The sequence below is a fragment of the Pseudomonas sp. BS3767 genome (genome assembly GCF_900099665.1).
GTDB lineage: Bacteria > Pseudomonadota > Gammaproteobacteria > Pseudomonadales > Pseudomonadaceae > Aquipseudomonas > Aquipseudomonas cerasi.
In genome coordinates, this window is record NZ_FNCX01000010.1 from 172,066 (window position 1) to 214,049 (window position 41,984).

Below are 41,984 nucleotides of genomic sequence, written 5' to 3' on the forward strand. Positions count from 1 at the left end.
GACCTGGGCCAGGATCTCGTAAGAGCGCAGCCTGTCTTCGTGCTCGTACATGTCGCAGGTGAAGAGCAACTCGTCCGCGTCGGTCTGCTCGAGCAGCACGTCCAGTTTGGCGCGAATCTTTTCCGGGCCACCCACCATCGCCAGCCCCAGGAAGCTTGCTACGGCTTCACGCTCGTGTGGCAGCCACAGGCCGTCCATCGACTCGACAGGCGGGCGCTGCATCAGGCTGTGCCCACGCATCAACGCCAGAATGCGCTGATAGACCGACGTCGCCAGGTATTCGGCGTGCTCGTCCGTGTCGGCCGCCGACAGGGGCACCCCGAGCATCACATAAGGCTTGTCGAGCACTTCCGATGGCTGGAAGTGATTGCGATACACGCGAATCGCCTCGTGCATGTAACGCGGTGCAAAGTGCGATGCGAAGGCATACGGCAAGCCGCGCATGCCTGCCAGCTGGGCGCTGAACAGGCTCGAGCCCAGCAGCCAGATCGGCACGTTGGTGTTTGAACCGGGTACGGCGATCACTTTTTGATCAGGCGTGCGCGGCCCCAGGTATTCCATCAGCTCGGTGACATCATCCGGAAAGTCATCGGCACTGCCGGAGCGCTCGCGGCGCAAGGCACGCGCAGTCATCTGGTCGGAGCCCGGAGCGCGGCCCAGTCCCAGGTCGATGCGGCCGGGATACAGGCTGGCCAGGGTACCGAACTGCTCGGCAATCACCAGCGGCGCGTGGTTGGGCAGCATGATCCCGCCAGCCCCGACACGAATGGTCGACGTGCCGCCTGCCAGGTAGGCGAGCAGCACCGAGGTCGCTGAACTGGCGATGCCGTCCATGTTGTGGTGCTCGGCCACCCAGAAGCGGTTGTAACCCAGCTTTTCAACATGCTGGGCAAGGTTGAGCGAGTTGCGCAGGGAATCGGCGGGCCCTTTGTCGTGGCGCACCGGCACCAGATCAAGGGTGGAAATTTTTACATCTGCCAAACGTTTCATAGGCCGGGGTAGCTCCTCGAATTGTGATGGGCCGGCTGCTGGAGCTGCCCACGATGAAACAGCAGTGCGGGCGCAAGTCCGGCTTTTCAATGGGCAGTGTAGAAAAACCTACTGAAATGGTTGGTCTTTCCGACGGTTGAACTTTCCAGAGCCGTCTATCCTCAGAATGCTGTAACAGCAACGATCCAAATTCATTCCAAAAGGAGCCACCATGAGTATCGTCAAGAAAGCATCCGCCCACTGGGAAGGTGATCTGAAAAGCGGTATCGGCAGCATCTCCACGGAAACCGGAGTGCTGCGCGAAGCGCCTTACGGCTTCAAGGCACGTTTTGAAGGCGGCAAAGGCACCAACCCGGAAGAGCTGATCGGCGCAGCCCATGCAGGCTGTTTCTCGATGGCGTTGTCCATGATCCTGGGCGGTGCAGGCCTGACTGCTGAAAGCATCGATACTCAGGCTGAGGTGTCGCTGGATGAGGTAAAAGGCGGTTTCGCGATCAGCGCTGTGCATTTGACCCTCAAGGCCAAAGTGCCAGGCGCGACCCAGGAGAAGTTCGACGAGTTGACCAAGCAGGCCAAAGAAGGCTGCCCGGTTTCCAAGGTACTGAACGCGAAGATCACCCTGGACGCTACATTGCTGAGCTGATTCACAGCCAGCCTTGCGGGGGCGCCTTGTGCGCTCCTGTATCTGCTGTATAAAGCTGGCTTGCTTCATCGGTCATGCGTTGGTTGACGCATGGTTTGATTACGATCAGGAGTCGAGCATGAAACGTTTTATTATGGCAGCGACCTGCACCCTGCTGGCAACCAGCGCCCTGGCGGCACCGAAATCCTGCGAAGAACTAAAGGCTGAAATCGAAGCCAAGATCCAGGCCAACAACGTCACGTCCTACACGCTGGAAATTGTTGGCAACGAAGAGGCCACCGATCCCAGCATGATCGTCGGCAGCTGTGACAACGGTACGAAAAAAATCATCTATCAGCTCAACGGTCGCTGATCAGATGCAGTGCACCCCGCCCTCTTCTTCCTCCTCGGCCACCACCTTGCGCTCTGCATCGTAAAGCCAGGCATCGACACTGTTCGCCAGTGAGCGTACCTCCAGCACATAACGCTGCCCGGCAGCGAAGTGGTCGTAACGAACACTGACGTAACACGTGATCTCGGTGTACTCGTCGCCGATCATCCCCATGCCGCCCGAGCGGTACTCGTAGTCATAACGCACCTGCAACTCATGGCTGCCCGGCGTCACCTGAAAGTAGCGGCCGTCGTAAGTGTTCTTGCCATCGAGCTTGTCGCCCATGATCAACTGGCCGGTGATGGTGCGCATGTCGACCCACGCCATGTCCGGATTGACGGTGGGCAAGGGGCCGGCGCATCCGGCGAGGGTGGCTAGAGTGAGTGCGGTTATCAGTATCAGAAGACGGTTTGGCACCGAGGTGTACCTCTGTTTAAAAAGGTTTAGTGGCAACCGTTGACATGACCTGCTGTTGGCCAGTCATCCAGTCTGCAGAAACTGCGCAGCGTGTTTCGGTCAAGCGTTGGATAACGGCAAAATCGCTTCTCAGGTTTCGTGAAAAGATTGGTTCATGATGAGCAATTCGATTTCGAAGCAATCGGATTTGTTCGAGATCAGCCGCGATCTTTGCTCGGTGGGCAGATACAGTGAAGCACTTTTCGAGGTTTGGAAAAAAGCGGTATAGATAAGGAGTCCAGATACGGCCTTCAAACCGTTTTGTGAACATTTTTTCCCAAAAGACGAATTTCAACTCCGCAATAACGGCCCCGGTTGTTCCACATTTCTGTCTGGCTCTTGCAAGCTCTTGTTTTGGCTTGAAAACCGGACCTGTAACATTGGGCAAGCTTTGCTCGAAGCCGGGACTCCAAGGCCACTCGGGGCCGTAAACCGAAGCGATTGCGTCTGCAACACCGTTACGAACAATCACCTCGCACAGGTGTAGCGGTGTAAGGAACGCTGCAGAGACGAGGGCGTTCCAGGCATACAAAGTGATGGCCTCATCAAGACCCCGGCCCACAGCGCGCGCTGCGTTCTCATACGTCGAAATCCGGGCAGAGGAAATGGACAATCTGATGGCCTTTGCGACCTCTAAACCTGACATTGACGACAACTGCAAATCTCCCTATAGTCTGCCCACTTGCCGAGGGCCTAGCTGGCTTATGCCTCCCCCCACGGACAGATGATATAGCAATACCTAAAGCCCACCTGCACGGTGGGTTTTCTGTTTGTGTCTAATGAAAATAGCTTTTTACACAGGCGCACAGCTTGGTGCGTTCCAGCTCGTCCGTGGTTTGAGTCTCTGTAACCTTCAATCCTCATAACAGTTGCACATCCCCACTCCCCTCCTGCATAACATCACCGTACCCAAGCCACCAAAGCACTTCCTTCATGGCCACATTCTCCCTGCCACGCCTTCGACACCTGCCAGCGCTGACGGCCGTCACGCTGCTTGCCGGCTGCTCCAGCGTTTCCTACTACGGGCAGCTGGCTCAGGGGCAGTGGCAGTTGCTGCAGGCACGTGAGCCGGTGGAGAAGATCGTGGCTGACCCGACTCGGGATGCAGGTTTGCGCCAGCATCTGGCCCGGTCGCAGTTGGCGCGGACGTTTGCCAGTGAGCATTTGCATCTGCCGGATAACAAGAGTTACCGCCTGTATGCGGACCTGGGCCGCCCTTATGTGGTGTGGAATGTGTTCGCGACGGATGAGTTCTCGCTGGAGCCGGTCACGCACTGTTTTCCAATCGCTGGGTGTGTGGCGTATCGCGGTTATTACAGCCCTGGCGGGGCGCGTGGCGAGGCGGCGTTGCAGCGGCAGGCGGGCAAGGATGTGTATTTGAGTGGCGTGGAAGCCTATTCGACGCTGGGTTGGTTCAATGATCCGATTCTCAGTTCGATGATGGGCTGGGGTGACGAGCGTCTGGCCACGCTGATTTTTCATGAGTTGGCGCATCAGCGTTTTTACGTGAAGGACGACACGGAGTTCAACGAGTCCTACGCCAGTTTCGTCGAGCAGGAAGGTACGCGGCAATGGCGTGCGGCGCGGGGATTACCGCCGGAGAGTGTTTCGCAGTCGGCGCGGCGTGATCAGTTTACCCGGTTGGTGCTCGATACCCGGGAGCGGCTCAAGGCGTTGTATCGCCAGCCGCTGTCGGCCGAGGTGATGCGCGCCCGCAAGGCTGAAGAATTCGAGCGGATGCGCCGTGATTACCGCGCGTTGCGGGATGATCAATGGGCAGGCGACAAGCGCTTCGATGCCTGGATCAACAGCCCGATGAACAACGCCAAGCTGCTGCCTTTTGGTCTTTACGATCAATGGGTGCCAGCCTTCGAGGCGTTGTTCAGGCAGGTGAATGGCGACTGGCAGGCCTTTTATCGGTCTGTGGAGAAGCTGGGCGCGATGCCTGCCGAGGCGCGCAAGGCGGCGCTGCGGGCGTTGATGCCTTGAATCCCTTGTGGGAGCGAGCTTGCTCGCGAAGAGGTCGGTACAGCGCCCACACAAAGCGCGTTTGAACCGCGGTCTTCGCGAACAAGCGAAGCGTCGCCCGGCTCGCTCCTAAGGCCTTCGGCCAGAATAGAAGGTCGACTGAGTGCAGAGCGCAGTATTAATAGCGGGCCTCAACCCTTATCAAACCCCTCCGCCAGATGCTGATCCTTGAGCTTCACGTAATTAGTGGCGCTGTACGGAAAAAAGGCGATTTCCTTGTCGGTTAATGCACGCACCTGTTTGACCGGGCGGCCGACGTACAGAAAGCCGCTTTCCAGCACTTTACCGGGCGGTACCAGGCTGCCTGCGCCGATGATGACTTCGTCTTCGACAACCGCGCCATCCATGATGGTCGTGCCCATGCCGACCAGGATGCGGTTGCCGATTGTGCAGCCATGCAGCATGGCCTTGTGGCCGATGGTCACTTCGTCGCCGATCAGCAGCGGGAAACCGTCCGGGTTGAAGGGGCCTGCGTGGGTGATGTGCAGCACGCTGCCGTCTTGCACACTGGTACGGTCGCCGATGCGGATGCGGTGCATGTCGCCGCGTACCACGGTCAGCGGCCAGACGGAGCTGTCGGCGCCGATTTCGACGTCACCGATAACCACCGCTGAATGATCGACAAAGGCCCGTTCGCCGAGGGCTGGGGTGTGCTCCTGAAACTTGCGAATGGCCACGATAGGCTCCTTCTTTGGCAGTGATAGGCGTGCAGAGCGGGTTTGGTTGCTGCGGTCGGCGTCGATTGTAATTAAGATGGCTGAGTGTTTCTTCAAGGCAAGGTGCAAAACCGTGAGCGCGAACAACCCTCTTCTGCAATCGTACGACCTGCCACCCTTTTCGGCGATTCGTGCCGAGCATGTCAAACCTGCTATCGAACAGATCCTGGCGGATAACCGTGCCGCGATTGCCGACATCCTCGCTAAACAGGGTTCGACACCGACCTGGGCCGGGCTGGTGCTGACCATGGACGAGCTGAACGACCGCCTGGGCGCTGCCTGGAGCCCCGTCAGCCACCTCAATGCCGTGTGCAACAGCGCCGAGCTGCGCGAAGCGTATGAATCCTGCCTGCCGGCCTTGAGCGCCTACTCCACCGAGATGGGCCAGAACCGCGCGCTGTTCCAGGCCTATGAAGCCCTGGCCAATGGTCCAGAGGCCGCCAGTTTCGACGTTGGCCAGAAGACCATTCTGGAGCAGTCGCTGCGTGACTTCCGCCTGTCCGGTATCGATCTGCCGCCCGAGCAGCAGAAGCGTTACGCCGAAGTGCAGAGCAAACTGTCGGAGTTGGGCAGCCAGTTTTCCAACCAGTTGCTCGATGCCACTCAGGCCTGGACCAAGCTGGTCGCCGATGAGTCCGCCCTCGCCGGCCTGACCGATTCTGCCAAACAGCAGATGGCCGCCGCTGCCAAGGCAAAGAATCTGGAAGGCTATCTGATCACGCTGGAATTCCCGAGCTATTACGCGGTGATGACTTACGCCGAAGACCGCGCACTGCGCGAAGAAGTCTATACGGCGTACGCCACCCGCGCGTCGGATCAAGGCCCGAACGCGGGCAAGAACGACAACACACCGGTCATGGAGCAGATCCTCGACCTGCGTCAGGAACTCGCGCAATTGCTCGGCTATGCGAACTACGCCGAGCTGAGCCTGGCGACCAAGATGGCCGAGTCCAGCGACCAGGTACTGAGCTTCCTGCGTGACCTAGCCAAGCGCAGCAAGCCTTTTGCTGCCCAGGATCTGGAGCAGCTCAAGGCTTATGCCGCCGAACAGGGCTGCCCTGATCTGCAAAGCTGGGACAGCGGTTTCTACGGCGAGAAGCTGCGCGAGCAGCGCTACAGCGTTTCCCAGGAAATCCTGCGTGCCTACTTCCCTGTCGATAAGGTGCTTGGCGGCCTGTTCACCATCGTTCAGCGCCTGTACGGCATCGAGATTACCGAGCAGAAAGGCTTCGACACCTGGCACCCGGATGTTCGTCTGTTCGAGATCAAGGAAAACGGCCAGCACGTCGGGCGTTTCTTCTTCGATCTGTATGCCCGCGCCAACAAGCGTGGTGGTGCCTGGATGGACGGCGCGCGCGACCGTCGCCGTACGGCGCAAGGCACGTTGCAGAGCCCGGTGGCCAATCTGGTGTGCAACTTCACACCCGCTGTTGCCGGCAAGCCTGCGCTGCTGACCCATGACGAAGTCACCACGCTGTTCCACGAATTCGGTCACGGCCTGCATCACCTGCTGACCCGCGTCGAGCATGCCGGGGTATCCGGTATCAATGGCGTGGCCTGGGACGCCGTCGAGTTGCCGAGCCAGTTCATGGAAAACTGGTGCTGGGAGCCCGAGGGCCTGGCGCTGATCTCCGGTCATTACAAAACCGGCGAGCCTCTGCCGCAGGATCTGCTGGAGAAGATGCTCGCCGCCAAGAACTTCCAGTCCGGCCTGATGATGGTGCGTCAGCTGGAGTTCTCGCTGTTCGATTTCGAGCTGCATGCCACGCATGGCGACGGCCGCAGCGTGCTGGACGTGCTGGAAGGCATTCGCGACGAAGTGTCAGTGATGCGTCCGCCTGCCTATAACCGCTTCCCGAACAGCTTCGCACACATCTTCGCAGGCGGTTACGCAGCCGGTTACTACAGCTACAAGTGGGCCGAGGTACTGTCCGCCGATGCGTTCTCGAAATTCGAGGAAGACGGTGTGCTCAACGCTGAAACCGGACGCGCCTTCCGCGAAGCCATTCTGGCGCGTGGTGGTTCGCAGGCACCGATGGTGCTGTTCGTCGACTTCCGAGGACGCGAGCCGTCGATTGACGCATTGTTGCGTCACAGTGGCTTGAGTGAGGATGCGGCAGCATGACCGATACCCCGGTAGTCATTACCAGGAAACGCTTCATCGCCGGGGCGGTTTGCCCGGCGTGTAGCGAGCCTGACAAACTGATGATGTGGAACGAAAACGACGTGCCGCATCGCGAGTGCGTGAGTTGCGGTTACAGCGACACGCTCAACGAGCAGGGTATTTCGATACCGAAGGAGTTGGGTACGCGGGTCAACAAGGCGGTGGTCAAACCGGCTGATCCCAAGGTTCAGGGCGTGCAGTTCTTCCCGAACCCGAAGTTGAAGAAGCCGGTTGATCCTGAGTGACGTGATCGGTCGGTGTCAAATTGAAAGGTTCGTTCGTTTGAACGAACCTTTTTTATTGCCCGCCGTGCCTCAGGTTATCAACGGTAGAGTTACCAATCGGCCAACTCAGCCACCTTTTTCCTGAAGGCCAGCGCCAGAGCCGTCAGCACTTCCTCATCCCTGCCCAGTTCGCCGCGAATCTTGTGTTTTCCCTGCGGGTGCAGCCTGACCCAGGCGTGTTCTTGCAGGTCATCGTTTTCATAAAATTCAATGGCTATTTCAGGATGGTCATGTTCCTCAATGTCTTCAGCCCACAACCGAATCTCATACTTGGCCATCACCCACCCCGTTGTCAGGTAAATGCGCCAGTACCCGATAGCCGAGTTGGCGTTTCGCTACACTAGGCCTGAAGAAAAAGGGCGTCTACTGGCAGAAGTAACAGGTGGTTTTTTGTACAGGGCGGGAAAGTAAGACGGCGAATCGCAACAACGCTGGGGGGGAAGCAGGGACAAGCGGTGAGCACCACTTGTCCCTGGCAGGCAAAACGTCAGCCTGCCGTTTGCAGCCTGCGCTTCTCGGCCAGACGACTTCTGCCGTACAGCACTGCAATGGCGATCAAGGCGATGGCCTGTGCGCTGAGTGAGTACAGGTCGGCGTGAATGCCCAGCCAGTCGAACTCGAAGAACGGCACCGGCCTTGTGCCGAATATCCCCGCCTCCTGCAGCGCCTTGACGCCGTGACCGGCAAACACCACTGACAGTGCGCAGAGCAGCGCAGCATTGATGCCGAAGAACAGCGACAGCGGCAGCTTCGCCGAGCCGCGCAGGATGACCCACGCCAGGCCTACGAGCAGCACCAGCGCCGTGGCACCCCCCGCCAGCACGGCATCGTGCCCGGCCGGTCCGGCCTGCAGCCACAGGGTTTCGTAGAACAGGATGACTTCGAACAACTCGCGATACACCGAGAAGAACGCCAGCACCGCGAAGCCGAAACGACCGCCGCCGCCGACCAGACTGCTTTTGACGTAGTCCTGCCACGCAGCGGCGTGACGACGATCATGCATCCACACCCCGAGCCAGAGCACCATCACACTGGCGAACAGCGCGGTGGCGCCTTCCAGCAATTCACGCTGCGCGCCGCTGACGTCAATGACATACGCCGCGAGTGCCCAGGTGGCCAGCCCGGCCAGCAGCGCCAGACCCCAGCCGATGTTGACGCTGCGTACGGCAGACTGCTGGCCGGTGTTGCGCAGAAACGCCAGAATCGCCGCCAGTACCAGAATCGCTTCCAGCCCTTCACGCAGCAGGATCAGCAGGCCCGAAATATAGCTCAGCGACAGGCTCAGGCCGTCGCTGCCCAACAGGTCCGCCGACTCCTTGAGCTTGCCTTTGGCTGCTTCCAGTTTTTGCGCGACCTGAGGTAGCGGCATGCTGTCCTGCAAGGACTGCCGGTAAGCCATCAGGCTCTTTTCAGTGTCCTTGCGCACATTGGCGTCGACGTTATCCAGCGAGCTTTCGACCAGCTCGAAACCCTCCAGATACGCCGCGACCGACAAATCATAGGCCTGCTCGCGATCACCGGCCTTGTAGGCTGCCAGGCTCTTGTCCAGCGTTACACTGGTGTAATCCAGCAGTTGCGCCGGGCCGCGCTGTACCTGAGGTGGCTGCGCGCGCTGGGCCCGGAAGGTGGCGGTAGCGTCCGGACCTTCGGCAGCCTGGATTTCGGCTGGTGTCTGGCGAGCCAGATCGGCGAGGTTGAAGGTCTTGGCAGGCTGGGCGACCGGTTGTGCGCTGAAGCTGGCGATATACGTCGCGATGTCCCAGCGCTGGCGATCGTCCAGCTGGTCGGCGAACGCGGGCATATCGGTGCCGGCAATGCCTAGCCCGGTCGCGTTGTAGAGGTCGTAGAGGCTCAGGCGATCCAGCCGCGCAGTATCCCGCAGGTTCGAGGGTGGCGGTTCCAGGCCGATACCTGCCGGTCCATCCCCTGCACCGCTGTCGCCATGGCACACCGAGCAATGCTGGGCGTACAAAGGCGCGCCACGGGTGGGGTCCGGCGTAATGGCCGGGGCCTGACTGACCTCGTAGGCAAGCGCGAGCTTCGCACTCAACTGCCGCGCCTGACGAGTGACCTGCGCAGCGTCCTGTCGACTTGCCACAGCGCTTTTCAGCTGGTTTACCGCCTGCTCCAGAGCATCACGCTCGGCGCGTTGCGGCAAGGCAACGACGAGGCCCTGCAACGCAGTCAGGTTATCGACCTGCTGCTGATACTTGACGGTGTCCACAACCTTGCCGTCCGCCACGGTCGCCGGGTAATCGGCCCCCAGGTAATCCAGCAGATGCAGCGCCTGGGCGGCACCCTCGACCGGGTCGGCCAGCGCAATGCAGCTGCCCAGCGCCAGAAGCGGCAACAGTAACCAGGCAAGAAAACGAGAACGGACGGGCATTGCAGAATCTCGACGGGAATGCGAAGCGTTGCATTGTTAACGCCGCAACGGCACTACTCAATAGTCGAGGTCTATTTTTGTTACAGAATCTTACGTTCGGCCTTCAATCGCCCTGAACAGAACGTATGTCTGTTCAGGGCTCGAGATCGACACGTTTCAGGCCGTACCGCGATGCAACGTCGCGAGGAAACCTGCCGCGCCTACGAACAGGCTGGCGAAGGTGCGGTTCATGCGACGTTGCTGGCGAGGCGTCTTGAGCAGGCGCAGCACCTTGGATGCCAGCCCGGTGTAGCCCGCCATCACGATCAGATCGACCACCACCATGGTCGCTGCGATGATCGCGTACTGGATGAGCAGCGGAGCGGCCGGGTCGATGAACTGTGGCAGGATCGCCAGAATGAAGATCAGTGCCTTGGGGTTGCTGATATTCACCAGAAAGCCGCGAAAGACCAGCGTCATCGGTTTGCCCACCGGGCGCACGGCAGATTCATCGGCCAGGTCGGCTGGCAAAGCGCGCCATTGCTTGATGCCGAGATAGACCAGATACGCGACGCCGAACCACTTGATCAGCGTGAACGCCATATCCGAGGCCGCCAGCACTGCGCCAAGACCTGCCGCGACAATGGCGATCTGTGCCACCAACGCGATCTGCAAGCCCAGGGCATTCCAGTAGCCCCGCCAGAAACCGTATTGCAGGCCGCAGGACATCGAAGCGATGGCGCCCGCGCCGGGGGAAAGACTGATGATCCAGCAGGCCGCAAAAAAGCCCAGCCACGTTTCAAGCGCCATCGTGCACCTCATACAAAGTCGAATGCGCAATAAATTAGTGCTTAATGCTTTGCAAGGCTAACGATTTCTAATCCTGCTCATCCGGCTGCTTTGCAACCACCATCTGCGGAAACAGATCGCTGCCACGCCAGCGGCGCACGGACTTCTGGAAAAACTGGCTGTTGGGCACCTGGACCAGCGCGCCACCGGCTTCCGGGGTCTCGATCAGGGTGGTGAACATCAGATTGATGGCGACCACCCGCCCCTTCACGCCCGGCTTGTCCAGCGTATCGACCAGCTCGACCATGTCACCGATGCGGAACGGGCCGATGGTGAAGATCAGAATGGCGCAGAGCAGGTTCGACAGCACGCTCCACATTGCAAAGAACGCCACCGCCGCTACGGCGACGAAGCCGGACAGTGCGGTCCACAGCACCGTAGCCGATACCCCGAGTCGGCCGAGGACGAGAACAAAGGCGCTGCCCATGATCAACCAGCGCAGGCCGCCGCGAACCGGGACCAGCAATTCTGGCGGCAACGGATAACGCTCGCCCAGACCGGTCAGAAAACCACCGACGATGCGTTGCAGTACGTAACCGGCCAACAGGATCAGCAGAATCTGCGCACCCACCAGCAGCGGTTCAAGCCAGTACGCGGATACCGGCAAGCCCAACATGTCCATCACTTCCCTGCCCCGCTCACGACAATGCTTCCAGTTCGGCCTGCATTGATTCCAACAGTTCCAGCGCTTGCATCCAGGCGTCTTCCAGCTCGGATTCACGCACTTTCAGCTTGGCCTGTTCGGCCAGCAGATCGCGTAGCTTGTCCTTGTTGGCAGCCTCGTAGTTGGTGCTGTCGGCCAGCGCTTCTTCGACCTTGGCGAGTTTTTCATTCACCAGCCCGAGATCACGCTCCAGCTTGTCGGCTTCGCGCTTGTGCGGTGCCAGTTGCTGACGCAAGGCCGCTGCCTGCTGGCGCTGGGCTTTCTTGTCGGTCTTGTCGGCGTTGACGGGCGTGTTGCTGACCGGCGCGTTGCGCAGCCGGTAATCGGCCAGCCAGCGCGTGTAGTCATCCAGATCGCCGTCGAATTCCTGTACGCGGCCGTCGGCCACCAGCAGGAAGTCATCGGTCGTACTCTTGAGCAAGTGCCTGTCGTGAGACACCACCAGTACCGCACCACCGAACTCCTGCAAGGCCATGGTCAGCGCCAGGCGCATCTCCAGGTCGAGGTGGTTGGTCGGTTCATCGAGCAGCAACAGGTTGGGCTTTTCCCAGGCGATCAGTGCCAGCGCCAGGCGGGCTTTCTCGCCACCGGAGAAATTCAGCACCGGCTCATCCAGGCGCGCGCCACGGAAGTCGAAACCGCCAAGGAAATCGCGCAGCGTCTGTTCACGCTCGGTCGGTGCCAGGCGCTGCAAGTGCAGCAACGGGGTCGCCTTGGCGTCCAGTGAGTCGAGCTGATGCTGGGCAAAGTAGCCCACGGTGAGGTTTTCGCCACGCACCAGCCGACCGCTTTGCGGCTCGAGCTCGCCGGCGAGGTTTTTGATCAGCGTCGACTTGCCTGCGCCGTTCGGACCCAGCAGGCCGATGCGTGCACCGGGCGTGAGTTGCAGCTTGACCTTCTCGAGGATGGTCTTGTCGCCATAACCCAGGCGCGCGTCGGACAGGTCCAGCAATGGGCTGGAGATCTTGTCGGACTCACGGAAAACGAAGTTGAACGGTGAGTCGACGTGCGCGGCCGACAGCTCTTCCATGCGCTCCAGCGCCTTGATCCGGCTTTGTGCCTGACGGGCCTTGGTAGCCTGGGCCTTGAAGCGTGCGATGTACTTTTCCATGTGCGCACGTTGCGCCTGCTGCTTTTCGTAGGCCTGTTGCTGCTGCGCCAGACGTTCGGCACGGGCCCGCTCGAACGCGCTGTAGCCGCCGCGATAGAGGGTGATCTTGCGTTGCTCGACATGGGCGATGTGATCGACCACGGCATCCAGAAAATCCCGGTCGTGGGAAATCAGCAGCAAGGTGCCGGGGTAACTCTTGAGCCAGTCTTCAAGCCACAGAATGGCGTCAAGGTCCAAGTGGTTGGTCGGTTCGTCGAGCAGCAGCAGGTCCGAGGGGCACATCAATGCCTGCGCCAGGTTCAGGCGCATACGCCAGCCACCGGAGAAACTGCCGACCGGACGTTCCATCTGTTCGTTGGTGAAGCCCAACCCGGCCAGCAGCTTGCGAGCGCGTGCGTCGGCGGTGTAACCGTCGGCGCTGTCGAGCTCCGAATGCAGACGTGCCTGAGCGGCGCCGTCCTGCGCGGCTTCGGCCTCGGCCAGCGAGCTCTGTACTTCCCGCAGGCGCTCGTCGCCATCGAGCACGTAATCCACGGCCAGGCGTTCGAGCGTGTCGACCTCCTGGCGCATGTGCGCGATACGCCAGTCGGCGGGCAGCAGGCAGTCGCCGGCATCCGGCGTCAGCTCTCCACGCAGCAGGGCAAACAGGCTGGATTTACCGGCGCCATTGGCACCGATCAGGCCGGCTTTATGGCCGGCGTGCAGAGTCAGCTCGGCGTCTTCTAGCAGACGTTGCGGACCACGCTGTAAGGTAAGGCTTTGAAGTCGAATCATAATGGCGGCGGAGTCTACCAGCTTCGTCCTGAACAGGTGGATCACTATGCCTTCAGCGCTCTGGAGTTTCACCCTCGATTTCTACGCCCGACCGGGTGTGGAACAGGCTTGTCTGACGCTGCAAGCCAACGGGGCCAACGTGTGCATGGTGCTTTGCGGGGTGTGGCTGGGTACGCGCGACGTGGCGTGCAACGCTCAGCGAGTCGCGCAAATAAAGCAGTTGGCGACACCCTGGCATGACGATGTGGTGCGTCCGCTACGGGATTTGCGCAACCAATGGCGCATTGCTGCGCTTGAAGATGCGTTGCTGACTACATTACGGATGAAGGTCAAGGCGCTGGAACTGGAGGCCGAACAGAGCCTGATGATAAAGCTTGAGGCACTGACCGGGGATTGGCCGGCAGGTGAGGCGAGGAATGCAGAGGAGTGGCTGCTCGAACTTGCCGAAGGGGATGCAGAAAAAAACCGCGATGCGCTGGATGTGCTGCGCATCGCGGTTGGACATGCCGTCGACCAGACTTAGGAAGCGCTGGTTGGCGTTGCGCCGTTGGCAGGGGTTGCCGGTGCGGCGGCTGGCGCAGCAGGTGCAGGCGTCGTCGGCTTGGCTGCAGCAGCAGGCGCTGGCGTGGCCGGTTTGGCGGCGGCTGGCTTCGCCGCAGGTTTGGCGACAGGCTTGGCTGCTGCTTTCACAGGTGCCTTGGCCGGTGCTTTGGCCGGTGCCTTGACGGGCGCTTTCACAGGCGCTTTCGCCGCAGGCTTGGCGGCCGCTGCTTTTGCTGCTGCAGGTTTGGCAGCGCTGCTGGCGGTGGCCTTGGCAGCCGGCGCCTTGGTGGCGGCAGGCTTGGCCGCAACCGGCTTGGTGGCAGTGGTCTTGGCTGCAGCAGGCTTGGCGGTAACCGGCTTGGCCGCAACCGGCTTGGTGGCAGTGGTCTTGGCTGCAGCAGGCTTGGCGGTAACCGGCTTGGCGGCAGCCGGCTTGGTGGCAGTGGTCTTGGCTGCGACAGGCTTGGCTGCTGCAGTCGTGCGGGCGGCAGGTTTGGCGGCGGCTTTTACCGGGGCCTTGGCAGCAGCGGTTTTGACCGCTGGCTTGGCAACTGCGGAAGGCTTGGCTGCGGCTTTGATGACTGGCTTGGCGGCGGCCGCTTTAACCGGCGCTTTCGCTGCAGTTTTTGCGGGGGCTTTGGCAGCAGGTGTCTTGGCAACAGGTGCCTTGGCGACGGCTTTAGGCGCGACAGGCTTGGCATCGCGAGTGGTCAGGATCTTGCCGACCGCCTCTTTTACGCGACCAATACCCTGGGCCAGTTTCAGGCTTTCCTGGGCATCACGCTTGAGGTGCAGGATGTACGTGCGGGTTTCGGTCTGACGATCCTTGAGAGCGTCCAGCAACTCTTCCAGCTCGGACACGGCGCCTTTGGCCTTGGCCTGCGCCTTGGATTTTCCGGCGGTGGCAGCATCCTGCAGTTTGATGCGGGAATTGTGCAGTTTTTCCTGCGCCTTGCCGCGTTGTTTCTCAAGCTTGGCGAGCAGTTTCTCGGCATCAGCCAAGGCTTGGGAGCAGGCGTCTTCCAGATGTTCAAGCAAGCTGCCCGATAATTGTTGGAGCAAATGCAACGGAGTATTTACTGGCTTCTTTTTGGCCGACATGACTTACCTCCTGGGTGACGAAATTGCGGCTCATACTAGGCTTCTGCGCGCATCGCCGCTAGGGCATCTTGACAGCATCCATGGGTCCCTGTTGCATACTGAGAGAAATGATTGCTCGGCACGATGCAAAGGCATTGTGAAATTCACGTCACAAGACTCGTCACTACTCGCGCTGGCGCAGGCATAATCGCTGCCTTCCCAGGCCGGAGAGCATTAATGTCGCGCTACCTGTTAACGTCGTTGTTCCTCTTGCTACCCCTGGCTCAAGCCGCCGAGTCGCCACCTGCGTCCAGTGACGGCCACGACCTCGCCTATAGCCTGGGCGCAAGCCTTGGCGAGCGGTTGCATCAGGAAGTCCCTGACCTGGACCTCAAGGCGTTGGTGGAAGGCTTGCAGCAGGCTTATCAGGGCAAGCCGCTGGCGCTCAAGCAGGAGCGCATCGACCAGATTCTGCGCGAGCATGATGCCGCTATCGCTCAGGCCGAGACTGCCGGTACGGATGCGCCGACCGAGGCGGCCCTCAAGGCCGAGCGCACGTTCATGGACAGCGAGAAGGCCAAGCCGGGTGTGAAGGTGCTGGCTGACGGGATTCTCATGACCGAGCTGACTCCTGGCACCGGCCCCAAGCCCAGTGCCGACGGCCGGGTTGAGGTGCGTTACGTCGGTCGTTTGCCGGACGGCACGATCTTCGATCAGAGCACCCAGCCTCAGTGGTTCCGGCTCGACAGTGTGATCAGCGGCTGGACCAGCGCCTTGCAGAACATGCCGACCGGCGCTAAATGGCGTCTGGTCATTCCTTCGGATCAGGCCTATGGCGCCGAGGGCGCTGGCGATCTGATCGATCCGTTTACACCGCTGGTATTTGAAATCGAGCTGGTTGCGGTTTCGCAGTAAGCGGGCGTAAAGCCGGCGTTCAGAAATGCGAAAGGGTGCAATAAGCACCCTTGGCGTGTAGCGCTGGCACCGACAAGATCACGCCTGAGCGGCGATCTCTTCCTTGTGCGAGTTGTGCAGCACTTCGATCAGGCAGTCTTCCAGCTCGAAACGCTCGTGCAGCAATTGCCCCAGCTGATTGAATTCCCGTGCTACTACCGCCGCATCCGAGCAGTCGCCCTTGTCGCAGCGATCATTGAACGTGAGGGCAAACTTGGTGATGACGTCCAGACGTGGATAGATCGTGTCTGCCAGCTCCAGCCCACGCTCGTCATTGAACGCCCGGGCTTCATCACCCAGCTGTTCGTAGACTTCGAAGTGCCCGGCGGAGACGTAATCCACAAGAATCCCGCAGAAGTTCTGCAGACCTTCAAGGTCGGCTGCCAACGCTTCGGGCGTGTCGCCCAGCGCGTCATAGGCTTCGACCAGTTCGAGACGGCTTTGAAGCCAGCGATCGATCAGCTTGTTCACTCCGCCCCAGCGTTCCTGAGCATTCTGACAACTTTCCAGCATGGTCTTCTCTCTTCCCTTCAGGGGCATGCAGTCCTGGGCCGGTCCGGGTGATTGGCCGGGACCTGGCCTGATAAATGCGTCAGGACAGCATATTTCCAGTGACGCGTGCGGCCCAGATTATGCCCGCTCGACAAGGCCATCAAGGTACGCAGGAGATAAAGTTCATACAAGCGTTTAATAGCCGCCCCGATCTCTGGTCGCCAGCCAGTGGCTGAATTCGCTGAAAAGAGGATACAGCGGTAACAGCGCCAGACCCGTGAATGCCAGCAGACTCCACTCCGGCAGGCTGATGCCGAACAGTGTCCAGGTGATCTCGGCGCAAAACAGCGCGTCGCTTCGCAGTCGGTCGATGCACATGTCCAGGGAGAGCAGGCTCAATACCTGCTCCAGTCTGGTAATAACAGGTATCAATTGATCGGCCGAGGCGGTCTGCAACCACACCTGTGTGCCTGCTGCAGCAAGCCCGGCCAGGGCGACCAGCAAAAGCCCCAGACTGTAGCGTCGCGTGCCTGTCGGGCCAGATGCGTGGCAGGCAGCACAGAGCGCCAGCACGCCACAGACGATGAATGCAGCCCGTTGCACCATGCACAGCGCGCAAGGGTCGAGACCGAAAGCTTGCTGCAGGTAGAAGGCGACGCCAATGATTGATGCACAGGCCAGCGATGCCAGGAAAAACAGGAAGCGTGTGCGAGCCAGATACATGGCAAATCCGTAACAAAGGACGAGACGATTACGGTAGAGGAAAGGGTGCGGCGCATTCAAGGTGGCGGCATACGGATGCGTCGCTGTTTACCGAGGAAAAAGAACACACCGCTGCGTGGTTCTTTTACTCATGTATGTAGGACGATTCTTACGCATTGATCTTGACGGGCTGGTGAGGCAGCACGGAGAGCCCTGACCTAGGACTCTCCGGTGGTTTCAAGCCTTGGTCAGTACCGGCAGGGGCCGCGACAAAAGGCGCTCGTCCAGCAGGCCCAGGCCTTCCTGAAACAGCTGATTGCTGCGATCCGTCTCACCCAGTTGGCCCAGCAGACGAGCCAACTCGGCGCAGGTTTCGGGATTGCGTTCCAGGCGCAGACTGCTCTCCAGATAATCCCGCGCCTTGCCCCACAGTCGGCCTTGCAGACAGATACGTCCCAGGCTCAGCAACAGGCTTGGATCAGCCGGATGGTGCTTGAGCCAGCCTTCCGCCGTTTGCAGCTGCTTGAGCGGGTCACTGCCGCGAACCAGCCCGTACAGGCGCGCCAGATGGCTGTTGTACTCGCGCTTGAGGGCGCTACGAAGCACCTCTTCAGCCTGAGCTTCGGCACCCAGACGGCGCAATTGATCGGCGTACGCCAGCACCAGTTGCGGCTCCTGGCGTTGCGCAGAGGCCAGCCCCTGCCAGGCGCTCTCCAGAGAAGGCAGACCGGTCGGTGCGCCTTCGATGCCCTCGCGGTACGCCGCCAGGCTCAGGTTCTCGCCCCAGGCGCGGCGTTCCAGCTCGGCCAGCTCCTTGGCTGGCAGAACCTTGTCCTTGCGCAGTTCCGGCATCAGGCGGACCACGTCGGACCAGTCACCACGCTGCTGATACAGGCGTTGCAACTGACGAAGCACCTGAGGGTTGTGCGGATGACGCTCTTTCATGGCCAGCAGCGTGGTCAGCGCACCTTCGGTGTCGCCGCGATCCTGCTGCAGCTGGGCGTGATTCAGGGCAATTGCCAGCTCGGCTTGTGGCTGACGCTCGAGCGCACGTTCCAGCAAGGCATCGCAGTCTTCGTAACGACCCTGCTCGTTGGCCGCGCGTGCAGCGCCGATGTAGTAGAGCAGCGGGTGAGTATCGGCTTCGGCCGCGCGTTGCAGATGACGCTGAGCGCTGGACCAGCGGCCCTCGGCAAGGTCCATCTGGCCTTGCTCGATAGCCATTTGCACGCGACGACGGCGGTTGCGGCGCGACCATGGGTTAACCACGCGGCCCGAAGTCGTCAGCAGGCTGATCAACAGTCTCAGCAGTGCGATCACCAGCAACGCGGCGACCAGCAGCGCCAGGGTCGCCCACAGGCTCGATTCGTAGCGGAAGTTCTGATAGGCGATCAGGACGTAACCGGAGTGCTCGGCGATGGCGACACCGATCAACGCCGCAGCGGCGATCGCGATGAATAACAGCACATAGAAGCGCTTCATCGGCTGGTCCCCTGTTGCGCCTCGGCTGGCTGGCCGGCGGCATGACGGCGTTCAAGGTAGGCCTGCACGGCGCTCAGGGTCGGTGCCAGATCCGGTGTCTTCACCGATACCGGCTGGCTGGCGACAGCATCAAGCCCCTGGCCGAGCGCTTTACCCTGTGGATCGTCCTGATCGAAGTTGGCTTTCAGAACGTTTTGCGCTTCAGTGATGGCCTTGGAATAAACCTCGGGCTCGCCGTTAAGCGCTGCCCACTGCGCCTGCTCCAGCGCCAGGCTCAGCGCCAGACGCACCTGCGAAAGGCTTTGGCCGGCGAGTACCGGGCGGATGTCCTTGTCGGCGTTGAAATCGATGCGGAAGTAATGGGAGATCTCGTCCCACCACTGCGTCCACCGGCTGGATTCGGTCTTGTCGGCGGTCAGGCCCAACAGTGACTCGCCCTTGTCTTCGTATTCGGGGGCCAGCTTGTTGAGCTGTACAGCTTGCTCACGCAGAGCTGCGAGTTGCAGAAACAGCCCGGTGCGGTCCGGCTGCTCGATGCTGCGCAGGGCGGCAAGGCTCTTGGCCAATTGCTCGCGGGCAGCGAAGGAGCCCGGATCGTCCTGCTCACGCAGAATTTCGTCGGCACCCTGAACCAGCGCCTGTGCACTGTTGATGTCCTGCAGCGCTGAAAGACGCAGGCTGGCCAGACGCAGCAGATGCTCGGCCTCGGCCAGACGCCAGTCCTTGCGGCTCGCCCCCAGTACGGTTTCGAGTCTCTGGCTGAGGCGCTGCTGATCGCCTTGCAGTTGCGCGACCAGACGTCGACTGTCTTCCAGCTGATTGGCTGGCGGGAATTGCGCGATGCGTGCGCTCAGCTGCTGGTCATTCTGCGCCAGTACCAGGGTCTGTTCGGCGATATCCTCGACCTGTCCGCGCTGCTGCTGGTGCCCGGCCTGCAACATGCGCAGTTGCCAGACTCCCCAGCCGGCGACGGCGATACCGGCAATTGCCAGCAGCAAGGCCAGAAACACCAGGCCACTGTTGCGGCTGCCGGTGCGCTCGGTGCGGACTGGCTCAGGCTTGGATGCAGGCGTTTTCAACACCGATTCTTCGTCTTTAGGCAAGGCTGTTTCGCTCACGTATCCCATCCTTTGCATTTTGGCGTAATAGCGTAAACGACAGGTGTCGATCATTACGCCTTGACGGCAGGCTGAGGTTGTTCCCGCAACGCTGCCAGCAATGCCGCGGCGCTGGCGCCACGACAATCAATAACGGTCCTTGCTCCGGCTGCCCGCGCGATGCTGGCAACCCTGGGGCTCGGTACAAACAGCGGCAGATCGGCCAGGACCGGCCATGAATCCCCCGCCAACTGAAGCAAATGTTCAAAACCCTGCCCACTGCTGACCACCAGCCCGTTCAAGCGTTCCACAGCGACGCGTTGCGCCAGGGCGCCGGGCGCATGTTGCGGCAGGTAGCGACGATACAGCGGTAGGTAATCAACCCCCACCCCCAGCCCGCGCAGTTGCTCGGCCAACAGTTCGCGTCCCTCGTCACCGCGCATGATCAACACACGGCTTCCCGGTACGGCAATTGCCTGTTTGAGGCGCGGCAGTTCAAGCAAGGCTTCGCTGTCGTCGCCCTGCTCCGGCCAGCTCGCATCCAGCCCGTAGTCGAGCAGTATCTGCCCGGTTGCTGAACCCACACTGAACCAGGGTTGCAGGGGCGGTTGCGGCCATACTTCATCGATCAGCTCGATGGCCAGTCGCGCGGCAGGTTTGCTGACCACGATCACTGCACAATAATTGAGCAGCTCGAAAATGATCGAACGCTGTGCAGGCGTCAAGGGCAAAGGCTCGGTTTCAAGCAGGGGCAGACTGCTGCTGAAGATACCGTCCTCGGCCAGCACCCTGGCCAGCGCTGCCGACTCTTCGGCCGGGCGGGTCAGCAGCAGACGCCAGCCACTCATTCGTTATTGGCCTCGCCGTAGACCGCTTTCAGGATGTCGGCGGCGCCCTGCTCCAGCAGCGCTTCGGCCACCTGCACACCCAGTGCCTGAGCAGATGTCTGAGGTGCCCGGGCATCCGCGTGCAGCAACACGCTGCCGGACGGATCGCCCACCAGGCCGCGCAACCAAACGTCATCGCCTTCCAGCACGGCGTAGCAGGCGATCGGCACCTGACAGCCACCGTTGAGGTGCTTGTTCAGCGAACGCTCGGCAATCACGCGCACAGCAGTGTCTTCATGATGCAAAGGGGCAAGCAGTGCATGAATTTCGGCGTCGACGCTGCGGCATTCGATACCCACCGCGCCCTGGCCACCGGCTGGCAGGCTGTCGTCGACACTGATTGCGGAAGTGATGCGGTCTTCGAAACCCAGGCGGATCAGGCCAGCGGCGGCGAGGATGATGGCGTCGTATTCACCGGCATCCAGCTTGGCCAGACGGGTATTGACGTTGCCGCGCAGGAAGCGGATCTGCAGATCGGGTCGACGCGCCAGCAATTGGGCCTGACGGCGCAGGCTGGAGGTGCCGACAATGCTGCCGGCCGGCAACTGGTCCAGGCTGGCAAAGGTGTTGGAAACGAATGCATCGCGCGGGTCTTCGCGCTCGCAGATGCAGAACAGGCCCAGGCCTTGTGGGAAGTCCATTGGCACGTCTTTCATCGAGTGCACGGCGATGTCGGCGTTGTTTTCCAGGAGCGCGGTTTCCAGCTCCTTGACGAACAGGCCTTTGCCACCGATTTTCGACAGCGGGGAGTCGAGCAATTTGTCGCCACGGCTGACCATGGGTACCAGCGTCACGAGCAGGCCGGGGTGGGCCTGTTCCAGGCGGGCCTTGACGTATTCTGCCTGCCAGAGTGCCAGCGCGCTTTTGCGTGTGGCGATGCGGATTTCGCGAGAGGACATTGAACAATCCGTACTGAGTAAATGCGACGGATAATAACAGCTCAATCCCGGTCAGGGCGGCTTCGGCGCTGATTGCAACTTGCGTCAGACACTGAGCCGATCAATCAATCGGCAGTGCCTGAGGGGCGCATGGGAAAGGCTGCGCGCAGGCCAGCCGAAAAGCACATGGAGCCGGAATTCTCTCCCGTTCCATGACTCGGTCTGGGCACAGAGGCTCCAGAGCGGCGAGGCGCTAGAGCTGCTGCATCATTTTGCGGACACCGGCTACGTGGCGGCGGCTGACGATCAACGCATCGCCATTGAGCCCTCTGAGGAACAGCTGGAAATGCCCCAACGGAGTGCGCTGCAACCGTTCTATGCGCTCGCGGGCCACCAGCGCATTGCGATGGATGCGCACGAAACGGTCACCGAATTCGTCTTCCAGTGCCTTGAGCGGTTCGTCCAGCAGCACTTCGCCGCCCTCGTGACGCAAGGTCACGTATTTGTGATCGGCGATAAAGTAGATCACCTGATCCAGGGGAATCAGCTCGATGCCTTTGCGGGTACGCGCGCTGATGTGGCTGCGTGGCCCTGATCCGCTTTCGGCTGCCGGGCGGGTCAACGCCGCCAGTTGCACGCGGTTCGGCCGCTCGGCTTTTCGCAACGCTTCGACAAGGTGCTCGGGACGCACAGGCTTGACCAGATAGCCCACCGCACTGACCTGAAAAGCTTCCAGGGCGAACTCATCGTGGGCGGTGCAAAACACCACGGCAGGCGGTGCTTCCCGCTCGCACAGCCGGGCTGCGACCTGGAGGCCATCGAGACCCGGCATGCGGATATCGAGCAGCACTACGTCCGGTTTGTGGGTTTCGATCAGCGCCAAGGCTTCTTCGCCATTGGACGCGCTGGGTTCCAGTACTCGATAACCCTCGATTTCATTGACCATGCGGCTCAATCGCTCGCGGGCCAGGGGTTCGTCATCAACGATCAGGACATTCATATAGCTCTGGCTTCCTGCGTGAGTCTCGCACAAGGATAGCGTAGACAGGTGTAGTGACGACCGTCACGGCGCTCCACGCTCAGACTGGCATGCGGGCCAAAAAGTGCCGCAATTCGTGCGCCTATATTCGTCAGAGCCTGCTGAGTACCGTTGGAAGTCTGCCGATTGGCAACTTCTTCATAGGGATTGCTGACGCTCAATATGAACTCTCCCCCTTCATAGTTCGCTTCGACCGTTACAACGCCCCCTTCGACCCGCGGAGCAATGCCATAAATCAAAGCGTTTTCAAGTAATGGCTGCAAGGTTAGCTGGGGGATTGGCAAGTCATCGGGAATTGCACTCACCCTCCAGTCCAACTGTAGACGCTCGCCAAGACGATATTGCTCAATCGATAAATATCGTTTTGCCAATGCCAGCTCCTCACCCCATGTCACGAGGCTGCCCGGCTTGGCCAGACTGGCACGAAAAAGGTCCGAAAGATCGAGCACCGCCTGCTCGGCCTTGACCGGGTTGCTGGCCACCAGACTGGCGATACTGTTGAGTGTATTGAAGAGGAAGTGCGGGCGGATGCGCGCCTGCAGCGATTCGATCCTGGCGCGCAGCTCGCCCTGTTGCTGCTTGCGCCACTGACTCTGCAGATAGAAGTAACGCAGCATCAGGGCGGACATGATCAGGGCAATCGTCGAGTAGCGCAGATAACGCTCGACCATGCCGCTGACCGAAATTCGCCCGGTAAGCTGACAGACGTCGGTGACGGCTGTGCACAGCAGCGTCAGGCCGACCACCAGCAGGCAACTGAGCATGCCCGCGAGCCCCGGCGTCAATCGCGCCAGCCAGGGGCGCAACCCGCACAGCAGCGCTGCCGACAGCAGCACGATCCATTGCACGAACAGCGACATCAACGCCAGGCGTACCCAGTCGAAGCCGCTGCGCATCGGTTCCACCAGCACCAGAACCAGCACCAGCAGCTCGGCCAGCACGACGAGCACCAGCAATGCCTGCGGCAGGCACAGTTCAGGGAGGAAAAAGTCTTTGCCGGGCGCGGGCCGGGCATCATGTTTCATAGGTTCGATTCGCATGGCTCCAGTCTCTGCCCTGGCCTCGTCAGCGGCAAGCTGTCCGGGGATAAAAATGCATCAACCCTGTTATCATCGCGTTCGTTCTTGTGCCAGGTATCGGGCACGTCACTTTCAGTCAGCAACGAGCGAATCCATGAGCACCGACAAGACCAACCAGTCCTGGGGCGGCCGCTTCAGTGAACCCGTCGACGCGTTCGTCGCGCGTTTCACTGCCTCCGTCACCTTCGATCAACGCCTGTATCGCCACGACATCATGGGCTCCATCGCCCACGCTACGATGCTGGCCAAGGTGGGCGTACTGACCGACGCCGAGCGCGATACCATCGTTGACGGCCTGAACACCATCCAGGCCGAGATCGAGGCTGGCCAGTTCGACTGGCGCGTCGATCTGGAAGACGTGCACATGAACATTGAAGCACGCCTGACCGACCGCATCGGTATTACCGGCAAGAAGCTGCACACCGGTCGCAGCCGCAACGATCAGGTCGCCACCGATATCCGTCTGTGGCTGCGCGACGAAATCGACCTTATCCTCAGCGAAATCACACGTCTGCAGCAAGGTCTGCTGGGCCAGGCCGAGCGTGAAGCTGAAACCATCATGCCCGGTTTCACCCACTTGCAGACGGCCCAGCCGGTAACATTCGGTCACCATATGCTGGCCTGGTTCGAAATGCTCAGCCGCGACTACGAGCGTCTGGTGGATTGCCGCAAGCGTCTCAACCGCATGCCGCTGGGCAGCGCGGCGCTGGCGGGCACTACCTACCCGATCGACCGCGAGCTGACCTGCACACTGCTGGGCTTCGAGGTGGTGGGCGGCAACTCGCTGGACGGCGTATCGGATCGCGACTTCGCCATCGAATTCTGCTCGGCTGCATCCATCGCAATGATGCACCTGTCGCGCTTTTCGGAAGAGCTGGTGCTCTGGACCAGTGCGCAGTTCCAGTTCATCGACCTGCCGGACCGCTTCTGCACCGGCAGCTCGATCATGCCGCAAAAGAAGAACCCCGATGTTCCTGAACTGGTTCGCGGCAAGAGCGGCCGCGTGTTCGGTGCCCTGATGGGCCTGCTGACCCTGATGAAAGGCCAGCCCCTGGCTTACAACAAGGACAACCAGGAAGACAAGGAACCGCTGTTCGACGCCGCCGATACGCTGCGTGATTCGTTGCGTGCATTCGCCGACATGATCCCTGCGATCAAGCCCAAGCACGCGATGATGCGTGAAGCAGCGCTGCGCGGCTTCTCGACCGCCACCGATCTGGCCGACTATCTGGTCCGCCGTGGTCTGCCGTTCCGTGACTGCCATGAGATCGTCGGTCACGCGGTGAAATACGGTGTGGAAACCGGCAAGGACCTGGCAGAGATGAGCCTGGAAGAGCTGCGTCAGTTCAGCAACCAGATCGAACAGGACGTCTTCGCCGTGCTGACCCTGGAAGGTTCGGTGAATGCCCGTAATCACATTGGCGGCACCGCCCCCGAACAGGTCCGCGCTGCCGTCGTTCGCGGCCAGGAACTGCTGGCCGGGCGCTGAAGATACCCCGCATAGCCCCTGATCATCATTCCCACGCCCCGCGTGGGAATGCCGATCCTGAGGGTGCGCCGCGGCCCGGATGTGTGAAGGATTCCATCGTTCCCATGCTCCGCGTGGGAATGCCGTTCTGGACGCTCCGCGTCCGATCCTGAAGGTGCATGTGGCGCTGATGTGTGACGCGGAGCATTGGCACGATAGTCGGCCTGGCCCCTGCTCACCGTTCCTACGACTCTTTCAGCACCTGCCGATTTCCCTCCGGCGCACCCCGCCGCTATCATCCCCGCTTCTTGTGGGGGACTTATCCGATGCTCAATGGCCTGTGGCTTGGTTTTTTTGTCGTGGCGACGATTTCCGCGCTGGTGCAGTGGCTGGTGGGCGGCAACGCCGGCATTTTTGCGGCGATGGTCGAAAGTATCTTTGCCATGGCCAAGCTGTCGGTCGAGGTCATGGTGCTGCTGTTCGGCACACTGACCCTGTGGTTGGGCTTTTTGCGCATCGCCGAGAAGGCCGGCATCGTCGACTGGCTGGCCAAGGTCCTCGGGCCGCTGTTTCTGCGCCTGATGCCGGAGGTGCCGCCCGGCCACCCTGCGCTGGGGCTGATCACCCTCAACTTCGCCGCCAACGCGCTGGGTCTCGACAACGCCGCCACGCCGATTGGCCTGAAGGCCATGCGCTCGCTACAGGAACTCAACCCGAGCAAGACCGCCGCCAGTAACGCGCAGATCCTGTTTCTGGTGCTCAACGCCTCATCCCTGACCCTGCTGCCGGTGACGATCTTCATGTACCGCGCCCAGCAAGGTGCGCCTGACCCGACCCTGGTATTCCTGCCGATCCTGCTGGCCACCAGTGTCTCGACCATCGTCGGCCTGCTGTCGGTCGCGTTCATGCAGCGTCTGCGCTTGTGGGACCCGGTGGTGCTCGCCTACCTCATCCCCGGTGCTCTGTTGCTGGGCACCTTCATGGCTTTTCTCGGCACGCTGTCGGCGGCTGCGCTGGCGGGTCTGTCGTCGATTCTGGGCAACCTCACGCTGTTCGGCCTGATCATGATGTTTCTGATCATCGGCACGCTACGCAAGGTGCTGGTCTACGAGGCCTTCGTCGAAGGTGCGAAGGAAGGTTTCGACGTCGCCAAGAGCCTGCTGCCTTATCTGGTCGCCATGCTCTGTGCGGTGGGCGTGCTGCGCGCATCCGGCGCGCTGGACTTCGGCCTGGAAGGCATTCGGCATCTGGTGCAGTGGCTGGGGCTGGACACGCGCTTCGTCGATGCGTTGCCGACCGCGATGGTCAAACCCTTCTCGGGCAGCGCCGCCCGTGCCCTGTTGATCGAAACCATGCAGACCCAGGGCGTGGACAGCTTCGCTGCATTGGCCGCTGCCACGATTCAGGGCAGCACCGAGACCACGTTCTACGTCCTTGCCGTGTACTTCGGCGCCGTGGGCATTCAGCGCGCTCGCCATGCGGTGGGCTGCGCGCTGCTGGCCGAGTTTTCCGGTGTCGTGGCCGCGATCTTCGTCTGCTACTGGTTCTTCGGCGCGACCGCGACCTGAAACATTACTGCGCCGGAGCCTGAGGCGCAGACTCCGCGGGGGCTGCTTCGGCAGGCGCAGCCTCCTGCTTCTCCTGCTTCGGCTCATCAGCCGGTGCGGACTCAGGCGTAGTCTCTTCGGCCGAGTCGCCGCCCGGCTTGAGCTTGATTATCCGCCCGGTAGGTCGCTTGACTGCTGGCTGGTCATTGTCAGTGACGACAAAACGCAGCACGCCGATCATCTGGCCGTCCTCGGTCAGCACCCTCACCTGCCAGCGTCCTGTCACGTCCTCCGGGAAGTTTTGCTTGCGCGTCCAGGCGCGATAGCCTTCCTTGCGGCCGCCGTGGATATCCAGCGCGATGCGGTCCATCTCTTCGCCTTCATGCCACCACACATGGTAGATACGCTCGTCCAGCCCGCGCGGCGCATTGATGGCGGTGTACGCATACAGGCCGCCGTTGCGCAGCTGCTTGGCGCTGATCAGCGAAATACTGTCGCCCGGCGTACGGTTCTTGTTATCGAAGTCCGGGCTCACCGCCACTTCAGTCAACCACAGCGTCGCAGGCGGCACCCAGGAGCGTAGCAACCAGCCCGCCGCGCCGATGGCCAGGATGATGCTGATCACGGCCAGTGCGCTGCGCCAGGTGTTGAGCGGGAAGTTGGACATCAGGCTGGGCGCCGACAGCAGCATCGCCACGCCCAGCGCCAGTTTGTAACTCTCGGCGGTGGTCAGGTGCAGGATGATCGGCAGCGCGGTCAGCAGTGCCGCGAACAGTGTCAGAGTGTGCAACGTCATGAACAGCCAGCGTCTGGGCGCCAGCCACTTGTAGTAGAGAGGGTCGATGATTGAGATCAGCCCGGCGGCGCCGAGCACCGCAGTGAATACCGCCTGACCACTGTTCCAGGTGGTGGTGATGAAAAAGAACGGCAGCACGAAGAACAGGCTTTCCTGATGGATCATCTGCGTGCCGTAGCGCAGCAAGCCCTGCGGAATCTCGCGGCCCAGCGCCTTGTTGAGCAACCCGACCATAGTGTTTTCGACCATCAGCCACAGCCAGCTGATCAGCATCACCACGGCAATCCAGGTGGCCAGCCCTGCCTGGCGATCGACCAGAATGAAACTGGCGATACCGGAAACGAAACCAAACGCTGCAATGAGCCCCGGGTAGCGCTGCATCAAGTTGAGCACGGGTGTCACATAGCGATTCACGTCAAGCATCGGAGGGGTCACTCGGTTCTGTTCATACAAAAAACGCGCTGTGTAACAAACGCAGCGCGGAGCCTGCACCCGGGGTGCAGTTTGGTGTCAGGATTCTATTTGCTGCGTACACGCCAGCGCCACAGGGCCAGCAGTGCTATGAAACCCAGTACTCCGCCAATCAGCCAATACAGACCGTCATAACTGAACAATGGCTTTTCAATGCGCATGTAACCCGGCTGGGCAAGCAATTGGCGCATCGCCTGATTGGCCGTTTCCAGCTTCACCGCCTTGATCCGTTTGGCCGGATCCTCGAAGCGCCCGTTTTCATAATCGTTGAGCGCGCTCCAATAGTAGTCGGCCAGCGCGCTATTGCCTTGTGTGGCCCATGACTGCCGGTCAATGGCGAGCTGTTGCAGCCGCGCAAACGTAGCGGGCTGCATGCCGTCTTTTTGCAGGCGCTCGACCAGACCGCGAATGTCGCGCTCGGCTTCATCGGCATCGTCACGTTCGACATCGGCGTTCAGGCTCAAAAACCCGACATCGCCGAACACTTCGCGCTCTGCCGAGGGGCCGTAGGACAAACTGTGTTTCAGGCGCAGCTCAGTGTAGAGCGTCCAGTCCAGATAGGCTTTGACCAGTTCCCAGGTTTCGTCGTGCTGGTCGTCGAGCTGCGGCTCTGGGTAGATCAGGTGCAGCTTGGCGCTCTCGCCCAGCCCGCCGCGCTCAAGCTCGCGGCGCGGTTCGGCCGAGCCGCTGCCCTGCGCCAGTGGCGGATGGTCGATCGGATCGGTGGGGGCGAGCTTGCCGTAGGTGCGCTCCAGATAGGCTGGCAGCAGCTTGTCCAGATCACCCACCACAATCAGCGTCATGTTGTTGGGGGCGTACCAGTTGGCGAAGACGTCTTCGATGTGCTCCAGCTGGATGCCGTCCACCTCGGGACGTTCAGCGCATTTGAGGCCCAGCTCCACGGCCAGCTGGCTGCTGGCGCTGCGCGCGGAATCACGCCGGTCAAGCAGGCGCTGCAAGTGCGAAAAATGCCCGCCATCTTCGCGTTCGACCACGCGTTTGACGCTGTCCAGCCGCGCCTGGCTCAGCTCGGTTTTGGTCATGATCTCCAGCAGCAGGTCGAGCACCTTGCGCTGGTTGCGCGCAGGCGCTTCGATCACGAAGGTGGTGTCGGCGTTGCTGGTGAAGGCGTTCCACTCGCCGCCCAGTGCCTGCATACGCTCCTCCAGCCCGCCTTCGCCGCTGTCATCCACGCCGCTGAACAGCAGGTGTTCCAGCAGATGCGGCAGTTCCTTGTCCTGGCACGGAAAGTCATCGAAGCCGATACCCACCACCAAACGGATGGCGACGTGACCCTTGTCGTAACCGGGTTTGAGAATGACTTGCAAACCATTGGGCAGCAGATAGCCCTCGACCTGAAGACGGTCAAGGGCAAATGAGGGAAGTGAACCGAGGAGCAGACAAGCGAACAGCAGGCAACGCATAAAACAGCTTTCCTGGCGGGCCGGTATGTTTAACAGACTTCACCTCGGCCCTTACGTTCATAGCGATCTGTCGGCCTCGACCTCGCTCGACAAGGCTCCTGTGTCAGCGGTTTCCAGCACCACGTAGGCGCTGCTGCAAAACAGCGAGTTCAGACGCTTCATGTCGGCAATCAGTTCCAGGTGCAGCGAACTGGTTTCGATACTCTGGACCACCTTGTTGCGCAGCCGGCTGACGTGGGCGTGCGCTAGGCGTCGCTCCTCGGCCCTGAACTGGCGCTTCTCGCGCAACAACTGACGCGCGCTTTCGTGATCGCCGCTGAGGAACACCGAAAGGCCCAGGCGCAGGTTCGACTGTAATTGAATCTGCAGATCCGCAAGCTCTTCAAGACCGACTTCAGAGAACGACCGGCGATGTGCCGTCTTCTGCTGCTGGATCTTGCGCAACATGCGTTCGATCAGGCCGCTGGCCAGCTCCAGGTTGATGGTCAGTTCGATGATCTCGGCCCAGCGCCGGTTGTCGTGCTCGCCGAGGTCTTCACGCGGCATCTGCGCCAGGTACAGCTTGATCGCGCTGTACAGCGCTTCGACGTCATCGTTGAGGCGGCGCACTTCCTGGGTCACCGCCGTTTGCGTGCCGCGCAGTACCGCCAGCATCGAGGCGAGCATGCTTTCGATCAGGTCGCCCATACGCAGGGTTTCGCGCACCGCGTTGGCCAGCGCAAGGCTGGGCGTCGACAGCGCGGTCAGGTCCAGATGACGCGGTTTGGCCAGGCCGCCGACTTCGTTCTGCTGGGGCAGCAGATACGAGCACAACCGCGCCATCGGGGCCACGGTTGGCAGCATGATCAGGCAGCGCACCGTGTTGTAAAGCAGGTGAAAGCCGATCACCAGTTCCTGCGGACTAAAGCCCAGCGTGTCGATCCAGGCAACCAGCGGATCGAGCACCGGAAAGATCAGCAACAGGCCGAACAGTTTGTACAGCAGACTGCCCAGCGCCACCTGCCGACCGGCGACGTTCTGCATGCTGGTACTGAGAAAGGCCAGCAGGCCGCTGCCGATGTTGGCCCCGATCACCAGGCCGATCGCCACCGGCAAGCCAATGACTTCGGTGCCTGCCAATGTGGCCGTCAGCAGCACTGCCGCCAGGCTGGAATAGGAGATCAGCGCGAACATGGCGCCCACCAGCGCATCCAGCAGCAGGTCGCCGGTCAGCGAGGCGAACAGCACCTTGACCCCCGCCGCCTGGGTGATCGGTGCGGCAGCCGCGACGATCAGCTGCAAGGCCAGCACGATCAGGCCCAGGCCGATACCAACCCGTCCCAGTTGACCGGCACGGGTCTGCTTGCGCGACAGGAAAAACACTACGCCAAGGAAGATCAGCAGCGGCGACAGCCATGACAGGTCGAAGGTCAGCACGCGAGACATCAAGGCGGTGCCGACATCGGCGCCAAGCATGATCACCAGGGCAGGCGTCAACGTCATCAGCCCCTGGCCGACAAACGACGTCACCAGCATGGCAGTGGCGTTGCTGCTCTGCACCAATGCCGTCACCAGAATGCCGGCGATGAACGCCAGCGGTCGTTTGGACATGTTCTGGCTGAGCACACGACGAAGTTGTGTACCGTAAACACGAAGGATGCCAGTGCGCACGATATGCGTGCCCCAGATCAGCAGGGCGACGGCGGATAGCAAATCGAGCAGGGTCAGCATGCGAAAAGCCCCCTGAGGTTTGCCTATACAGGCGATGAATTGAAAGATGCAGCGTGTAGCGAGCGGGGATGGGTGAAACGCTCTACTAAGCTTTTAGTCGGCCATGGGCCTTGGCGCCAGCATCGCACAGCGCGGATTTCATTGAAATAAAAGTGTCATAAATCAGTATTTTGATATTGCTCGGGCATTCGCCATGAACCCGTCGCATGTGCCTCATGGCTGTTCACCCGCCCTGCCGCCCGCAGGCGGCGGAAACGTTACAGGGTCAATCCATAGTGTACGCAACGTTAGGGTCGAGTTTCATACCGACGGCCTTTGCGACGTGCATGCCTTTTTCATACGAAAACGATTTATCTGCTGTGGGCTGGAAGAACTCCACGAAATCCAGGCTGCGGCGACTGAACACGAACCCGCCGATGAGCGGCTGATTGACTGCATACAGATGCGGACACAGCGCCATCATCGACGAAGCAGGCACGCCGATCAGGTGTTCCTCAAGATCGCCGGCCTGTTGAGTTTCTTGCGGGTAAAACCACAGTGGCGTGCTGATGAACAGATAGGCATCCGGCCCCAGGCTGGAAAGCAATGTGCGCACCAGCCATCTCGCCGTATCGGCTGTCAGATGCTCGACGACATCCAGCAGACAGATTATCCGGTACTGGGCCAGCCGCTCGGATGACAGCTCTTGAGCAAGGCCGTGCCAGATGTTGCGGTAGGTAGCGTTCTCATGCAGCTGCGAATTCTGGCAGTTGGCTTCCCAGCCATCGATGCCGTCCACCGACCAGTGCGCCGTGTCCGGGTTTGCCTTGATCAACGCGCCCAGTGTTCCAGAGCCGAACCCGATATCCAGCACTTCAACATCGCTGCTGAGGTCTTTCAGGATATGGAAAATCATCGCCTTGGGAGAGACCGAGTCGCCTTCCACATGGCCGGTTGCAGGCGCGAAGCCTTCTGTAGGCTGATAGTTTTCAACATATTGCTTCATTGTCTGGATCCTTGACGATGGTTAGGGAGGCGGGGTTTACCGTAGATCCTGTTGAAGCATCCGCATTGGGGTGTAGGAGGAGTATAGGGGGGGTCGAGTGCCTGGCCTTTAATCCTGCAAACTGACCAGAAACGCTTGGTGACACGAGTGGCGCCTGTAGCTGCATAGCAGGCTTTGGCGGGTATTCAGAACCTGACGCAAGCGTCTGGTACAGCGTGCCAACGCTGAGCATTGGCACACTGTTCGGTCAGTCTTATCGGAACCGGTCAACCTCGTGACGCAGTTCTGTAGCCAGGCCATTCAGCTCCTGGGCAGTGATGGCGAGGTTGGACATGACCTGGCGCTGTTCGCTGTTGGCCATGGCGATGCTTTGCAGGTTGCTGCTGAGCATGGTCGCGGTGCTGCTTTGTTCCTGGGTGGCGGTGGTGATAGCGGCGAACTGGTGACCGGCCGAGCGGCTTTGCTCGTCGATCTGGGCCAGTGCGGAGGCCACTTTGGCGTTGAGCGACAGGCCTTCCTGCATCAGTGTGTTGCCCTGCTGCATGGTGCTGATGGCGTTGCCGGTTTCTTGCTGGATGCTGGCGATCATGCCGGAAATCTCATCGGTGGCTTCACGGGTGCGCGAGGCCAGGCTGCGGACTTCGTCAGCCACCACGGCAAAGCCGCGACCCTGCTCACCGGCGCGTGCGGCCTCGATGGCAGCGTTGAGCGCGAGCAGGTTGGTCTGGTCGGCAATCGAGGTAATCACCCCGACGATGCTGCCGATTTCCTGCGAGCGCTGACCCAGCGTGTCGATGACTTTCGCGGTGCTGCTCAGCGAAGTGGCGATCTGTTGCAGCGACGACGAAGCCTCTTCCATCGAAGTACGACCAATGCGTGTCTGCTGGGCATTTTCCTGTGCCAGTCGTTCGGTATTGCCCATGTTGTCGGCGATGTTCATCGACGTGGCGCTGAACTCTTCGACCGCACCGGCCATGCTGGTGATCTCGCCGGATTGCTGCTCCATGCCCTCGAACGCACCGCCCGACAGGCCGGACAATGCGTTGGCGCGGGTGCTGACTTCCTGCGCCGCAGTACGGATATGCGCGACCATCGATGACAACGCTTCGCTCATCTTGTTGAAGCTGCCCGACAACTGCCCGATCTCGTCATTGCTGGTCACATTCAGGCGTACGCTGAGGTCGCCTGCACCCAGTGCGTCGGCCTGGCGTACCAGTTCGGACAGTGGACGCAGCTTGCTGCGCAACAGCCAGATGGCACTGATCACCGCGATCAGCATGGCCAGCAGACTGCCGATCGCCAGTTGCGTGCCAACGTGCCAGGTCACTTCACTGATTTCCTTGCGCGGCATGCTGGCGATGACGGTCCAAGGGCCGCCAGCGAACGGCTGGCCGACGCTGTAATAGTTGTCATCACCGTCATCCCAGAACTGCGCCTTGCCCGGCTTGCTGGCAAGGTCGGCCACTGACTTCGCGGCACCGTCGAGGGATTTGACGCCTGCCGGTGGCACCAGCCAGGTGCCCTTGTCGTCGAGCAGCGCCAGCGAGCCGGTAGAGCCGATACGGAAGCTCTTGAGGTTATCGAACTGGGTCTTCTGTGCATCGGTGTAATCGAACCCTACAAACAGCGCCGCAATGATCTTGCCGCTGCTGTCGCGAACCGGGCTGTACTGGGTCATGTAGTAGCGATCGAACAACACCGCCTTGCCGACATAGCTCTGCCCGGCCATCAGACGCTCGTAGGCTGCGCCCTTGCGATCCAGTACCGTGCCGATGGCGCGCGTGCCATCCTGCTTGCTCAGGGAGGTGCTGATACGGATGAAGTCGTCGCCGCTGCGCACGAAAATGGTTGCCACACCTGCGGTCATCGAGCGGAATTCGTCGACTTCGGTAAAGTCGTTGTTCAGCACGGCATCACGCAGGAACAGGCCTGGCGTGGACGTGCCCGCCACCGTGACCGGCTTGTCGGGTTGCAGGCTCAGGCCATCGGCGAAGCGTTTTTCGAACAGTCCACTCAGGCGCTGAGTGCTGTCGCGCAGCGTGCTGTGGAAGGTGTTGAGCTGGTCAGCGAGGAGCCTGGCTTCACTCGACATGTGCTCTTCACGAATGACCAGGTTGGACGCGTCCAGAGACCTCAACGCGAACAGGGTACTACCACTGATAACCACCGCCAGGATCACGGCCAGAGCAATACCAAGTTGCGAAGCAATTCGGGTACGAGGCTTGGACATAGAGACTCCGTGCCGAATGATTGGAGTTGCCGGGTCCGTGGCTTATCATTCAGCTGATAGATTTAGTTGGTGTTTTACGCCGTTTGAACGAGCAATCGTTAAGCAATGCTTCGGCCATCAAGGTCGTTACTTGAGAGCGGAGCGGGACATTAACAAATGATGGCAGTTCAATACTAAACTAAATTTTAATAGAGTACTTCAACTAACGGCAACTTCATGGCGCCCACCTCCGCCTTGAGAAAATCGCTGAGGCGTCGCAACCGCTCTGCGCCGGGCCTTGTACGCGGCCAGACCAGATAATAGTTTTCGCCACTGAACACCGCCGTGCGCCACGGCAGACTCAGACGGGCCTGCGCCACGTCCTCGGCGACCATCAGCAGATCACCCATCGACACACCGTAGCCACGTGCGGCGGCAATCATTCCCAGCTCGAGGGTGTCGAATACTTGCCCGCCTTTGAGCGACACCTGATCGGCCAGACCCATGCGGTTCAGCCAGGTGCGCCAGTCACGACGATCAGGAGTGGGGTGCAGCAATTCAGCCTTTGCCAGCCGCTCCACGTCCCATGGCGGGTCCTGCAACAACGTGGGGGCGCCGACCGGAATCAGCAACTCGGGAAACAATAATGTGGCGTCCCAGTCCGACGGGAAATGACCCTGGCTGAGCAGAATCGCGCAGTCAAAAGGCTCCTGGGTAAAGTCCACCGCATCGATTTCCATCCACGCGCTGGTCAGTTGCACTTCGTTGCCCACCTGAAGGTGACGGAAACGGCTGAGCCGCGCGAGCAGCCAGCGCATGGTCAGGGTCGACGGGGCTTTCATGCGCAGAATGCCCTCCTCGGTCTGCAAGGTGCTGCAGGCGCGTTCCAGTGCCAGGAACCCATCGCGCACACCGGGCAACAGCGCGCGTGCCGATTCGGTGAGCTGCAAGTTACGCCCGTTACGCTGAAACAAGCGGCAGGCAAAGTGCTCTTCCAGCGTACGAATATGACGGCTTACTGCACTTTGGGTGATCGAAAGTTCCTCGGCCGCGCGGGTAAACGAGGTATGCCGCGCAGCCGCTTCAAAAGCCCTTAGTGCATAAAGAGGGGGGAGACTGCGAGGCATGGGGCGCTTCCTGCGGACGATGAACGGCTACTTTACTGCAAATGCTGAAAATTGCTTCAGATGAGTTTTAGTCATGCTGAGCATCGGATTTATCGTTTTGTGTTTAGTCGAGCAACTGCCCAGAATACGTCGCTCAATCGTCCCTTTGCCGTAGAGCACCGTCACCATGCAGCCGTCCGCCCTCAAAGAACTCTGGATCATCCTGCGCCTGGCGGGGCCGCTGATTGCGTCACAGATGGCGCACATGCTGATGGTCTTCACCGACACCGTGATGATGGGCAAGATCGGACCGGAGGCTTTGGCGGGCGGTGGTCTGGGCGCTGCCACGTACAGCTTCGTGTCGTTCTTTTGCGTCGGCGTGATGGCAGCGGTCGGTACGCTGGTCTCGATCCGTCACGGTGCTGGCGACGCTGAAGGCGCGACCCGTCTGACCCAGGCCGGTCTGTGGCTGGCCTGGGGCATGGCGCTGGTTGCCGCGCTGTTGCTGTGGAACCTCGAACCCATCCTGTTGCAGTTCGGTCAGGCCGAAGCCAACGTGCATATGGCGGCTCAATTTCTGATCACCCTGCCCTTCGCCCTGCCCGGCCTGCTCAGCTTCATGGCATTGCGCGGCTTCACCAGCGCACTGGGTCGAGCGGGGCCGGTGATGACCATCAGCCTGGCCGGTGCGGCAGCGAACTTCGTGCTCAATTACGCATTGATCCATCAATGGCTGGGGCTGCCCAACCTGGGGCTGATGGGGATCGGGCTGGTCACCGCGATCGTCACCAACTGCATGGCCCTGGCCCTGGCGCTGCATATCAGGTGGCATCCGGCTTACGTGGCGTACCCGATCAGAAAGGGGCTTTCGAAGCTTTCAGGCAGTCATCTGGGCGAGCTGTGGCGGCTCGGTCTGCCGATTGGCGGCACCTATGCAGTGGAAGTCGGCCTGTTCACCTTTGCCGCGTTCTGCATGGGCGCGATGGGCAGCACGCAGATGGCGGCGCACCAGATCGCCCTGCAGACCGTGTCCATGGCGTTCATGGTTCCGGTGGGGATGTCCTATGCGGTCACCATGCGTATCGGCCAGCATTATGGCGCGGGCAACCTGGTGATGGTGCGCATGGCCGGTCGTCTGGGCATCGGTTTTGGCGGCTGTGTGATGCTGATGTTCGGGCTGCTGTTCTGGCTGGCACCGCATCTGGTCATCGGTCTGTTTCTGGATATCAACGACCCGGCGTTTGCCGAGATCGTCGTACTGGCGGCAAAACTGCTGGCCATTGCCGCCCTGTTCGAGTTCTTCGACGGCACCCAGACCATTGCCATGGGCGCCATTCGTGGGCTCAAGGATGCACGCACCACCTTCCTGATCGGCCTGGGTTGCTACTGGCTGATCGCCGCGCCTGCCGCGTGGTTGCTCGGTTTCTCTACCGATGCCGGCGCTTCGGGCGTGTGGTGGGGGCTGGCGCTGGGCCTGTTCTGCTCGGCCGTGGCGCTGACCTACGCGTTCGAATGGAAGACGGCTCGGCTGTTGCGTCGGGACGCGGCCGGGGTGGCGGTGCCGGGCTGATCCGGCGCACCGTCACCCGGATCTGGATGTATCTGCGTGCACGGCTTGCGAGCGCAGATAGGTCACCAGTTCTTCCACCGGCAGTGGCCTGCTGATCAGATAGCCTTGCACCTGATTGCAGCCGAAACTGCGCAGCAACTCCAGTTGCCCGGCGGTTTCCACGCCCTCGGCGACTACTTCCAGGTTCAGGTTGTGCGCCAGATTGATCATGGCGTTGACCAGCTTGCGGTTCTCTTCGCGTAACTCCATCTGCGCGACAAAGCCCATGTCGATCTTGAGCAGCGCGATGGGCAGGCTGTTGAGGTGCATGAACGACGAATAGCCGGTGCCGAAATCATCCAGCGAAAAGCGCACGCCCAGTTGCCGCAATGCGTCCATGGTCTGCCGGACCTGGTCGCTGCGCCGCATGACGGCGGTTTCGGTCAGTTCGAATTCCAGCCAGCGCGCGTCGACATCGTGTTCCGCGATGAGGCGATTCAAGGTCGGCAGCAGCTGGCTGTCCTGAAACTGCCGGAACGACAGATTGATCGCCATGTGCAGTGGGGCAAAGCCTTGTTCGCGCAGGGCCTGCATGTCACGCAGTGCGCGGAAGATGACCCAGTAGCCGAGCGGCACGATCAGTCCGCTTTGCTCGGCCAGTGGCACGAATTCGCTGGGCGGCAGCAGCCCGCGTTGCTGATGGCGCCAGCGCACCAGCGCTTCCAGGCCGACAATACGCCCGCTGTCCAGGCACAGACGCGGCTGGTAATGCAGTTCCAGCTCATCGCGGCGCAAGGCGCGTCGCAGTTCACCTTCCAGATCGGCGAGGCTGCGGGCGTTGCGGTTGATGCGCTCGTCGAACAGGTGATAGGTACAGCCCTGCATGCTCTTGGCCTGACGCATGGCGATATGCGCATGCCACATCAGCGGGTCGGCTTCGGGCTGGGCTTGCGAATGCGCAATGCCCAGGCTGCAACCCAGCAGCAGGCTTTCGCCATCGACCCAATAGGGTTCGGCCAGCACGTCAGTGATACGTTCGGCCATTTGCAGGGCACGTTCGGGGGTTGCTCGGGTGTCAATCAACAGGGCGAATTCGTCGCCCCCCAGGCGGGCGATCTGATCACCGGCATCGAGCTGGTTTTTCAAGCGCGCCACGACTTGCAGGATCAGCCGGTCACCGGCCTGATGCCCCAGTGCATCGTTGGCGCGGCGAAAATTGTCCAGGTCCAGATGCCCCAGCGCCACACTGCCGCCTTCGCTCAAGCGCGCCGAGAGCAGCGCCTGAAATCCCTGGCGGTTGGCTATGCCGGTCAACGGGTCCTGGCCGACCAGGCGTCGCAGGCTGTCTTCCAGGCGACTGCGCTCGTGGACATAGCGCAGGCAGCGCCGAAGCGTGTCACCGGTCAAGGCATCGCGCACCAGCCAGTCACTGACGCCGGTCGGTCCGACCAATGGTTCGGTCTCGAGCAGCACCACGGTAGGCAACAGGCAGGCCCCGGTCCTGGGCTGCAGATCAGGGGTGGTCAGCAGCACGGTATTGCGCTCGTTAGCATATCGGGCGCTGAAAACGTCCCAGTTCGCGCCATGCAGAAGTATCACGTTGCTTCCCGGCGCAGTGAGGCAGCCGCTAAGCAGCGCCTGCCAGAAGGGCTCGTGCGCCAATAACAGCAATCGCAAGGGTTCGACAGGTGTAGGCAATCTAACTTCCTAAGTGCAAAGGAAAAACCGGTGGCCGCACTCTCGCAGGAGCGCGACAAATACACGTATCGCGCGTCGCGGCGCAAATGTAACAAAAACAGAAGAATTAGATAGCTGTCACTGTCCGACGACGATGAGCACTGCACAAAACCGTGGGCCTGTTAAAATGCCCGACCTTTTTTGCAGACGACTCTTCATACCGCCATGTCCCGACTCAATCCCCGGCAGCAGGAAGCCGTGAACTACGTCGGCGGCCCTCTTTTGGTGCTCGCCGGTGCCGGTTCCGGCAAGACCAGCGTGATCACCCGCAAGATCGCGCATCTGATCCAGAACTGCGGTATTCGTGCCCAGTACATTGTCGCCATGACCTTCACCAACAAGGCCGCGCGCGAGATGAAAGAGCGGGTCGGCACGCTGCTCAGAGGCGGCGAAGGACGTGGCCTGACGGTTTCGACCTTCCACAACCTGGGTCTGAACATCATCCGCAAGGAGCACACGCGGCTGGGCTACAAACCGGGCTTCTCGATCTTTGACGAGACCGACGTCAAGGCGCTGATGACCGACATCATGCAGAAAGAGTATTCCGGCGACGACGGCGTCGACGAAATCAAGAACATGATCGGCTCATGGAAAAACGACCTGATCCTGCCCGCCGAGGCGCTGGAAAACGCCCGCAACCCCAAGGAACAGACTGCCGCCATCGTCTACACCCACTATCAGCGCACGCTCAAGGCGTACAACGCGGTGGACTTCGACGATCTGATTCTGTTGCCGGTCAAGCTGTTCCAGGAACACGCTGACATCCTGGAAAAATGGCAGAACAAGGTGCGTTACCTGCTGGTGGACGAATATCAGGACACCAACGCCAGCCAGTACCTGCTGGTGAAGCTGCTGATCGGCACGCGCCATCAGTTCACCGTAGTGGGCGACGACGACCAGTCGATCTACGCCTGGCGTGGTGCGCGGCCGGAAAACCTCATGCTGCTCAAGGACGACTACCCGTCGTTGAAAGTGGTCATGCTGGAGCAGAACTACCGTTCCACCAGCCGTATTCTGCGTTGCGCCAACGTGCTGATCTCCAACAACCCGCACGCCTTCGAAAAACAACTGTGGTCCGAGATGGGCCACGGCGACGAGATCCGCGTGATCCGCTGCCGCAATGAAGACGCCGAGGCCGAGCGGGTGGCCATGGAAATCCTCACCCTGCACCTGCGCACCGACCGCCCGTACAGCGATTTCGCCATCCTCTATCGCGGCAACTACCAGGCCAAGCTGATCGAGCTGAAATTGCAGCACCACCAGGTGCCGTATCGACTGTCGGGCGGCAACAGTTTTTTCGGCCGCCAGGAAGTGAAGGACCTGATGGCCTATTTCCGGCTGCTGGTGAACCCGGACGACGATAACGCCTTCCTGCGGGTGATCAACGTTCCGCGTCGCGAGATCGGCTCGACCACGCTGGAAAAGCTCGGTAATTACGCCACCGAGCGCAAAGTGTCGATGTACGCCGCCACCGACGAGATCGGCCTGGGCGAGCATCTGGACAGCCGATTCACCGACCGTTTACAGCGCTTCAAGCGCTGGATGGACGGCGTGCGTCAGCAGTGCGCGCAGAACGATCCCATCGCCGCGCTGCGCAGCATGGTCATGGACATCGATTACGAGAACTGGCTGCGGCAGAACAGCTCCAGCGAAAAGGCTGCCGATTACCGGATGAGCAACGTCTGGTTCCTGATCGAGGCGTTGAAAAACACGCTGGAAAAGGACGAAGAAGGTGGCATGACCATCGAGGAAGCCATCGGCAAGCTGGTCCTGCGCGACATGCTCGAACGTCAGCAGGAAGAGGAAGACGGTGCCGAAGGTGTGCAGATGATGACCTTGCACGCCTCCAAGGGTCTGGAATTCCCTTACGTGTTCATCATGGGCATGGAAGAAGAAATCCTGCCACACCGCTCCAGCATCGAGGCCGACACCATCGAAGAAGAGCGCCGCCTGGCCTACGTGGGCATCACCCGCGCACGGCAGACCCTGGCCTTCACCTTCGCCGCCAAGCGCAAGCAGTATGGTGAAATCATCGACTGCGCGCCGAGCCGCTTTCTGGATGAGCTGCCCCCGGACGATCTGGCCTGGGAAGGCAATGACGACACACCGACGGAAGTCAAAGCGGTTCGCGGCAACACTGCGCTTGCCGACATTCGCGCCATGCTGAAACGCTAGCCGACACAATATTGATCATTTATTGCGCAATGGCGCAGCCAAGGAATTGAAGTGGAAGCACTGCACAAGAAAATTCGCGAAGAAGGCATCGTATTGTCCGATCAGGTGCTGAAGGTCGATGCGTTTCTCAACCACCAGATCGACCCGGCCCTGATGAAGGAAATCGGCGACGAATTCGCCCGACTGTTCGCCGACGCTGGCGTGACCAAGATCGTGACCATCGAAGCTTCCGGTATCGCGCCGGCAGTCATGGCAGGCTTGAAAATGGGCGTGCCGGTGATCTTCGCCCGCAAGCACCAGTCTCTGACCCTGACCGAAAACCTGCTGTCGGCGACCGTGTACTCGTTCACCAAGCAGGTGGAAAGCACCGTGGCAATCTCGCCGCGCCATCTGAGCAGCGACGACAAGGTGCTGATCATCGATGACTTCCTGGCCAACGGCAAAGCCTCGCAGGCGCTGATCTCGATCATCAAACAGGCTGGCGCCACGGTAGCCGGGCTGGGCATCGTGATCGAAAAATCCTTCCAGGGCGGCCGCGCCGAGCTGGACGCCCAGGGCTATCGCGTTGAATCCCTGGCGCGGGTCGAATCCTTGGCCGGTGGGGTTGTGACGTTCAAGTAAGCCCCTCGAGGGCGGACGCAGAGCGTCCGGAACGGCATGCGACGCGGAGCGCCGCACGATAGTTGCGGTTATCGTTCTCACGCTCCAGCGTAGGAATGCAGGTCTCGACGCTCTGCGTCGTCAAGAGGACGCAGAGCGTCCGGAAAGGCATGCGACGCGGAGCGCCGCACGATAGTTGTGATGATCGTTCCGCACGCTCCAGCGTGGGAATGCAGTTCTCGACGCTCTGCGTCGCCAAGAGGACGCGGAGCGTCCGGAAAGGCATGCGACGCGGAGCGCCGCACGATAGTTGCGATGATCGTTCCTCACGCTCCAGCGTGGGAATGCAGGTCTCGACGCTCTGCGTCGCCAAGAGGACGCGGAGCGTCCGGAAAGGCATGCGACGCGGAGCGACGCACGATAGTTGCGATGATCGTTCCTCACGCTCCAGCGTGGGAATGCAGGTCTCGACGCTCTGCGTCGTCAAGAGGACGCGGAGCGTCCGGAAAGGCATGCGACGCAGAGCGCCGCACGATAGTTGCGATGATCGTTCCTCACGC

The 41,984-nt window shown here is 60.8% G+C and carries 37 protein-coding genes and 1 pseudogene (1 of these 38 running past the window's edge); 12 read left to right on the forward strand and 26 right to left on the reverse strand.

Annotation, left to right across the window (positions count from 1 at the left end; all coding sequences use genetic code 11):
• Positions 1–990, reverse strand: the 5' portion of a protein-coding gene (locus tag BLR16_RS24350) for an LLM class flavin-dependent oxidoreductase (RefSeq protein WP_003367765.1). Its footprint begins 12 nt before the window's first position; 990 of the gene's 1,002 nt are visible here — the first part of the coding sequence; it begins with the start codon at positions 988–990; its stop codon lies beyond the left edge, outside the window.
• 211 nt (positions 991–1,201) lie between these two features.
• On the opposite strand from BLR16_RS24350, the gene BLR16_RS24355 reads away from it, so the two are divergent.
• Positions 1,202–1,633 carry an OsmC family protein gene (locus BLR16_RS24355; RefSeq protein WP_003367763.1) on the forward strand — a complete coding sequence of 144 codons (432 nt, stop codon included), beginning with the start codon at positions 1,202–1,204 and terminating at the stop codon, positions 1,631–1,633.
• A 118-nt stretch (positions 1,634–1,751) separates the two neighbouring features.
• A complete protein-coding gene (locus BLR16_RS24360) occupies positions 1,752–1,985 on the forward strand; it encodes a DUF1161 domain-containing protein (protein WP_003367761.1) in 234 nt (77 codons plus the stop codon).
• On the opposite strand, the gene BLR16_RS24365 is transcribed toward BLR16_RS24360, so the two are convergent.
• Together BLR16_RS24365 and BLR16_RS24370 are read right to left on the reverse strand one after the other, a co-directional pair.
• Entirely contained in the window at positions 1,986–2,351 is a 366-nt protein-coding gene (locus BLR16_RS24365; protein WP_161429428.1) for a PA0061/PA0062 family lipoprotein, read from the reverse strand.
• Between the two features lie 85 nt (positions 2,352–2,436).
• On the reverse strand, positions 2,437–3,105 hold the full coding sequence (locus BLR16_RS24370; RefSeq protein WP_060708466.1) for a hypothetical protein: 669 nt from the start codon (positions 3,103–3,105) through the stop codon (positions 2,437–2,439).
• Positions 3,106–3,392: 287 nt separating this feature from the next.
• Between BLR16_RS24370 and BLR16_RS24375 the strand changes: the two genes are divergently transcribed.
• Positions 3,393–4,448, forward strand: a complete 1,056-nt coding sequence (locus tag BLR16_RS24375; RefSeq protein WP_054082304.1) for an aminopeptidase — start codon at positions 3,393–3,395, stop codon at positions 4,446–4,448.
• Between the two features lie 170 nt (positions 4,449–4,618).
• On the opposite strand, the gene BLR16_RS24380 is transcribed toward BLR16_RS24375, so the two are convergent.
• Positions 4,619–5,164: a gamma carbonic anhydrase family protein gene (locus BLR16_RS24380; RefSeq protein WP_003352238.1), complete on the reverse strand. Its 546-nt coding sequence runs from the start codon at positions 5,162–5,164 to the stop codon at positions 4,619–4,621.
• Between the two features lie 76 nt (positions 5,165–5,240).
• Between BLR16_RS24380 and prlC the strand changes: the two genes are divergently transcribed.
• A complete protein-coding gene (gene prlC / locus BLR16_RS24385; protein WP_161437945.1) occupies positions 5,241–7,328 on the forward strand; it encodes an oligopeptidase A in 2,088 nt (695 codons plus the stop codon).
• Complete coding sequence (locus BLR16_RS24390; protein ID WP_003367746.1) at positions 7,325–7,612, forward strand: YheV family putative zinc ribbon protein; 288 nt, start codon at positions 7,325–7,327, stop codon at positions 7,610–7,612. The genes prlC and BLR16_RS24390 overlap by 4 nt, the downstream gene beginning before the upstream one ends.
• Positions 7,613–7,701: 89 nt before the next feature.
• Here BLR16_RS24390 and BLR16_RS24395 read toward each other — a convergent pair whose 3' ends face one another.
• From BLR16_RS24395 to BLR16_RS24415, 5 genes are all read right to left on the reverse strand, one after another.
• Positions 7,702–7,929, reverse strand: a complete 228-nt coding sequence (locus BLR16_RS24395; RefSeq protein WP_003367743.1) for a hypothetical protein — start codon at positions 7,927–7,929, stop codon at positions 7,702–7,704.
• 209 nt (positions 7,930–8,138) lie between these two features.
• Entirely contained in the window at positions 8,139–10,037 is a 1,899-nt protein-coding gene (locus BLR16_RS24400; RefSeq protein ID WP_074809060.1) for a cytochrome c/FTR1 family iron permease, read from the reverse strand.
• A 156-nt stretch (positions 10,038–10,193) separates the two neighbouring features.
• The gene (locus tag BLR16_RS24405) at positions 10,194–10,826 is read right to left on the reverse strand and encodes a LysE family transporter (RefSeq protein ID WP_003432697.1); all 633 of its coding nucleotides are present in this window, start codon (positions 10,824–10,826) and stop codon (positions 10,194–10,196) included.
• Positions 10,827–10,893: 67 nt separating this feature from the next.
• Positions 10,894–11,487: a mechanosensitive ion channel family protein gene (locus tag BLR16_RS24410; protein WP_002551363.1), complete on the reverse strand. Its 594-nt coding sequence runs from the start codon at positions 11,485–11,487 to the stop codon at positions 10,894–10,896.
• 16 nt (positions 11,488–11,503) lie between these two features.
• Positions 11,504–13,414 carry an ATP-binding cassette domain-containing protein gene (locus BLR16_RS24415; protein ID WP_003432693.1) on the reverse strand — a complete coding sequence of 637 codons (1,911 nt, stop codon included), beginning with the start codon at positions 13,412–13,414 and terminating at the stop codon, positions 11,504–11,506.
• Positions 13,415–13,460: 46 nt separating this feature from the next.
• Here BLR16_RS24415 and BLR16_RS24420 point away from each other — a divergent pair, with 46 nt between their 5' ends.
• Complete coding sequence (locus tag BLR16_RS24420) at positions 13,461–13,937, forward strand: TIGR02444 family protein (protein WP_003351458.1); 477 nt, start codon at positions 13,461–13,463, stop codon at positions 13,935–13,937.
• Here the strand turns inward: BLR16_RS24420 and BLR16_RS24425 are convergent.
• On the reverse strand, positions 13,934–15,058 hold the full coding sequence (locus BLR16_RS24425) for an AlgP family protein (protein ID WP_074809061.1): 1,125 nt from the start codon (positions 15,056–15,058) through the stop codon (positions 13,934–13,936). The two genes, BLR16_RS24420 and BLR16_RS24425, sit on opposite strands and share 4 nt — an antisense overlap.
• A gap of 216 nt (positions 15,059–15,274) precedes the next feature.
• Between BLR16_RS24425 and BLR16_RS24435 the strand changes: the two genes are divergently transcribed.
• Positions 15,275–15,952, forward strand: a complete 678-nt coding sequence (locus BLR16_RS24435; protein WP_003367726.1) for an FKBP-type peptidyl-prolyl cis-trans isomerase — start codon at positions 15,275–15,277, stop codon at positions 15,950–15,952.
• A gap of 78 nt (positions 15,953–16,030) precedes the next feature.
• Here the strand turns inward: BLR16_RS24435 and BLR16_RS24440 are convergent, their stop codons facing one another.
• The 8 genes from BLR16_RS24440 to BLR16_RS24480 form a co-directional block, all read right to left on the reverse strand.
• The gene (locus BLR16_RS24440; RefSeq protein ID WP_003432684.1) at positions 16,031–16,504 is read right to left on the reverse strand and encodes an Rsd/AlgQ family anti-sigma factor; all 474 of its coding nucleotides are present in this window, start codon (positions 16,502–16,504) and stop codon (positions 16,031–16,033) included.
• A gap of 174 nt (positions 16,505–16,678) precedes the next feature.
• Positions 16,679–17,206 carry a disulfide bond formation protein B gene (locus tag BLR16_RS24450; RefSeq protein WP_054082309.1) on the reverse strand — a complete coding sequence of 176 codons (528 nt, stop codon included), beginning with the start codon at positions 17,204–17,206 and terminating at the stop codon, positions 16,679–16,681.
• Between the two features lie 216 nt (positions 17,207–17,422).
• Positions 17,423–18,667, reverse strand: coding sequence for a heme biosynthesis protein HemY (locus BLR16_RS24455; RefSeq protein WP_003367721.1), 1,245 nt, complete (start codon positions 18,665–18,667; stop codon positions 17,423–17,425).
• Complete coding sequence (locus BLR16_RS24460; RefSeq protein WP_003432677.1) at positions 18,664–19,785, reverse strand: uroporphyrinogen-III C-methyltransferase; 1,122 nt, start codon at positions 19,783–19,785, stop codon at positions 18,664–18,666. Before BLR16_RS24460 ends, BLR16_RS24455 begins: the two co-directional genes overlap by 4 nt.
• A gap of 53 nt (positions 19,786–19,838) precedes the next feature.
• Positions 19,839–20,612 carry a uroporphyrinogen-III synthase gene (locus BLR16_RS24465; protein WP_044309662.1) on the reverse strand — a complete coding sequence of 258 codons (774 nt, stop codon included), beginning with the start codon at positions 20,610–20,612 and terminating at the stop codon, positions 19,839–19,841.
• Positions 20,609–21,550: a hydroxymethylbilane synthase gene (gene hemC, locus BLR16_RS24470; protein ID WP_003318426.1), complete on the reverse strand. Its 942-nt coding sequence runs from the start codon at positions 21,548–21,550 to the stop codon at positions 20,609–20,611. The genes BLR16_RS24465 and hemC overlap by 4 nt, the downstream gene beginning before the upstream one ends.
• A 232-nt stretch (positions 21,551–21,782) precedes the next feature.
• Positions 21,783–22,529: a LytR/AlgR family response regulator transcription factor gene (locus BLR16_RS24475; protein ID WP_003367710.1), complete on the reverse strand. Its 747-nt coding sequence runs from the start codon at positions 22,527–22,529 to the stop codon at positions 21,783–21,785.
• The gene (locus BLR16_RS24480) at positions 22,526–23,608 is read right to left on the reverse strand and encodes a sensor histidine kinase (protein WP_074809064.1); all 1,083 of its coding nucleotides are present in this window, start codon (positions 23,606–23,608) and stop codon (positions 22,526–22,528) included. Before BLR16_RS24480 ends, BLR16_RS24475 begins: the two co-directional genes overlap by 4 nt.
• A 133-nt stretch (positions 23,609–23,741) precedes the next feature.
• Here BLR16_RS24480 and argH point away from each other — a divergent pair, with 133 nt between their 5' ends.
• Together argH and BLR16_RS24490 are read left to right on the forward strand one after the other, a co-directional pair.
• The gene (gene argH / locus BLR16_RS24485; protein WP_024641407.1) at positions 23,742–25,136 is read left to right on the forward strand and encodes an argininosuccinate lyase; all 1,395 of its coding nucleotides are present in this window, start codon (positions 23,742–23,744) and stop codon (positions 25,134–25,136) included.
• Between the two features lie 305 nt (positions 25,137–25,441).
• Positions 25,442–26,683: a nucleoside recognition domain-containing protein gene (locus tag BLR16_RS24490; RefSeq protein WP_003367703.1), complete on the forward strand. Its 1,242-nt coding sequence runs from the start codon at positions 25,442–25,444 to the stop codon at positions 26,681–26,683.
• Between the two features lie 4 nt (positions 26,684–26,687).
• On the opposite strand, the gene BLR16_RS24495 is transcribed toward BLR16_RS24490, so the two are convergent.
• The 7 genes and pseudogenes from BLR16_RS24495 to BLR16_RS24520 form a co-directional block, all read right to left on the reverse strand.
• Positions 26,688–27,881 carry a DUF5924 family protein gene (locus BLR16_RS24495; RefSeq protein WP_003367700.1) on the reverse strand — a complete coding sequence of 398 codons (1,194 nt, stop codon included), beginning with the start codon at positions 27,879–27,881 and terminating at the stop codon, positions 26,688–26,690.
• A gap of 95 nt (positions 27,882–27,976) precedes the next feature.
• Positions 27,977–29,353 (reverse strand): M16 family metallopeptidase, encoded by a 1,377-nt coding sequence (locus tag BLR16_RS24500; protein ID WP_074809066.1) that lies wholly within the window; start codon positions 29,351–29,353, stop codon positions 27,977–27,979.
• 57 nt (positions 29,354–29,410) lie between these two features.
• Positions 29,411–31,063 carry a Na/Pi cotransporter family protein gene (locus BLR16_RS24505; protein ID WP_003367694.1) on the reverse strand — a complete coding sequence of 551 codons (1,653 nt, stop codon included), beginning with the start codon at positions 31,061–31,063 and terminating at the stop codon, positions 29,411–29,413.
• A gap of 265 nt (positions 31,064–31,328) precedes the next feature.
• A complete protein-coding gene (locus tag BLR16_RS24510) occupies positions 31,329–32,048 on the reverse strand; it encodes a class I SAM-dependent methyltransferase (RefSeq protein ID WP_074809067.1) in 720 nt (239 codons plus the stop codon).
• 253 nt (positions 32,049–32,301) lie between these two features.
• Positions 32,302–33,162 carry a methyl-accepting chemotaxis protein gene (locus BLR16_RS29385; protein WP_371124977.1) on the reverse strand — a complete coding sequence of 287 codons (861 nt, stop codon included), beginning with the start codon at positions 33,160–33,162 and terminating at the stop codon, positions 32,302–32,304.
• Positions 33,157–34,278: pseudogene (locus tag BLR16_RS29390) on the reverse strand (Cache 3/Cache 2 fusion domain-containing protein); the annotation flags it as partial. The gene BLR16_RS29385 and the pseudogene BLR16_RS29390, both read right to left, overlap by 6 nt.
• A gap of 185 nt (positions 34,279–34,463) precedes the next feature.
• Positions 34,464–35,384: a LysR substrate-binding domain-containing protein gene (locus tag BLR16_RS24520; RefSeq protein WP_003367689.1), complete on the reverse strand. Its 921-nt coding sequence runs from the start codon at positions 35,382–35,384 to the stop codon at positions 34,464–34,466.
• 166 nt (positions 35,385–35,550) lie between these two features.
• On the opposite strand from BLR16_RS24520, the gene BLR16_RS24525 reads away from it, so the two are divergent.
• Entirely contained in the window at positions 35,551–36,933 is a 1,383-nt protein-coding gene (locus tag BLR16_RS24525; RefSeq protein ID WP_074809070.1) for a NorM family multidrug efflux MATE transporter, read from the forward strand.
• Positions 36,934–36,945: 12 nt separating this feature from the next.
• Here BLR16_RS24525 and BLR16_RS24530 read toward each other — a convergent pair whose 3' ends face one another.
• Positions 36,946–38,610, reverse strand: coding sequence for a putative bifunctional diguanylate cyclase/phosphodiesterase (locus BLR16_RS24530; protein ID WP_042930489.1), 1,665 nt, complete (start codon positions 38,608–38,610; stop codon positions 36,946–36,948).
• A gap of 204 nt (positions 38,611–38,814) precedes the next feature.
• Between BLR16_RS24530 and rep the strand changes: the two genes are divergently transcribed.
• On the forward strand, positions 38,815–40,824 hold the full coding sequence (gene rep, locus BLR16_RS24535) for a DNA helicase Rep (RefSeq protein ID WP_003401585.1): 2,010 nt from the start codon (positions 38,815–38,817) through the stop codon (positions 40,822–40,824).
• 51 nt (positions 40,825–40,875) lie between these two features.
• The gene (locus tag BLR16_RS24540; protein WP_044309668.1) at positions 40,876–41,445 is read left to right on the forward strand and encodes a xanthine phosphoribosyltransferase; all 570 of its coding nucleotides are present in this window, start codon (positions 40,876–40,878) and stop codon (positions 41,443–41,445) included.
• Positions 41,446–41,984 lie beyond the last annotated feature (539 nt).

Excerpts from the sequence above, each read along its gene's own strand:
- BLR16_RS24355 (WP_003367763.1), top strand. The coding sequence starts at position 1,202 with ATGAGTATCGTCAAGAAAGCATCCGCCCACTGGGAAGGTGATCTGAAA.
- BLR16_RS24360 (WP_003367761.1), top strand. The coding sequence starts at position 1,752 with ATGAAACGTTTTATTATGGCAGCGACCTGCACCCTGCTGGCAACCAGC.
- BLR16_RS24370 (WP_060708466.1), bottom strand. The coding sequence starts at position 3,105 with ATGTCAGGTTTAGAGGTCGCAAAGGCCATCAGATTGTCCATTTCCTCT.
- BLR16_RS24375 (WP_054082304.1), top strand. The coding sequence starts at position 3,393 with ATGGCCACATTCTCCCTGCCACGCCTTCGACACCTGCCAGCGCTGACG.
- prlC (WP_161437945.1), top strand. The coding sequence starts at position 5,241 with ATGGCTGAGTGTTTCTTCAAGGCAAGGTGCAAAACCGTGAGCGCGAAC.
- BLR16_RS24390 (WP_003367746.1), top strand. The coding sequence starts at position 7,325 with ATGACCGATACCCCGGTAGTCATTACCAGGAAACGCTTCATCGCCGGG.
- BLR16_RS24395 (WP_003367743.1), bottom strand. The coding sequence starts at position 7,929 with ATGGCCAAGTATGAGATTCGGTTGTGGGCTGAAGACATTGAGGAACAT.
- BLR16_RS24400 (WP_074809060.1), bottom strand. The coding sequence starts at position 10,037 with ATGCCCGTCCGTTCTCGTTTTCTTGCCTGGTTACTGTTGCCGCTTCTG.
- BLR16_RS24405 (WP_003432697.1), bottom strand. The coding sequence starts at position 10,826 with ATGGCGCTTGAAACGTGGCTGGGCTTTTTTGCGGCCTGCTGGATCATC.
- BLR16_RS24410 (WP_002551363.1), bottom strand. The coding sequence starts at position 11,487 with ATGGACATGTTGGGCTTGCCGGTATCCGCGTACTGGCTTGAACCGCTG.
- BLR16_RS24415 (WP_003432693.1), bottom strand. The coding sequence starts at position 13,414 with ATGATTCGACTTCAAAGCCTTACCTTACAGCGTGGTCCGCAACGTCTG.
- BLR16_RS24420 (WP_003351458.1), top strand. The coding sequence starts at position 13,461 with ATGCCTTCAGCGCTCTGGAGTTTCACCCTCGATTTCTACGCCCGACCG.
- BLR16_RS24425 (WP_074809061.1), bottom strand. The coding sequence starts at position 15,058 with ATGTCGGCCAAAAAGAAGCCAGTAAATACTCCGTTGCATTTGCTCCAA.
- BLR16_RS24435 (WP_003367726.1), top strand. The coding sequence starts at position 15,275 with ATGTCGCGCTACCTGTTAACGTCGTTGTTCCTCTTGCTACCCCTGGCT.
- BLR16_RS24440 (WP_003432684.1), bottom strand. The coding sequence starts at position 16,504 with ATGCTGGAAAGTTGTCAGAATGCTCAGGAACGCTGGGGCGGAGTGAAC.
- BLR16_RS24450 (WP_054082309.1), bottom strand. The coding sequence starts at position 17,206 with ATGTATCTGGCTCGCACACGCTTCCTGTTTTTCCTGGCATCGCTGGCC.
- BLR16_RS24455 (WP_003367721.1), bottom strand. The coding sequence starts at position 18,667 with ATGAAGCGCTTCTATGTGCTGTTATTCATCGCGATCGCCGCTGCGGCG.
- BLR16_RS24465 (WP_044309662.1), bottom strand. The coding sequence starts at position 20,612 with ATGAGTGGCTGGCGTCTGCTGCTGACCCGCCCGGCCGAAGAGTCGGCA.
- hemC (WP_003318426.1), bottom strand. The coding sequence starts at position 21,550 with ATGTCCTCTCGCGAAATCCGCATCGCCACACGCAAAAGCGCGCTGGCA.
- BLR16_RS24475 (WP_003367710.1), bottom strand. The coding sequence starts at position 22,529 with ATGAATGTCCTGATCGTTGATGACGAACCCCTGGCCCGCGAGCGATTG.
- BLR16_RS24480 (WP_074809064.1), bottom strand. The coding sequence starts at position 23,608 with ATGCGAATCGAACCTATGAAACATGATGCCCGGCCCGCGCCCGGCAAA.
- argH (WP_024641407.1), top strand. The coding sequence starts at position 23,742 with ATGAGCACCGACAAGACCAACCAGTCCTGGGGCGGCCGCTTCAGTGAA.
- BLR16_RS24490 (WP_003367703.1), top strand. The coding sequence starts at position 25,442 with ATGCTCAATGGCCTGTGGCTTGGTTTTTTTGTCGTGGCGACGATTTCC.
- BLR16_RS24495 (WP_003367700.1), bottom strand. The coding sequence starts at position 27,881 with ATGCTTGACGTGAATCGCTATGTGACACCCGTGCTCAACTTGATGCAG.
- BLR16_RS24500 (WP_074809066.1), bottom strand. The coding sequence starts at position 29,353 with ATGCGTTGCCTGCTGTTCGCTTGTCTGCTCCTCGGTTCACTTCCCTCA.
- BLR16_RS24505 (WP_003367694.1), bottom strand. The coding sequence starts at position 31,063 with ATGCTGACCCTGCTCGATTTGCTATCCGCCGTCGCCCTGCTGATCTGG.
- BLR16_RS24510 (WP_074809067.1), bottom strand. The coding sequence starts at position 32,048 with ATGAAGCAATATGTTGAAAACTATCAGCCTACAGAAGGCTTCGCGCCT.
- BLR16_RS29385 (WP_371124977.1), bottom strand. The coding sequence starts at position 33,162 with ATGAGCGAAGCGTTGTCATCGATGGTCGCGCATATCCGTACTGCGGCG.
- BLR16_RS24520 (WP_003367689.1), bottom strand. The coding sequence starts at position 35,384 with ATGCCTCGCAGTCTCCCCCCTCTTTATGCACTAAGGGCTTTTGAAGCG.
- BLR16_RS24525 (WP_074809070.1), top strand. The coding sequence starts at position 35,551 with ATGCAGCCGTCCGCCCTCAAAGAACTCTGGATCATCCTGCGCCTGGCG.
- rep (WP_003401585.1), top strand. The coding sequence starts at position 38,815 with ATGTCCCGACTCAATCCCCGGCAGCAGGAAGCCGTGAACTACGTCGGC.